Here is a 55901-nt window from a genome sequence, read left to right as displayed (position 1 = left end):
TTCTGCATCGTCAGCCCCTCAAGCATCACCAGCACTCCCGAAGCCGATCCGCATACCAGGCGAAATGCATGTAATTGCGATGTAAACGCCCTCTTAGAGCCTGTGTCATATCCCCGGCTGGGCGCGCGACGCCTGGCACGCACACTCGCCGCGTTGCCGAACCGCCCACGTGGCTCCGCCACGAGGGCGCTCCGGCGCCTTGCGATCGCACGCACCAGACGCCGCGCGCTGATCCGGCCGGGGATATGACACAGGCTCTTATCGCAGGGCGCCGCCGACCTCGACCACACCCATGGCCTTCGCGCCGCTGAGGTTGTCGTAGACGACGTCGCCGGTGGACTTCTTCCAGATCCTGATGCGGAAGGTGTCCGGCCCGTCGGTCGCGGTGATCCGGAAGCCGTAGCCGCCGCTGCCGGCCACAGTGCCGGAGCCCTGGTACACGGCCTGGGTGCCGGTGACCACGAGCCAGTCGGAGCCGGTGGAGCGGAACTTCAGCCTGGCCGGCCCGAAGTCGAGGGACGCCTTGCCCGTGGGGACGGCGGCTCCCTTGGCGTACGCGGCGGCGAACGAGAAGGCCGCCTTGCCGGTCAGGGCGGGCTTGGCCGGGTAGGCCCCGGCCGGGGAGGTGATCAGGCCCGCGCCGAGCGCGGGTCCGGCGGCACGGTCGTAGACGATCAGCTCGGGGAGTGTCGTGCGGTCCGAGCCGTCGTCGTTGTCCGTGACGGTGACGACCGGGTGGAGGATGCCGGCCTTGGCGTAGGTGTGCTCGGCTCGGCAGGTGGTGCCGTCGACCGTGCCCGCCGTCGGCTCGGTGCCGTCCCGCCAGTCGACCCGGCAGGTGTGGGTGTCGCCGACGTCGGCGTCCCGGAACTCGGCCCTGACGGTGGTGCGGTGGCCGGCCGCCACGGGGGCCGTCGGCCCCGTGGCGGAGGTGATCTTCGGGGCTCGGTTGACGATCGGGTCGATGCCCGTCAGGGTCGGGACGACCTTCTCGAGCAGCCCGTCGGAGTCGAACTCCAGCTTGTCGACGGTGGTTTCACGGTGGGTGCCGTCACCGCCGGGGATGGCGAACCGGTGGTAGGCGATGTACCACTCGTCGGTCTTCGGGACGTGGACCACCGAGTGGTGGCCGGGTCCCTTGATGCCGAGGGAGAGGTTCTTCTCCAGGATCACGCCGTGCTTGGTCCACGGGCCGGTGGGGGAGGGGCCGGTGGCGTAGGCGACGCGGTAGTCCTCGTCGCGGGTGTCGTTCTCCGACCACATGAAGTAGTAGGTGCCGGCCCGCTTGATGACGAACGTGGCCTCGCGGTAGCCGCTCGGGGTGATGTCCTTGACCTGCGATGTGTCGATCGAGGTCATGTCGTCGTTCAGCGGGGCCACGTACGCTCGGCCGTTGCCCCAGTAGAGATACGACCGGCCGTCGTCGTCCGTGAACACGGCCGGATCGATCATCTGGCCGCTGTACTGGCCCGCCTTGAGCAGCGGTTGGCCCAGCGCGTCCTTGAACGGGCCTGTCGGTGAGTCGGACACCGCGACCCCGATGTTGGCGTCGGCGGAGAAGTAGAAGTAGTACTTCCCGTCCTTCTCGGCCATCGTCGGCGCCCAGGCCCTGCTGTCCGCCCAGGACACGTCGGGACCGAGGTCCAGGATGACGCCGTGGTCCTTCCAGTGGACCAGGTCGGTGGACGAGTACGCCTTGAACTGCGTGCCGCTCCAGCCCTCGAAGCCGTCGGTCGTCGGGTACAGGTAGTATGTGTCGCCGAAGCGGACGATGTTCGGGTCGGCGTTGAGACCCGGCAGGACCGGGCTCTTCATGACGAGCGCCGAGACCGTCCAGCTGCGCTTCTTGCCGTCGGAGCCGGTCACCTCGTACGTCACCGGCTTGCTGAAGTCCTGGACGCTGCCCGAGGCTGGGCTGATCGCCGCGCCGTGGGCGAGGGTGAACTCCGGGGCGAGGGCGGTGAGATCGGTGCCCTCCTTCATCGGCAGCGTGATCCTGCTGCCCGAGTTGTCGATGAGCGCGTCGACCTTCAGCGCCGGGTGCGTCGCCTTCGCGATGCCCGCGGTGTTGCCGCTGAGCTCCATGACCTCGGCGGCCGTCAGAGCCCGGTCGTAGACGCGGAAGTCGTCCACCTCGCCGCCGAAGTACGGGTCGGCCGCGTACAGGGACCTGCCGATGTAGCCGCTGTAGTCCTTGTTCGCGTCGTACAGCTCGGACGGCTTGATGGTGGTCGTCGTGCGGGCGGCCTCGATGCCGTCGACGTAGAGGACCATCGTGCCGGTCGAGCCGTCGAGGGTGACGGTGACGTGCTGCCACTCGCCGGGGGTGAGCCTCGAGCCCGCCGTCAGCTTCGACTCCGCCGACCAACTTGCCTTCGTGATCGCCGAGTAGAGGCTTGAGCCGCCGTTGGAGGGGGTGGCGAACAAGTACTTGTCGCTGTCCGGACCGAGCCCGAACAGCCACTGGAAGTTGTCGCCGCCCTTCCACTTGGCGTACGTCGAGACGGTGACGCTGTCGGCGTTCTTCAGCACGCCGTTGGGGATCTTCACGTACGGCGAGCGGTCGTCGCCGGACATCTTGAACGAGCCGTCGTCGACCCCGGTGCCGAAGTCGGGCGTACGGACATAGGTGCCGTGGTGGCCGTGACCGCTGGAGTCGCGGGCGATGTTGCCGCCGGTCTCGTCGAAGCCGTAGTGCACGAGCAGGTCGGCGGGCACGTCGGGGCCGTCCGCCGAGACGGTGACCTCGGCGCGGACCGGGATCGCGGCGCCGTCCGGCAGGCTGCCCGTCACCGTGAAGGTGCCGGCCTGCGCGTATTTCGACTCCGGGACGTCCTCCCAGGTCACCGCGACGGGACGTTTGACGCCGTCGGCGTAGGTGGCGATCACGGTGGCCGGCAGGACGGGGGCCTGGCCGATGCCGGTCTTCACGGAGACGTCCTCGACGCCCTCCACCAGCTGGTCCGGCTGGTAGGCGCGCAGCAGGCGGTCGTACTCGGCCTGGGTCACCGGCAGGACGGTGCCGTGGCGGGGCTTGGCCGGGAGGTCGTAGCCGGTGGACGGGGTCCAGGTGCCGGACGCGAGGTCGGTCGTCTCGAAGGGGATGTAACCGCGCCCGCCGAACTCGTCCAGGAACGCGTACCACTTGTCCTCGGTGTTCGACTTGAACACCAGCGGCCCCTCGGCCGCGCTCATCGAGCCCTTGCCGATGCCCTCGGCGACGGCGTCCCAGGACAGGTCGAGGAGGGAGTTGCTCTTCTCCTCGAAGATGAACTTGCTGTTGGGCGTGGAGGAGGTGTTGTTCCGCTCGTCCTTGGAGAGGCGGAAGTACGTCCCGTCGTGCTGGATCACGGTGGAATCGATGACCGAGTAGCCGCGGTCGATCCAGACCTTGGGCTCGCTGAAGGTGTGGAAGTCACGGGTGGTCGCGTACATCATGCGGTTGTAGGTGTCGCCGGAGTGCGCCTCGTTGTCGTACAGCTTCGACGCCCAGAAGACGACGTATTCACCGCGCTGCGCGTCGTAGAACGCCTCCGGCGCCCACGTGTTGCCCGCGCTGTCCGGGGAGACCTTGACCAGGCGCTGGTTCGTCCAGTGCACGAGGTCGGTGGACTCCCAGACCATGATGGACTTGCTGCCGGTGCGCTGGGAGGCGTCCCAGTCGCCGTTGCCGTAGATCCTCAGGTCGGTGGCGATCTGGTAGAACTTGTCGCCCTCCGGGGAGCGGATGATGAATGGGTCGCGCAGGCCCTTCTCGCCGAGCGTGGAGGTCAGGACGGGCTTGCCGTCGTTCAGCTCCCGCCAGTGCAACGGGTCGTTGCCCTTGCTGAGCGCGGCGTAGAGCTGCTCGCCGTCCGAGGTGCCCTCGCCGGTGAAGTAGCTGAACATGTAGCCCTTGAGGGCCTCGTGCTTCGGCAGTTCGGGCACCTTCGCGGTGAAGGCGCGGGTGGTGCTCGCCTCGCCCTTGGTGACGGTGGCGGTCAGTTCGACGGTGGTGGCGCCCGTGCCGTGTGCGGGGCGGTGGACCAGGCCGTCGGGGGAGATGACCTCCGGGTTCGCGGAGGACCAGGTGACGCTCGTGCCATGGGCACCGGTCGCCGGAAGGGTGAGGTTGCCGCGTACGTCGTCGAGGTTGTGCACGGTCAGGGCAGCCGCGGCCTGCTCGGTGGCGGTCCGGTCGTCGAAGTCGGCGAGCACGGTGACCTCGAAGGTCTTGGTGTCGGTCACGGTGCCCTTCTTCAGGGCCGCCGTGAGCGTGGCGTGCGCGTCGGGCTGACCGGCGGCGGGGCGCGTGACCTTGCCGGAGTCGGACACGGCCGCGGGGTTGTCGCTGGTCCAGCTGATCGTGGAACCGCCGGCCGTGCCGGTCTTCGGCAGGTCCAGATCGGCGACGACCGCACTGGTGTCACCGAGGCTCAGCGCGGCCTTGTCGTCGGCGATGCCCTGCGTCGACACAGGGAGGGAGAGTTGCTCCACCTCGGAGTCGGCGAGGGCACGGTCGTAGACCCGGAAGTCACGGATGCTGCCCTTGAACAGCTTGTCGCCGGAGTAGACCGACTTGCCTATGTGGTTGGCGGTGGTGGTGCCGGAGCCGATCGAGCCCGGGGTGATGCTGACGGAGGTGTTGCGGCCGACCTGGACGCCGTCCTCGTACAGCACGCCCGTGGTGGCGCTCTGGGTGTAGGTGATGTGCTTCCAGACCGAGCGGGTCAGGTTGTGCGAGTCGGCGGGCCTGGTGGTCTGCTCCGTCGACCAGTTGCCGGTCGCGATGGACGTGCGGAAGGAGTTGCCGGTGGTGAAGAGGTAGCCGTTACCGCTGCTGCCGCTGGAGTTGCCGAAGCCGTAGAGGAAGTACGGCGTGGTCTGCGTGGCATCGATCCGCACGTCCATCGAGACGGTGATCGCGTCCATGCCCTTCATGACGTCGTTCGGCACCTTGATGTAGGTGTCCGAGCCGTTGAAGGCGAGCCCCTGACCGGTGCCCGACCAGTCGGCGGCGCCGCTCACCGTGCCGTCCCGGCCGTTGCCGGAGGCGTCGGTCGCGGTGCTGCCGGAGGTGGCGTCGAGCTTGTACCAGAGGGCGAGACCATCGGTGATCTCCGCCGCCTCGGTGGTGCCGGCGGCCTGCGCGGGAAGGGCGGGCCCGGCGAGTCCCAGCAGCAGCGACGCGGCGGTCAGTCCGGCGAGTCGGCTCGCCAGGCGTCTCGCTCGGACACGGACGCGTGCGATATACGGCATGTCGAGTTCCCTGCTGAGGCATGGCGGGGCCTCGGCCGTGGGCACCCTGCCGTTTCGGCTGTGTGACGTCGTGTTGCGAGAGTGTCAATCGGGGTGTGGCACAGCGTCAAGAGGTTTCGAACAATGTCCGACTGGCCGAACGTCCATGGGTGCTTGGCCGCTTGAGGTACGGGTCAGCGATCGCGCCGCGCCCGGCGCGACTCGGTCAGTACCGGCAGCAGGGGGAGCAGTGACACCAGGACGACGAGGGCGACCAGCGGCAGCAGATAGTCGTCGATGTCGGGGACGGAGGCTCCCAGGAGATATCCGGCCAGGACGAGACTCTGCGACCAGAGCAGGCCGCCGACGATCTGCCAGACGGTGAAGGTCCGCGTGGGCACGCCGAGCGCACCGGCCGCCGGGTGCAGGACCGTCCGCACCATCGGGACGAAACGGCCGATCACCAGAGCCTTGCCGTACCCGTAGCGGGCCAGCAGCTTCTCCGCCCGTGCCGCCGCCTCCCGTACGCGCCGTCTCTCGGTGCGGGCCAGCAGGGCCCGGCCGCCGTGCCGCCCGAGCAGGAACCCGACCTGACCGCCCGCCACGGCGCCGACGGCCGCGCATAGCAGCACTTGCCACAGCACAAGGCGGGGCGCCTGCTCGGCGGTCCCGGCACACAGCACACCGGCCGGGAAGAGGAGCGTGTCGCCGGGCAGGAAGAAGCCGACCACGAGCAGGCCCGACTCCGCGAAGATCACCACGAGGACACCGAGGGCCCCGAAGGTCGCCAGCACCGAGGCGCCGTCCATCGGGTTGACGGCGAGCGCGGCATCGAGGGTGCCCATCGGTTCGACAGCGATCACCGCCATCACCTCCCGGCCGCCCTCGTCGCGCGCCCTCCCTGTCAAGCATCCCGTGCGTGCGGCGCGGGCGCCTGCCCCGGCATCAAGGGGCCGGTGTGTCGGCGAACTGGTTGGTGTCGAAGAGGCGGTTTATGTGGCCGCCGAGTTCGGACCAGTGCCGGCCCGAGAGCTCCGCGGCGGCGCGGGCGTCACCGGTGGCGCAGACGTCGATGAGCTGGTCGTGGTGCTCGATGGTGTTGCGGCCGCCGAGCAGGGTGGAGAACTTGCGGTAGAGGATGCGGTGGATCTGCGGGTGGAGCTGCTCGACGACCCGGCTGAGGACGGGGTTGTCGGCGGCCGCGATCGGGACGGCGTGGAAGCGGTCGTCGGCGGCGAGGGCGGCGGTCGTGTCCTCGGCCGCGACGGCACGCTCGAAGTCACGGTTGGCTTCGCGCATGCGCTCGAGGTGCTGGTCGGTCATGACCGGGACGGCGGTCTCGACGGCGAGCCGGTCGAGGGAGCGCAGGACGGCGAGGGTCTTCTCGACGTCGCGGCGGTTGAGGGTCGTGATGCGGGTGTACACGCCGGGCTTGGCCTCGACCAGACCGATGTCGGCGAGCCGGGCGAGGGCCTCGCGCACCGGGGTGCGGCTCAGTCCGAGGCGCACGGCGAGCTCGCTGTCCTTGACCTTTTCCCCGGGGACGAGTTCACCCCGCACGATGGAGTCGCGCAGACGGTGAAAGACCTCGTCGCTGAGGAGGCGGCGGGAGACGGGGCTGTCGAGCGACATATTGCGTACGATACATCGGCCGTTTCGGGCGTCCGCCGAGGTCATCCCCGCAGATCGGGCTTCCGCCGAGGTCATCCGCGCAGGCTGACCGGGTGGGGCGGCGCCTCGCCCCCCGTACTGTCGCGGGTCCGGCGGACCAGGGCCCGGGCGAGGGTGAGGGCCGGGTCGACCAAGGGGACCTCGACGGCGTCGGCGGGGAGGCCGAGGGGAATCTCGGTGCAGCCCGCGATGATCACCTGCGCGCCCCGGCCGGCCAGTCGGCGTGCGGCGCGGGCGAGCAGTGCGGTCGTGGCGTCGTCACGGAGACCGGCCTTCACCGCCCGGATGCCGGCCATCACCTCGGCGTCCTGGCTGTCGGCGTCGGGCAGCACGAGGTCGATGCCCGAACGGTCCAGCCACTCCTGGTACAGCCCCGCCCGCACGGTGCCGGTGGTGGCGAGCAGCCCTGCCGTACGCACCTGGGGGCTCAGCGTGGTCAGATGCCGGGCCACCTCGCCGATCATGTGGACGATCGGCAGGCCGACACGGTCGACGATGCGGGGGACGAAGGCGTGTGCGGTGTTGCAGGGGATGGCGATGACCGTGGCGCCGGCCTCGCGCAGGACACGGCTGCCGTCGAGGAGCCAGGGGGTGGGGTCGGGTCCGTCGCCGAGAAGTGCCGCGGTGCGGTCGGGATGGTGGGGTCGGACCAGATGACCGTCCTGAGGTGGTCCTGGTCGCTGCGTCCCGGGGTCAACGACACCAGCTTGGCGTAGAAGTCGGCGGTGGCCGCCGGGCCCATGCCGCCCAGAATGCCGATGATCTCCTGCGTTCCTGTCGGGTCGGTCACTGGGCGATGTCCTTGGGCAGGGGAGCGGGTTGGTAGCATGCAATATATTGCATGCTACGTGCTGAAGTAAGGGCCGCCCGTGCGCGTTCTCTACCTGGAGACCGAGGGACGGCTCTCGCAGAGCGCAACCCGGACGGCAGCCTTGATGTCGTCGCTCTGTGCGTCCGAACCGCCAGGGTCGAGGTTCACCATGACCGTCGCCTGCCTGCCGTCGACCGTGGCACCGCCCGCCGTCTCGTACCCGAGCATGTCGCCGGTGTGCCCCCAATAGAGGCCACCGCAGGGCAGCGGCCTGCTCTCCAGGCCGAGGCCGTACGCCCGGCCGTCCGGGTTGCCGGTCGGCCGCGTCCTCGTCATCTCCCTCAGCTGGGCCGGGCGCAGCAACTCGCCGCGTACGAGCGCGTCCAGGAACCGGTTGAGATCGGTCCCGCTGGAGATCATCTCGCCGCTCGCACCCGCGACCGAGGGGTTGACCGCGGTGAGGTCCATGAGGGGCGCGTCCTCGCCCGGTCGCACGTACCCCTGTGGGTGCGGACCGGGGATCACCGGGTCGTCACCTGGCACGTACGTCTCCCGCAGGCCGAGCGGCCTGATGATGCGCCTGCGGATCTCATCGCCGTACGGATGGCCGGCCACCTTCTCGATGATCATGCCGGCCAGCAGGTACCCCGTGTTGGAGTAGCGCCAGCCGGTGCCCGGCTCGAAGGTCGGCGGGTGGGCGAGCGCGATGTTCACGAGCTCACGGGCGTCGTGATGGGCCAGAGGGTCCCTGAGGATCTCCGCCGGGCTGAGATGCTCGAGGATGTCGGGCACGCCGCTGGTGTGCTGGAGAAGCTGACGGACGGTGATGTCGCGCCCGTCGTTGCCGTGCCCCCGGACTACGCCCGGCAGGTAGCGCTCCACCGGCGCGTCGAGAACGACGCGATGCTCTCCCACCAGCTGGAGCATGACCGTCGCCACGAACGGCTTGGTCATGCTGCCGATCCGGAACCTGCTGTCACGGCGCACCGGCGCGCCGCTCCGCACGTCCGCGACGCCACTGGTCAGCACGGCGCTCCCGGTCCGGTCCCGCACTTCGACGAGCGCACCGGGGCCACCGTCGACGGTGGTCAGCCGGTGGAGGAGTTCGCGCAGCCGGGGGTGGCCGGTGGCGTCGGCGACGCCGAGCACGGTGTTTTCGCCGGTGGCCCGGACCATGCCGGCGGTGTGCCCCAGCGGTGTGTCGCCGCTCGCCGGCGCGCCCGCCGCGACACCGACCGCCGCGGCCAACGTCAGTAACCCACCCACCGCACGCCTGCGCTTGAACACGTCTGCCCCCTGGGCGTACGCGACCCGGCCCCCTGCGGGCCTGGCCTCGCCGTACCGTCCAACGATGGCCTCGGTGCGCGAGCCGATTCGATGGGGCGGCCATCCGGATCCAGGGTGGGGGAAACCCCCGGTTCACGGGTCGCTTCGACCTCCTGCCGACTCCTGCCGAAAAACTTCCCACGGCGATGTCGAGAACCCGCTTCCGGCTCCGTCCCCGGGGTGAACGCGACCACAATGGATCGCACCAGCATCGAGGAGAGATCACGATGGCCAAGTACCTGCTTCTCAAGCACTACCGCGGCGCCCCGGCTGCGGTGAACGACGTGCCGATGGACCAGTGGACGCCGGAGGAGATCTCGGCGCACGTGCAGTACATGAACGACTTCGCGGCCCGGCTCGAGAAGACCGGCGAGTTCGTCGACGGTCAGGCGCTCGCCCCCGAGGGGAAGTGGGTCCGGTACGACGGTGAGGGGCGCCCGCCGGTCACCGACGGCCCGTTCGCGGAGACCAAGGACCTCATCGCCGGCTGGATGGTGATCGACGTCGACAGCTACGACCGTGCGGTGGAGCTGGCCGGGGAACTGTCGGCCGCCCCCGGGGCGGGCGGGAAGCCGATCCACGAGTGGCTGGAGGTGCGCCCCTTCCTGACCGCGACGCCCACCATCACCGAGTGCCATTGATGAACGAGGCCCTGCTGAGGAGCCTCACGCCAAGCGTGCTCGCCATCCTCGTCCGCCGCGGAGCCGACTTCGCGGCGGCCGAGGACGCCGTGCAGGAGGCGCTCATCGAGGCGGTCCGCGTCTGGCCGGACGATCCGCCGAGGGATGCGAAGGGCTGGCTGGTCACTGTCGCCTGGCGCAAGTTCCTCGACGCGACCCGGGCGGACGCCGCCCGCCGCAGGCGTGAGGACCGCGTCGAGGAGGAGCCGCCGCCCGGCCCCGCGCCCGCCGTGGACGACACACTCCAGCTGTACTTCCTCTGTGCCCATCCGTCCCTGACGCCGTCGTCCGCCGTCGCCCTCACGCTGCGCGCCGTCGGCGGACTGACCACCCGCCAGATCGCCCAGGCCTACCTGGTGCCCGAAGCGACCATGGCGCAGCGCATCAGCCGGGCCAAACGCACCGTCTCCGGCGTGCGGTTCGACCAGCCCGGCGACGTCGCCACCGTGCTGCGCGTCCTCTACCTGGTCTTCAACGAGGGCTACTCCGGGGATGTCGACCTGGCCGCCGAGGCCATCCGCCTCACCCGTCAACTGGCTTCCGCGATCGACCACCCCGAGGTGGCCGGGCTGCTCGCCCTCATGCTCCTCCACCACGCGCGGCGGGCCGCCCGGACCGCGCCCGACGGCAGCCTGGTGCCGCTGGCCGAGCAGGACCGCGGCCGCTGGGACACGGCGCTGATCGCGGAGGGCATCGAGATCCTCCAGTCGGCCCTCGCCCGCGACCGGCTGGGCGAGTTCCAGGCCCAGGCGGCCATCGCCGCGCTGCATGCCGACGCGCCCACCGCCGAGGAGACCGACTGGGTGCAGATCGTCGAGTGGTACGACGAACTCACGCGGCTGACCGACAGCCCCGTCGTCCGTCTCAACCGCGCGGTGGCCGTCGGCGAGGCCGACGGACCCCGGGCCGGCCTTGCGGCGCTCGCGGCACTGGACGACTCCCTGCCCCGCCACACCGCGGTGGCGGCCTACCTCCACGAGCGCGACGGCGACCTGGCGACCGCGGCACAGCTGTACGCCGAGGCGGCCCAGAAGGCACCCAACCTCGCCGAGGTCGCCCATCTGACGCGCCAGGCCGCCCGGCTCAACGCCCGTCGACGTCGCTGACGGGTCGGGCGAATCGTCAACGCCCGGCCCTCCGAAGGCCGTACAGCCCTCGGGGGAATGCCAGGAGTCGTAACGCCCGTGCGGATCAGGCAATGTGGCGAGACCAACCGGGTCCGAACACAGAGGCGAATGCCGCTATGATCTCCGCGGCAAGGCTGTAGCGCAGAGGTCGTCGCGCCCAAGCATCAAGCTGGAGGACGTCGGTTCGAATCCGACCGGCCTTGCCGCCCTTGTCGTGGAGGAAAGTCGATTGGCGTCGGTTCGTCCTGGGCGGGCGGAGGGCGATGCCGCCCTCGGCGAGCCGGGTACCGGCGATGGACCGGTGGAGTGGTGATGACGCAGCCGACACCCGTACGCTGCCCCGCGATCGAGCACCCCGACATCCCGATCAGCGATCCCGCCGCTCTGGAGCCGTTGCTTGCCCGACTGCGCTCCGCGCAGCCGGTCGAGGCCGACGAGGCCTTCCCGCTCGGCACGGTGCGCGCGGACGGGCGTGTCGATCTGTGCAAGCAGGGCCTGGGAGCGGTCGGCGCAGACCGGTTGATGCCGGTCGCAGCCGCTTCTCCGCACGTCGCCCATGTCCTGCTCGGCACCAACGCCATCGGCGACGAGGGAGCCCGCACGGTCGCCGACGCGCTGGTCGACGGCCACGGCCTGCACACGCTCTACCTCGGGTGCAACCGCATCGGGCCCGAGGGCGTCACCGCACTCGCCGACGCGCTGACGACGGACGGCACTGTCCGCGCCCTGTGGCTCAAGCGCAACCCGGTGGGCGACGAAGGCGCCCGGGCCCTGGCCACGACGCTCCGCCGCAACACCGCACTGCGCACCCTCGACCTGGTCAACACCGGTTTGAGCACCGACGGTCTACAGGCCCTGCTCGATGCCCTCACCAGCCGGCCCAGCCCGGTGGAACGCCTGTTCCTCGGCGGCAACGGCCTGACCGCCGACGCCGCCCCGCTGCTGGCGGCGCTGATCCGTGAGGCGGGGGTACGCGAGCTGTACCTCCCCGCCAACCACCTCGGAGACGAAGGCGCCGCGATCCTCGCCGCCGCGACCGACCCCGCACGGCCGGTGCGCCTCGGCCTGGGCGGCAACGGGATCGGCCCCGTCGGCGCCCGGGTCCTCGCCGGTTCCCTCGGCGGGATCGAGGCACTCGACCTGGGCCGCCCGCCGTCGGAACGCAGCCTCGGCGCCCCCGCCAACACCACCGGCGACGAAGGCGCCCACGCGCTGGCCGCCGCCCTGGCGGGCAGCCCGCTGCGCCGGCTGGAGCTGTGCCACACCGGCCTGACCGGCCGGGGCGCCAAGACACTGCTGGCGGCGGTGCCCGACAACTCGCCCCTGGAGTACGTCGGTCTGGGACCCGGTCTGCCCCGCAGGGTCAAGCGGTCCTTCACCCGGCGTCTGCGGCCCGTCGGCAGGGCGCATCCCGACCTGCGCGCGATAGGGAGTGTCTACCGGTGAGTTCTCGTGGCGAACTGCGCTGCTTCCCCCCGGACGAGGCGGCGAGCCTGCGCCGGATCCGCCGGTACGCGGTACCCGGCTGGATGATCGAGCGGGCGACCGAACGTCGTCTGGCCGGTGACTGGCGCGGTGCCTGCGCTGCGGCGAACGTCGACGTCACCTTCGACCTGTCCGATGTCGCCGACCACTGCGGCGACGACGTCGCCGCGGCCCTCGAGGACGACCTCCGCCACTTCGCCCCCGACCTGCTGCGCTGGCACCTGCCACGCGTACTCGGCGGACGGACCACGCTCGCTCCGGACTGGACGGTCGTCCTCGCGCGCTACCGCCCCAGGGCAGCGGACGAGCGCCGCCGGACCACGCCCTACCTCCACATCACCACCGCTCCGATGACCGAAGGACCGCAGCGGATCGCCCTGCGGTTCAGCACGCTCGGGGTGGTCGAGCGGGCCGCGGGAGCCTTCGGGCGGGACACCGGGGACTGGCGGTACGCGCGGCACCTGTGGGACGTACGGCACGCCGCCGAGCTGCGTGAACGGTGCGGTGGCGGCACGGACAGGCCGCCGTTCTTTCGCGCCGACGGCACCCCGCGCGGCGCGGAAGACCTGCCGGCCACCGATCCCGGGGACGGCGACCCGGCGGCGCGGGCCGAGTGGGCCACGCTGCTGCACCAGAAGGGCGAGACACAAGCCGCCTTCGCCGCCGCCGGGGTCGAGCTGGACCTGACACCCCCGCAGAAGTCGGGCTGGTACCAGGCGGATCCGGAGCGACTGCTGAGCGGGATGGCGCTCAACCACACCCGCCTGGAGCCGGAAATACGCCGGCAGATGTCCGAGGGCGTCGGCGACCGATTCCTCATCGCCCAGCACTGGCGTACTTACGTCCTGCTGGAACCGACGGGCCCCGCCGGGATGCTGGTACGAGCCGTCGACCGGGACGACGTCAAGGACGAGCCCATCCTCGCCGCGGCCCTGTGGCGCAGGCTCCCCGACCTCGACCTGATGCGTGTCGGAGGCGTCGCGGCGGACCATCTGCATCCGCTCGTCCGCGAGTCGCTGTTCCCCGCCCTCCAGGTCCCGGAAGGCCCGGTCGGCCCGCCGGGGCCGACGGCTCCCGCACCCGTGCGGGTCAGGTGCCGGGGCGAATGGCACGAGGTGGCCTTCCGGCCCGGCGGCCTGCTGCGCATGCCGCACAGCGACGAGGAACAACAACGCGAACGCGCCATGCGCGCCTTCGGCGGTGCCGTCGCCGGATGCTTCGCCGTGGAGCAGACGTGGACCTCCGGAGAAGGCCGCCTGCCGAAGGCGCTGCGGGCGCAACGCCACGAACTGTTCCTGCGGGCTCAGCACGGTGACACCCCGGGTGTGCTGGCGCTCCTGGACGCCGGTGTCGACCCCCGCGTCCGGGACGCCGGGGGGCGCACCTTGCTGCACGTACTGAACCTCCTCGACCACGAGACACTGCTGCCGCGGCTGCTGGCGGAGGGACTGGACCTCGAGGCCCGCGACCAGCGGGAGCGCACGCCGCTGTTCGTGGCGGTCAACGACCTCGGATCGAAGGAACTGGTGGAGGCGCTCCTCGCCGCCGGGGCACGGCTCGACGTGGTCGACCAGTCCGAGCTGTCACTCGCCCAGCTCGTCCGCCGGTACAAGCGGCCCGACCTGGCCTTCCTCCGGGAACGCGTCCTGGAGGAGCATCCGGGCGTCGGCGCTCAGTGGTGGGACGAGTGGCAGGACGAGCAGGAGCAGTACGACGCTGACGATCCCGACGACGAGGAAGAGCTGCCCTCTTGAGCACCGAAGCCGGCCCCTTGGCTACCGACGGTACCGTCCCCACCGCGGCGTCCCGCCCGCTGGCGGCCGCGGACGACCTCAACCGCAGGCTGCGCGCGCGACGGACCGAGCCCGCCGCGAACCCGCAGTTGGAAGCGCTCGCCCTGGCCGTGACGGCGAATCAGCCCGTGTTGCTGTGGGGGGAGCCGGGGATCGGCAAGTCGGCCGCCCTGGAGCAGCTCGCCGCCGGGCTCGGCCTGCCGCTGGAGACGGTCATCGCCAGCGTGCACGAGCCCTCTGACTTCGCCGGACTGCCCATCGTCGGTGATGACCCGGCCGTGACCGGTGTGCCGATGGCCCCGCCCGACTGGGCGGTCCGCCTGGCCCGAGCCGGACAGGGCGTGCTCTTCTTCGACGAACTGTCCTCCGCACCCCCGGCCGTGCAGGCGGCGCTGCTGCGGGTGGTGCTCGAACGACGGGTCGGCAGCCTCGTCCTGCCGGAGGCGGTACGGATCGTCGCCGCCGCCAACCCCCCGTCCAGCGCGGCCGACGGCTGGCATCTCAGCCCTCCGCTCGCCAACCGGTTCGTCCACCTCGAATGGACCCATGACCCCCGGACGGTCGCCCGCGGCATGGCCGGCACCTGGCCGGAGGTGAGCGTGCCCGTCGTCGGCGCCGCCAAGGTGCCCGGTGCGGTCGCACGGGCCCGCGGTGCGATCTCCGGCTTCCTCACGGCCCGGCCCGGCCTGGTCCACCACATCCCGGGCGACGCCGAGAGCCGGGGCCGCTCCTGGCCGTCCCCCCGGACCTGGGAGATGGCACTCAAGCTGCTCGCCGCCGGGTACGCGGCCGGCGTCGGCCGTGAGGCGCTGGCCGCCGCGCTCACCGGTGCCGTCGGGGACGGCGCGGGCATCGAACTGCTGTCGTACCTCGAACACCTCGATCTGCCCGACCCCGACCGTGTCCTCGCCGACCCCGACGCCTTCGCCCTGCCCGACCGCGGCGACCGCCAGCTGGCGTTCCTCATCGCGGTGGTCGCCGCAATCCAGAGCGACCTCACCCGGCCCCGGTGGGAGGCCGGCTGGGCGGTACTGGCGAAGGCCGTGGACGCGGGCGTACCGGACGTGGCCGCCCGGGCCGCCACCGACCTCGCGGCGATGCGGCACCTCGACTGGCCCGTACCGCCCGGCATCGACGGGTTCCTGGAGCTGCTGCAGATGTCCGGGGCGCTGCCCGGCGCCGGCCGGTGACGGGGGACGCGCGCCGCGCCCTGGACGTGACCAAGCTGCTCGCGGCCCGTTACCGGGCGGCGAGCGACCGGCCGTATCTGGCGTCGGCGTTGTACGCGCTGACCGTCGTCGCGAGCACCGACGTCCCGACGATGGGAGTGGACCGGCACTGGCGCTGCTATGTGTCCCCCGCCTTCGTCGACGCGACGCCGGTGCCCGAGCTGGCGGGCGTCTGGGTGCATGAGGCGGCGCACCTGCTGCGCGACCACCATGGCCGCGCCGACCGCCTTCCCGCCGCCGCCCAGCGCGACCGGCACCGCGTCAACGTCGCCCAGGACTGCGAGATCAACGACGATCTCCTCGCCGACGGCCTGCGCCTGCCCGACGGGCGCATGGAACCGCGCCTCTTCGGCCTCCCCGAGGGCCAGTTGTTCGAGGTGTACGTCGACCGACTCCCGCCGCACGTACGAACGCCGGACTGCGGATCGGGCGCCCACGGCCGGCCCTCGCCCTGGGAACTCCCGGAGTCGGCCGGCCCCGCCCGGCTCGGCGAGGTCGAGGCGCAGGCCCTGCGGCGGCAGACCGCCGAGGCGATGCGCGCCCACCAGCGCACCCGCGGCAGCCTGCCCGCGGGCTGGCAGCGCTGGGCCGAGGAGGTCCTGGAACCCACGGTGGACTGGCGACGGGCGCTGTCCGGCGCGGTCCGGGAGGCCGCCGCATGGGCCGGCGGAGCCGTCGACTACACCTACCGCCGACCCTCGCGCCGTACTCCGGCGCTGCGCGGCGTCGTCCTGCCGAGCCTGCGCCGCCCGCTGCCGCGGGTGTCCGTCGTCATCGACACCTCCGGATCGATGGGTGACGCCGAACTGGCGGCCGCCCTCGGCGAGGTGACGGGTGTTCTACGCGAGGTTGGCATACGCGGCAACCGCGTCACCGTGCTCGCGTGCGACGCCGACGTGCACGCCGTGTCCCGGGTGACCGCCACCGAGCAGATCACCCTGGGCGGCGGTGGCGGCACGGACATGCGCGTCGGTATCGAAGCGGCCCTCGCGACGCGGGACCGCCCGAACATCGTCGTCGTCCTCACCGACGGACACACCCCCTGGCCCGACGAGAACCCACCCTGCCGCATCATCGCGGCTCTGATCGGCTCCGCCGCACCACAGCCCCCTGGCTGGGTGGAGACGGTACGCATTCCCACCTAGAAGCCGAGCCGGATCTTGGCGGCCGGCGGTGACGTGGTCGCGTGACCCGAGCGGGCTCGGCCTTCCGCCGAGCCCGCCACGCCGGCTCCCTACCGGAGCCGGACTCGTGTCACGCCGTCAGCGCTGCAGTGTCAGCAGACCCGGACGGTAGGGCAGGAGGCCGTAGTCGCCGCCGGAGTTGGGGCTGCGCCCCTGGTAGAGCAACTGCAGGTTGCAGGGATCGACGGTCATGGTCTGATCGGGGCTGGTGCGGATCAGTTCGCCGTGGCTGATGTCGTTGGTCCAGGTGGCGCCGCTGTTGGCCTTGCCGGCGAAGGGATTGCTCTCGGTCGCGGCCTGGGGTGTCCATGAGCCGTTCAGACTGGTGGCCGTGAACGAGCGGAAGTAGCGGCCCTGCGAGCCGATCGCCTCGACGATCATGAGGTAGCGGTTCTGGCCCTGGAGCTTGTAGACCTGCGGGGCTTCGAACAGGTTGTTCGTCGTATCGCTCATGATCACTGTCGAGTTCGAGCCGAAGCTGCCCGGGAAGTTCCCGATCGGCATACTGGCCCGGTAGATCTTGCCGTTGTCGCCGGCGAAGAACAGGTACATGTTCGTCCCGTCAGCGATGAGCGTCTGGTCGATGGGCCCGGTTCCGGAGTCGGGGATGCTTCCGGAGAAGAGCACCTGCTCGGATGACCAGCCATTCGGGTTGGTGGGGTCGCTCGATGTCCGGTAGGAGAAGGCGGTCCTGCCCCACTGGTAGGCGAGCACCCAGATGTTCTTCGGCGCGAAGTAGAAGAGCGTGGGCGCGACGGTGGAGGTCGACATCGTGTTCTGGCTGGACGAGGCCATCTCCGACCAGTTGGTGAACAGGCCGAAGTTCATCGAACCCCAGCGCGTCCCTGTGTCGTGCGTCGTCGCATAGACGAGTTGCCTGCCGTTGTAGGGGACGACGGTGAAGTCCTTGAGTGAGACCCACCCCGGCTTGGGCTGCGCCAGCGCGCCCGTTGACGTCCAGCGGTATGTCGACGGAAGAGCGCACGGGCCGGGGTTGTCGGCGCCGACCTTGACGAGCTGCCACTGCTGGTTGGTGCCGCCCCAGTCGTCGTACTGGACGACGTTCGCGTTGTCGGCGGTGGAGGCACCTTGTACTTCGAGGGCCTTGTTGCTGTGGCGCGAGATGAGCCTCACGTAGCCGTCCGAGCTGTCGGCCAGCCGCCACTGCTGGTTGGTGGCGTTCAGGTCGGCCCACTGGACGATCGAGCCGCCGTTCGCGGTGGACCAGTTGTGGACGTCCAGCACCTTGCCCGAGTGGCGGGACTTGATGCGGTAGTAGCCGCCCCCGGAATCGACGAACTGCCACTGCTGCTGGTTCTGATCGTTCCTGGTCCACTGGGTGATACGGGCGCCGTCGTTGGTCGCCAGGTTGTAGACGTCCAGGGCCTTGCCGCTGTTGCGGTTGACCAGCACATACGAGGCGTTGGGGTCTACGGTCGCCGCGGCGGCGGGCTGGGCGCCGAGGAAGGTGGCCACGAGCAGCAAGGGAGCGAGGACGGCGAGTAAGCGTCTTGGACGGACCGGGGACTGGTGGCGAAACCACATCAGAGGGCCTCCTTGGGGACGGGGGGCGTCGATGAACCGCGGAGCGGCCGTACCGAGAGCAGGGGTCTCGAAACTTTCGGGGAGTTTCCCGATTCTTTGACGCCACAAGCTAGGAATGCGGGGTCCTCAGGTCAAGGTCTATCGCCGATCTGTCCACAAACAGTTCCTGCCCTTTGGGCTTGGCAAGCTGTCGCGCCGACCGGAAGTGCTCCGGAAATTGGCGATATGGCTCGCCGGGCGGCGCCGGAGGATTTCGTCGTCCGGCTCGAGGGGATTCCGAATGTTTCGGACAGAGGATGGAAACTTTCTCTGTGCTGAGTGTTGACGATTCACCGTCAACCCCCAATCATCCCTCTCTGAGTGACCGGCCGTAGTTCGAGATTTCGAACTACGGCGTCCCTGAGTAAACGGTGCTCCACGGCAGATCACGCACGGCTGCACCGCAGATCCGCGCACCAAAGCACCTGCGCCACCCTGTTTTGTCCCGGTGAGGGTCGCACCAGCGCATCCTGGCTCTTCTTGCAGTCGGAGAGGTATGCGACGCCGCGTGACGGTCCCCCGGCTGAGCCGCGATGGAGTACCCGCATGCCTGTGTCGAAACACCGCCGCCCGCCGTAGGCCACCCGACGGCCGACCAGGTGCCGTCTCGTGCCGGTTGAGATCGCCCCGGTCCCAAGACCGCCGGCGTCCGGCGATTCCGTGCTGCCCGGGTTCCGGCCCGCCCGCCCCGTCCGTCTGCCGAGTGGGAGCGGATGAGGCATTCCCCTGCGCTTCAGTCCTTCCGTGTTTTCTACCTTGGAGGCACCGTCATGGGCTCCTATGCCCTTGCCAGACCCGTTATCCGCCGGAAGCTCCGCGGCCTGCTGTTGGCGCTGGTCGTCGGCGTCCTCGGTGCGGCCGCAGCACTGGTCGCGCCGCCGACCGCACACGCCGCCGAGAGCACGCTCGGCGCCGCGGCGGCGCAGAGCGGCCGCTACTTCGGCACCGCCATCGCCTCGGGCAGGCTGGGCGACTCGGCGTACACGTCGATCGCGAGCCGCGAGTTCAACTCGGTGACGGCCGAGAACGAGATGAAGATCGACGCCACCGAGCCGCAGCGGGGCCAGTTCAACTTCACCGCCGGTGACCGCGTCTACAACTGGGCGGTGCAGAACGGCAAGCAGGTGCGCGGCCACACCCTGGCCTGGCACTCCCAGCAGCCCGGCTGGATGCAGGCCCTCAGCGGCAGCGCGCTCCGCCAGGCGATGATCGACCACATCAGGGGCGTGATGACCCACTACAAGGGCAAGATCGCCCAGTGGGACGTCGTGAACGAGGCCTTCGCCGACGGCAGTTCGGGAGCCCGGCGCGACTCCAACCTGCAGCGCACCGGCAACGACTGGATCGAGGTCGCCTTCCGCACGGCCCGCGCCGCCGACCCGGCCGCCAAGCTCTGCTACAACGACTACAACGTCGAGAACTGGACCTGGGCCAAGACCCAGGCCATGTACGCCATGGTCCGGGACTTCAAGCAGCGCGGCGTGCCGATCGACTGCGTCGGCTTCCAAGCCCACTTCAACAACGACAGCCCGTACAACAGCAACTTCCGCACCACCCTGCAGAGCTTCGCCGCCCTCGGCGTCGACGTGGCCATCACCGAACTCGACATCCAGGGCGCTTCGCCCACGACCTACGCCAACGTGACCAACGACTGCCTGGCCGTCCCGCGCTGCCTCGGCATCACCGTCTGGGGCGTGCGCGACAGCGACTCCTGGCGGCCGCAGCACACACCGCTGCTGTTCAACAACGACGGCAGCAAGAAGCCCGCCTACACCGCCGTCCTCAACGCACTCAACGGCGGCTCCACTACGCCCCCTTCGGGTTCCGGACAGATCAAGGGCGTCGGGTCGGGCCGCTGCCTGGACGTGCCGAACGCCAGCACCACCGACGGCATCCAGGTCCAGCTGTGGGACTGCAACAACGGCACCAACCAGCAGTGGACGTACACCGCCGCCGGCGAGCTCAGGGTCTACGGCAACAAGTGCCTGGACGCCGCCGGCACCGGCAACGGCACCAAAGTCCAGATCTACAGCTGCTGGGGCGGCGACAACCAGAAATGGCGCCTCAACTCCGACGGATCCATCGTCGGCGTCCAGTCCGGCCTCTGCCTCGACGCCGCCGCAGCCGGCACCGCCAACGGCACCCTGATCCAGCTCTACTCCTGCTCGAACGGCAGCAACCAACGCTGGACCCGCACCTGATGGGACCCGTGACAAACGAAAGGGTGAATCGATGAAGCCGTCCGGTGCGGTTTCCCCCGCCCCTCCCTTAAGGCATCGCTGGTGGTCCCGGGTTGCCGCCCTGGTGGCGGCGACCCTCGCGATCGGCATGCTCACCGCGGTGAATCCGGCGCCCGCCGCGGCGGCGACGGTGGACACCAATGCGTGGTACGTCCTGGTCAATCGCAACAGCGGCAAGGCGCTGGACGTCTCTGGCGCGTCCACCGCCGACGGCGCGCGGGTCGGCCAGTGGACGCGCAGCGACGGAACCAACCAGCAGTGGCAGTTCGTGGACTCCGGCGGCGGCTTCTACCGCCTCAAGGCCCGGCATTCGGGCAAGGTTCTCGACGTGGCCGGCGCCTCGACCGCGGACGGTGCCGCGATCCAGCAGTGGGCCGACCACAACGGGGCCAACCAGCAGTTCCGCCTGGCCGACTCCGACGCGGGCCACGTACGGCTGATCAATCGCACCAGCGGCAAGGCGGTGGAGGTGCAGGGCGCCTCCAGCGCCGACGGCGGCAATGTCGTCCAGTACACCGACTGGGGCGGCGCCAACCAGCAGTGGCAGATGGTCAAGCTGTCGTCCGGTGGCGGTGACGGCGGATGCGGCAGCGCCCCGACTCTGACGAGCGGTACGCACACGATTCAGAGCGGCGGCAAGAGCCGCAGCTTCATCCTCAGGGTTCCCGCCAACTACGACAACAGCCACCGCTACCGGCTGATCTTCGCGTTCCACTGGCGGGGCGGAACCGCCGGCGACGTCGCCTCGGGCGGCACGAGCGGGAACGCCTGGTCCTACTACGGCCAACAGGAACAGTCGAACAACAGCGCGATCCTCGTCGCTCCCCAGGGCCTCGGCAACGGGTGGGCCAATTCGGGCGGTGAGGACGTCACCTTCGTCGACGACATGATCCGGCGCATCGAGGGCGGCCTCTGCGTGAACCCGGCACAGCGTTTCGCCACGGGCTTCAGCTGGGGCGGCGGTATGAGCTACGCACTCGCATGCAGCCGGGCGAACGTCTTCAGGGCCGTCGCGGTCATCGCCGGCGCTCAGATCAGCGGGTGCAGCGGTGGCACCCAGCCCATCGCCTACTTCGGAATCCACGGCATCAGCGACAACGTCCTCAACATCGGGCAAGGACGGTCCCTGCGCGACAAGTTCGTCGCCAACAACGGCTGCACTGCCCAAAGCCCGCGCGAGCCCGCGCCGGGCAGCCGAACGCACATCACCACCACCTACTCGGGCTGCCGTGCCGGATACGCGGTCCAATGGGCCGCGTTCGACGGAGGCCACATACCCGGTCCGGTCGACGGCTCCTCCGGCGAAAGCGGCGTCACCACCTGGACCAAGGCAGAGATCTGGAGGTTCTTCGCACAGTTCCAGTGACACGCCCGCACCACGGGGTGGAGCCAGGATGATCCCTGGCTCCACTTCGTCGACGTCCATCCCAGATTGAAGGACGGGGCGAATTCCCGACTTCAGGCTCTAGAAGAAGCCGAGTTTCCGAGGGCTGTAAGAACAAAGAATGTTCTTCGTCTGCTGGTAGTGCTCCAGCATCATCTTGTGCGTCTCACGCCCTATGCCCGAGCCCTTGTAGCCGCCGAAGGCCGCGTGCGCCGGGTAGGCGTGGTAACAGTTCGTCCACACGCGCCCCGCCTGGATGGCACGGCCCGCTCGGTACGCGGTGTTGATGTCCCGCGTCCACACGCCCGCACCGAGGCCGTACAGCGTGTCGTTGGCGATCTTGACGGCGTCGTCGAAGTCGTCGAAGGACGTCACCGAGACGACCGGCCCGAAGATCTCCTCCTGGAAGATCCGCATACGGTTGTCGCCCTCGAAGATGGTCGGCTGGACGTAGTACCCGCCCTTCAACTCACCGTCGTGCTCGATACGTTCGCCGCCCGTGAGGACCCGGGCGCCTTCCTGCCGGCCGATGTCCAGGTAGGAGAGGATCTTCTCCAGCTGGTCGTTGGACGCCTGTGCGCCGATCATCGTGTCCGTGTCGAGCGGGTGGCCGGTCTTGATCTGCTCGGTGCGGGCGATCGCCGCCTCCATGAACTCGGCGTAGTGACCGCGCTGCACCAGCGCCCGGGACGGGCACGTGCACACCTCGCCCTGGTTGAGCGCGAACATCGTGAACCCCTCGAGCGCCTTGTCCCGGAAGTCGTCGTTCGCCGCCCACACGTCGTCGAAGAAGATGTTCGGGGACTTGCCGCCGAGTTCGAGGGTCACCGGGGTGATGTTCTCCGAGGCGTACTGCATGATCAGCCGGCCGGTCGTGGTCTCCCCGGTGAACGCCACTTTGGCCACCCTGGGGCTCGACGCCAGCGGCTTGCCCGCCTCCACGCCGAAGCCGTTGACGATGTTGACCACACCGGGCGGAAGCAGATCGGAGACCAGGCCGAGCCAATAGTGGATGGACGCCGGGGTCTGCTCGGCCGGCTTCAGCACGACCGTGTTGCCCGCGGCCAGCGCCGGAGCGAGCTTCCACGTCGCCATCAGGATCGGGAAGTTCCACGGGATGATCTGCGCGACCACGCCCAACGGCTCGTGGAAGTGGTACGCCACCGTGTCGTCGTCGACCTCGCCGAGCGAGCCCTCCTGCGCCCTGATCGCGCCCGCGAAGTAACGGAAGTGGTCGATGGCCAGCGGAATGTCGGCCGCCAGCGTCTCCCGCACCGGCTTGCCGTTCTCCCAGCTCTCGGCCACGGCCAACTTCTCCAGGTTCGCCTCCATACAGTCGGCGATCCTCAGCAGGATGCCGGCGCGCTCGGTCACCGACGTCCGGCCCCACGCGGGTGCGGCCGCGTGCGCCGCGTCCAGCGCCCGCTCCACATCCTCCGCCGTGCCCCGCGCGATCTCGGTGAACGGCTGCCCGTTCAACGGCGTCGGGTTCTCGAAGTACTGCCCCTTGATCGGAGGCACGTACTCACCGCCGATGAAGTGGTCGTAGCGCGCCTGGTAGGAGACGATCGCACCCTCGGTGCCGGGCGCCGCGTAACGGGTCATTCTGCTCTGCCTCCCGATGAAGCACTGCCCGCCGTTGGGCAGCTCTCGGCGCGAGGCTAGGGACGGCGAGGTTGCAAGTACGTTGCGCGTGGCGGGCTTGCCGGCAACTTGGCCGCTGGTTCCATCAGCGGACCGCGGCTTGAGCAGCCGGCCGGTGGCTCGGTCAGCGCGGTGTACGGCCCTCCCAGGCAGGCCGTGCCGTGAGCTCCAACTCCAGCGCGGCCAGCCTCGACCGAACGGCTGCAGACGGGCGCACAGCGGCTAGCGCCCGCCACACCTCCAGGTCGTCCTCACCCCACGGAGCGTGCGCCCAGTCGGCCAGCAGGTCGGGGTCGCGGCGTGCGATCAGCGCCGTACGCAGGCCGTCGGCCAGGCGCCGCCGGAGCCGCACGACCGCCGGCGCCTGCGAGCCGGGCAGCAGCGGGCCGGAATACGCCGTGACCGCGGCCATGACCGCACCCGTCTCCAGGCGCCGCTCCACGACCGCAACGTCCGACTCCACCGGCACCGTGAGCCGGTACGGCCGAGAGGCGAGCAGCCCGGGCCCCAGCGCCCGGCGCAGACGGGCCAGTTCGGCGCGCAGCGTCACCGGCGTCACCGACTCGTCCTCGTACAGCGCGCACAGCAGTTCGTCCCCGGTCAGCCCCTCCGGATGCCGGGCCAGCAGCACCAGGATCTCGCTGTGCCGGCGACTGAGCCTGACCCGGCGGCCACCCAAGAGCAGTTGCGCCTCGTCGCGGCCCAGCACGCTCAGCTCCGGCATGTCGGCGGTGGGCACGGGCGGGGCGAGCAGCGCCAGCTGGGACTCCGCGGCACGGGCCACGGCCTGCACGAACCCCAGGCTGTGCGGATGCGCGAGCCCGTCCCCGCCGGTGATGTCCACCGCCCCGAGCACCCGCCCGGTGCGCGGATCGTGCACCGGTGCCGCGGCACAGGTCCAGGGTTGCACCCGGCGGATGAAGTGCTCGGCCGCGAACACCTGCACCGGCCGGTCCACGGCGACCGCCGTGCCCGGTGCGTTCGTGCCGACCGCGGTCTCCGCCCAGCGCGCACCCGGCACGAAGTTCATCCGCCCCGCCCGCCGCCGGGTGGTGGGATGACCTTCCACCCACAGCAGCCTTCCGTGCGCGTCGCACACCGCGAGCAGATGCTCGCCGTCGGCGGCGAATGTGCCCAGCAGCTCCCGGAACAGCGGCATCACCCGCGCCAGCGGATGCTCCGCGCGGTAGGCGCCGAGATCTCCGTCCGCCAGCTCCACACTCGCGGTCCCGTCCGGACCCACACCGGCCCGCGCGGAACGCCGCCACGAGTCGGCCACCACGGCACGCACCGGCTTCGGCACGGTCCCCGCCTCGGTGAACGTCTCATGCGCGCGACGCAGCACCCGTACACGCTCGGCAGGGTCGGTCCCCGGCTCCAGGGCCACCCACGGATCGGTCAACTCGGCCTCCCGGGAAGGCGATGAGGATGGGGACATCGTCACTCCGGGTACGCGCGCGGACAACCTTTTCGACGGGTGGCACCCGAACGACGGGCCCACCGGAGCAGATGTTCGAGCCCTCAGGCGGCATTGACGAGGCGTATGTAGCGCGTCCAGTCCCAGTGCGGACCGGGATCGGTGTGGTCCGTGCCGGGCACTTCGTGGTGCCCGATGATGTGCGTGCGGTCCTTCGGTATGCCGTGTCTGGTGCAGATGGCCGCCGTGAGCCGGGCCGATGTCTCGTACAGGACGTCGGTGAAGTAGCCGGGCTGATCGACCCAGCCCTCGTGCTCGATGCCGATGCTGCGCGTGTTGTGGTCCCAGTCCCCGGCGTGCCAGGCGATGTCGGCCTCGCGAACGCACTGGGAGGTGTGTCCGTCGGCGGAGCGGACGACGTAGTGAGCCGACACCTGCTTCTTCGGGTTCTGGAAGACGGACAAGGAGTTGGGGTAGGTGGTCTGTGTCACGTGGATGATCACCTGGTCGACGGGATGGGTCGCGGGCCGGTTCGCCACCGTGTAGTTGGCGGTGCTCGCCGGCTGCCACTCGGCGAGCGGGTAGTCCGGGCCCGGGACATGCGCTCCGGCCCGCCATTCGGGGAGCAGGGCGTACGGGACGGCGGCGAGGGCGGCGCCTTGGAGGATTCGCCGTCGGCTGGGGAGTGGTCTTGCGCGTTCCACTGGGCGATTGCCTTTCAGCGATGGGTTGGCCGCGGGTCGGTGTTGACGTCTGTCGAGGGTCGGTTCGAAGTCGGCCGCGGTTCGGGTCGATGAGGGGTGAGGCGGTGTCGAGGACGGACACCGGGGCGCTCAGCGCAGCGTCGCCGCCGTCTCCCGCAGTCGCGCGTGTGCTCCGCGGTGCGTCTCGCGTGCGGGAAGCCATTGCTTGCGGAGCTTGGCCACGCACGTGTAGTTGGTGTCGCATACGTTGGCCAGCGGGGACTCGACGGCCTGGGTCGCGAACTGGTAGGCGTCCAGCTTGCTGAACCCGTAGTCGCGCACCAGCCACTGCACCAGGTCGAGCTGGGATATCCGGAACGCGTCCTCCAGTGGCCGGGCCGAACCCGTCGAGACGATGTGCGTGTCGGACTCGATGCGGGGCCAGGGCGTGGCAAGTCCCTTCAGCAGCTCGACGATCACCATGGTGTTCATCGCGCATTCGACGGCGACCCCACAGGTCTCGCCCTCGCCCTGCCGGGCGTGTCCGTCACCGAGGCTGAGCAGCGCGCCCTCGACGTTCACCCCGAGATAGCAGGTGACGCCCGCCCGCATCTCCGGTGTGTCCATGTTCCCCCCGTGCGCGTCGGGCACCAGGGCCGAGCGCACCTCGAGGTTGGCCGGCGCCACCCCGACTGTGCCGTGCATCGGGTCCATGGGCAGCTCGGCCTCGATGTCACTGTCGTGCGCCCGGAAAAGCGCCGTACGCCGTGTCCGGTCCAGCTGCCAGATCCAGACGGTCTCCGGGAGCGGCGCTTGCAGCGTGGCGGTGGTGTGCGTAGAGGTAAGTGCGCCGAACAGCGGGACGGTGGTCGACGCGGCCCAGTCCCGGGCCGGTTCGATCGACACGAAGTGCACGGCGACCGTGTCACCGGGCTCGGCACCCTCAACGTAAAACGGTCCGGTCTGCGGATTGAGGAAAGGGAACTCGCACACCTCGGACACCAGGTCCTTCTCCGACCGCACCCGTCCGGCGAAGCAGTCCTCCGTGTACAGGTCGAGGACCGTGCCGGGTGCGATGCGCGCCACGGGAGGTGCGCCACCGAACGTCCAGGCGTATTCGCCGGGCTCGGGTCGCACAGTCAGGATCCGAGGGTCGCTCATCGCTGCACAGCTCCGTTCTGCGGAAGGCCGGTTGGGGGAGGGCCCCGGGTGGGCCGAGTTGCAAAAGGCCGCCGTGCGTCCCCCTCGTTCACGTGGACGCTCCCACCGCCGCCCTGACAGGGCGGGTGCGCCTCGCGTGAATCACGGTACGGCGCTGGTGGGACGGGCAGAAGGGCACGCCGGGTTTCCGTGGACAGCCCCGCGATTGTGGATAACTCGCTCACTCACACGGCTGAACTCGACCTGGAATCAGGTCGGTTCGGCGCACAGACAAAGGGCCGATCCGCACGGACGCAGCCGTTCCGAACGGACTCAGACGTTCCGCGGCGACTCAGCCCCGCTCCGCCACAACCGCCGGATCATCGAGCACCGCCCGCACGACCGAGTGGGCCGCCCCCAGCAACGGCCCCTCCGGACCCAACCGCGAAACGGTCACCGGACAGGCGGGCCCCGCGGTGCGCCGGTCCAACTCTGCCTCCAGTGACGGCAGCAGCCAGGGCGCGAGCCCCGCCAGCGCGCCGCCCAGCACCACGCTCTCCGGGTCCAGCAGGTTGACCGCGCCCGTCAGCGCGATACCGAGCGCCGTCCCCGCGTCACGCAGAGCCCGCCGTACGTCCCCGTCGCCCTCGGCGGCACGCTGGGCGAGCAGTCCGACGCGGTCCTCACCCGGCTCCAGTCCGGCCGCACGCAGCACCGCCTCCTCACCGGCGTACTGCTCCAGGCACCCCCGTCCTCCGCACGGGCACTCTGGTCCGTCCGGCTGGACGGGCACGTGCCCCAACTCGCCCGCGAATCCGCGTGTTCCGTGCAGCAGCCCCCCGTCCACGACGACGGCCGCGCCGATGCCGATCTCCGCCGACACGTGCAGGAAGTCACGCGGGATGCCGTCGCCCAGCCAGAGTTCGGCGAGTGCGCCGAAGTTGGCCTCGTTGCCCACGGTCAACGGGAAGTCCACAGGCAGCAGGGCACCTAGGTCGGTGTCGCGCCAGTCGAGGTTCGGCGCGCGTACGACGGTACGGGCGTCCCGCGCCACCAGACCTGGCACGGCGACCGCCAGACCGGCGGGCCACAGACTCTCCCGCTCGGCCTCGGCGAGCACGCGGCGCACCAGCCCGGTGAGTTCCTCGAGCACTGGCTCGGGGGCACGGCCCCGGTTCGCCCCGTACCGCACCGCCCTGGACCGCACCTCGCCGCGCAGGTCGACCGCGCAGACGGCGAGATGGTCGACGCCGATCTCCGCGCCGATCCCGGCCGGACCGTGCCCGCTGACGGCCAGCGCCGAGCCCGGACGGCCCACCCGGCCGGGCCGCTCGGGACCGAGTTCTTCCAGCAGCCCCGAGCGGATCAGCTCGTCGACGAGCGTGGACACCGCGGCACGGGTCAGCCCGATACGGGAGGCGACGGCGGCGCGCGAGAGCGGACCCTCGGCGTTGACGGTGTGCATCACCCGGGCGAGGTTGCGGCGGCGCATGCCCTGTTGGGTGTTGGGCAGTGTCGGCCCGGCGCCGGCCGGGTGGGCCTCGTGCGGCGGTGCGGTCATGCCTCCGTCAGTCCTCGTCAGTCCTCAGTGGCCTTCGGGGCTCCGCTCCAGCAGCGGGGCCGCGTCGGAGAGTACCCCGCTGATCCTCGCCAGCGTCTCCTTGTCCCGCTCCACGGCGTCGAGCACCGGCCCGCGCGTGGTGTTCCAGCGCCGGGCGACCGCCGCCGGGTCCTCGCCGGTCAGCAGGCCGGCCGCCTGGGCCGCCGCGCCGAGCGCGACCAGCTCCTTGGCCTCGGGCACCCGCACCGGGCGTCCCGACAGCCGTCGTACGGTCTGCTGCCAGGCCGTGCCCCGGGCGCCGCCGCCGATCAGCAGCAGCGGGGCCGAGCGGTCGGCGTCGTCGTCCAGGACCAGGTCCAGGGCGCCGAGCAGCGCGTGTACGGCACCGTCGTAGGCCGCCTGCAGGAGCTGGCCGGCGGTCGTGTCGTGGCGCAGGCCGTGCAGGAGACCGGAGGCGTTGGGCAGGTTCGGGGTGCGTTCGCCGTCCAGGTAGGGCAGGAGCGTCAGGCCGGTGGTGGGTTCCACGGCCTCGCGGTCGAGGCCCAGCAGGGCGGCGAGACGGTCGACGGCCAGCGTGCAGTTCAGCGTGCAGGCCAGCGGCAGCCAGTCGCCGTGCGCGTCGGCGAACCCCGCCACCGTGCCGGTCGGGTCGGCGGGGCGCCGCTTCGACACCGCGTACACGGTGCCCGAGGTGCCGAGGCTCAGCACGGGCATGCCGGGACGCAGACCGAGGCCCAGCGCGGCGGCCGCGTTGTCGCCAGTGCCGGGGGCGACCAGCGTGCCCTTGGAGAACGGCAGGTCGTGGCTGTCGCGCACGGTGCCCGCGATCTCGCCGGGCCGGACCACGCGGGGCAGCAGCGCCGGGTCGAGCCCCACGCGCGCGAGGATCTCGTCGTCGTACGACTCCGTCCCCGACGCCCACCAGCCCGTACCGGAGGCGTCGCCGCGGTCGGTGGTGCCCTGTCCCGTGAGGCGTTCGGTGAGGTAGTCGTGGGGGAGGCGTACGGCCTTGGTGGCCCGGACGGACTCGGGCTCGTGCTCGGTCAGCCAGGCCCACTTCGTGACCGTGAAGGAGGCGGCCGGGACGGAGCCCGTGCGCTCGGCCCAGAACTTAGCTCCGCCGAGTTCCTCGGTCAGCCGGCGGGCCTGCGGCGCCGAGCGCACGTCGTTCCACAGCAGGGCCGGACGTACCGGCTCGCCCTGTGCGTCCAGCGTGACCAGGCCGTGCTGCTGGCCGCCGATCGACACCGCGGCGGCCTCGTGCGCGGCGTCGCCGCACTGGCGCAGCGCCTCGCAGAGGGCGTCCCACCACTGGCGCGGGTCGCTCTCCCGGCCGGCTCCGGAGGACACCGTGTGCGGTGCCTGGCCGCCCGCGACGACCTGCCCGGTCGACACGTCGACGACCAGCGCCTTGGTGGACTGGGTCGACGTGTCCACGCCGACGACGAGCGGACCCTCGGCTGCTGACATCGGGCTCTCCCTTTTCCACGGCTCTGCGGGATCTGACCTGCTGTTTCAAGGGTGCCCGAGGCGTCGCGACCCCGTCCTCACCCCTTCGGTGGACATCTTGTCCCTTCCCAGGGACGCGTCGGCATACTAATTTGTAAATCGCCATGACGAAATAGTCGTGGCAAGCAGTCGTCAGCGAGCAAGGAGCCGCGGCATGAGCTACCAGCCCACCCCCGAGGACAGGTTCACCTTCGGCCTGTGGACCGTCGGCTGGCAGGGACGGGACCCCTTCGGCGACGCCACCCGCCGTGCCCTCGACCCGGTCGAGACGGTGCAGCGCCTGGCCGAGCTCGGCGCCTACGGCGTCACCTTCCACGACGACGACCTGATCCCCTTCGGGTCCTCCGACACCGAGCGCGAGGCGCATATCAAGCGCTTCCGAGAGGCTCTCGACGCGACCGGCCTGACCGTGCCGATGGCCACCACCAACCTCTTCACTCACCCCGTCTTCAAGGACGGCGCCTTCACCGCCAACGACCGCGACGTGCGCCGCTACGCCCTGCGCAAGACGATCCGCAACATCGACCTCGCGGTCGAGCTGGGCGCGAAGACGTACGTCGCCTGGGGCGGCCGCGAAGGCGCCGAGTCCGGCGCCGCCAAGGACGTGCGCGTGGCTCTCGACCGCATGAAGGAGGCCTTCGACCTCCTCGGCGAGTACGTCACCTCCCAGGGCTACGACCTGAAGTTCGCGATCGAGCCCAAGCCCAACGAGCCGCGCGGCGACATCCTTCTGCCGACCATCGGTCACGCGCTGGCGTTCATCGAGCGCCTGGAGCGCCCCGAGCTGTACGGCGTCAACCCCGAGGTCGGGCACGAGCAGATGGCCGGGCTCAACTTCCCGCACGGCATCGCGCAGGCGCTGTGGGCGGGCAAGCTCTTCCACATCGACCTCAACGGCCAGTCCGGCATCAAGTACGACCAGGACCTGCGCTTCGGCGCCGGCGACCTGCGCGCCGCCTTCTGGCTGGTCGACCTCCTGGAGAGCGCCGGTTACTCCGGACCGCGCCACTTCGACTTCAAGCCGCCGCGGACCGAGGATCTCGACGGCGTATGGGCCTCGGCCGCGGGCTGCATGCGCAACTACCTCATCCTGAAGGAGCGTTCGGCCGCCTTCCGCGCCGACTCCGAGGTCCAGGAGGCCCTGCGCGCCTCGCGCCTGGACGAGCTGGCGCAGCCGACCGCCGCGGACGGCCTCAAGGCACTGCTCGCGGACCGCACGGCCTTCGAGGAGTTCGACGTCGAAGCGGCCGCCGCGCGCGGGATGGCCTTCGAGCGCCTCGACCAGCTGGCCATGGACCACCTGCTGGGCGCGCGCGGCTGAGGCCCCGCTCGCGTAGCCAGTCACTGCCGTACCGCGTGTGACCGCCCGCCGAGAGGCCTGGTCGCACGCGGTACGGCGTACTGACCGGCCTTCGCGTGGGATGTTCCGGAATCATGTGATCCGTGGCATGAGCGCGTATCACCCATATGCAGGGGTCGCGTCCTGGCGGAGATGAGGCGACTCTTGACGGTATGGCCATGCCGCCCGTACCGCCACAGCCCCCCGGACCGCCGGGTGACACGCCGCCTCCGGGCGGTGGCTTCGGACCGCCTCCCACCGGGGGATACGGGCCGCCGGGAGGCTACGGTCCGCCTCCGGGTGACAGCGGCCCGCCCTCGTACGGCGATTGGCCGCCGCCGGATCCGTCCGACGGAGGCGGTGGACCAGGGCGGCGGAATCGGTTGCTCATCCTGCTCGTCGCCGTCGTGGCCGTCGGAGCTGTCGTCGCCGTGATCCTCATGGCCTCGGGCAGCGATGACTCGCCCGACGAGAATCCGTCCGACGGGACCAGCACGAGCGGCCCGCCCAGGCCGTCCTTCAGCATCCCGACCGAGCTCCCCAGCAGGCTGCCGAGCGAACTGCCGACGTCACTGCCATCGGGGTTCCCGACCGAGCTGCCCAGCGGCTTCCCGAGCGATCTCGAGTCGCTGATTCCGTCCCCGGCGGAAGAGCTGCCGTAGGCGAGGCTTGGCCGGGCATGGACGCACGGCACGCGCGCGCGTGCCGCTCCGCGTCGGGCACGCGCGTGTGCCGCGGTGGGGACACGTCTCGTGAACGGCTGTCAGATGCCGCTCGGTAGCCGCACATAGACCACCGACGTCTCCACTCCGCTGTCGACGAGCCGGCCCTGTGCGTCGAAGGCGCCCTCGCCGTCCGTCATCCCGAAGTCGTTGTCGTTGATGAGCGCGAGGATGTCGTGGTCCACGCGCGCGATGCCCTCGATCTTGCCGGGCACGCCGGCGAGAGTGCCAAGGTCGACGACCAGCTTCTTGGACAGCACGGGCACGCCCGAGGCCGCCGGGTCGTCGAGCTGCTCGAGCGACGGAGACGTCGTGTCGTCGTCCCAGGGACCGCCCAGGATGTTCGACGCGGGGTCCAGACGCACCAGCTGCAGCCGGGCGGCCTTGTCGGTGCGCTCCTCCACCAGCAACCGGTTTCCGTCCACGGCGACGACCGACGAGATCTTCAGCTCGGAGGTGTCGTCCTCGCTCGGGTCCACCAGGTTCACCGGGTCGAAGCGATACGCGTACTCCGCGGTGACCGCCTTCTTCTTCGGCGAGAAGCGCAGCAGCCGCGTGGTCCGCGATGCCTCCGCGGCGTCGGTGTCCGGAAGGGACAGCGGGCTCTGCACGGCCATCACCAGGTCACCACCCGGCAGTTGGGCCAGCCCCTCGAAGCCACGGTTGGTCTTCCGGTGCAGCAGGACGGACGGGAGCACCTCCACCACGGGGTAGTCGGTACCGGTCAGGCCGAGTCCCTTGGGCACGTAGCGCGTGAGGACCTTCCCGCGCGCGGAGACGTGCACCAGGGATGGACCGTACTCGTCGACGAGCCAGAAACTCCCGTCGGCGGCCCGCACGATGCCCTCGGTGTCGAGCCCGTTCGGGTTGTACGTCAGAGCAGTCCGCGCGTTGTAGGAGTACGGCGCCTCGTCACGCCCCTCCTGGTTCGACAGCCCGGTGACGGGCTTCCCGGACCTGGTCGTGATCGGGATCGCGTCCAGCACCCGCACGGTGTCTCCCGACACCCGGATCCTGACGATCACCGGATCGAAGCCCGGGACGGGGAACGTACGGCGCTTCGTGCCGTCCACCTTGATCTGGCCGTTGGGGCCGCGGTCGGTGACCGTCCAGAACTCGCCCTGGCGGCCCGTCGGGTAGATGTCGCTGCCTATGCCGCCGAGGTCCACGCCCCGGTCGTCGTTCACGGTGCCGGGCAGTAGCGCGTTGCTGAACGCGCCCAGCGGGATGTCGCCGAGCGTTGCCGTGCGCACGACGTGAGCCTTGCCGTCGGTGTTGTTTGCGCCGGCGGCGGGCCCGGCGGCGGCCACGAGCGTCGCGAGCACGACGAGGGGTACGCCCCCAGCGACGAAACGGTGGGCGCGGCGCCTGCCGGTGGCGTTCGGGGACATCGGGCCTCCTGGGGACCAAGTTCGCTGACAGCGGCCAGAGTTGGAGCCTGCGCGGAACGCCGTACGACTACTGGATGAACGTAGTGCGACGAGCGCTCGTCGAGCCGACTTCCGAGCGCCCTGGGCGAGCTGCCTCACACGGTCGGGTTCCACGTCCTGCCGACGGCGGTGAAGCCGTACGTCGACGCCGTAGCCGCGAACACGCCCGCAATGTCAGCTCGTTGAAAGGCGCGCGAACGACGTTCGTCTGTTCGCCCGGCAGCGCCTCGGGCGCACGCCGGCCAAGTTCGCACGGAGGTGGGTGTCGTCGTGGCCTCGACCGGTCCGGCAGCCCTCGCCGACCCTTTACAGCGCTGTGTCCTCGGACGCGACTTCCACCGAGGCCAGCGCTGTCGCCGGATCCTGCGCTGGGCCTCCTGCGGGTACCCAGTGGCCGCGTTCCTTGCGGTACGGCCACCAGCGTCCGTCGCGCCCCAGGCGGAGTTGGCGCGGCGCGCCGACGACCGTCCAGCGGTTGCCCTTCCCTCGCAGAGACGGCCGTTCGTCCTCGTCCCACGCCGACTCAAGCGCGGCACGCGCGCGTACGAGCGTTTCGCCCTCGACGGCCCACTCCTCGTCGAGCACCGACAACGCGGCGACGCCTCCCAAGCGCCAAGCGCGTACGGCCGTCGCAAGCCCCTCCCGACCGCGCCCAGACCCGTCGGCCAGACGCTCAGCCACGCCCTCGGACGGGGAACCGGCGGCGAGGCGCACCGCATCCTCGTCGAGCGTCAACTCCTCTTCTGCGGCACGCTGTTCCGGGCTTGCGCTCAGTGCTTCCGCGAGCAGGCGGTGTGCTTCGGCGGCTGTCCGGGCGGCCAGAAACTCCAGGGCAGCCGGATCGACGCCGGGCGCGGGAGGCGTCTCCGTGTCCAGGGACGGGGGCACACCCGGTGAGGCGGGCAGCTCGGGCAGGGCGGGCAGCGGCGGCAGGATGTCGCCGGTCGCGTACGCCTCCGTGGCATCGACGCCCTCCGGCTCGGGCGACGCGGACGATGCGGGAGGGCCGGCGGGCGCCGCGCTGCGGGCCTGGAGATCGTCCAGCAGGTCGCGTTCGGCCCGTCCGCGCAGCAGGAGCAGGACGAACGGATCCTGGTCCAGGAGCCGTGCCACCTGATAGCAGAGAGCCGCCGTGTGACCGCAGTGGTCCCAGGCATCGCAGCCGCACTCCGGCTCCAGATCACCCATGCCCGGCAGCAGTTCGATACCGGTCGCCGCCGCGTCCTCCACCAGATGCGGTGGCATCTCGCGGTCCAGCAGAGCCGCGACATGCCCGGCCCGCTCGACTGTCATGTCCAGGAAGCGGTCCCACTGCTCCGCGGACAGCTCCTCCAGCAGCACGTCGGCACGGTGCGCCGTACGGTCGCGGCCCTGCACGACGGCCGTGATCCGCCCCGGACGCACCGACAGGGCACCGACCGCTCCCGCGCGCGCGAGCCGGCGGCCGGCCTTGAGCTGCTCCGAGTCCAGTGCCGTCTCCTCCAACGCCTTCAGCCAGGCCTGGCCCCACCACGTCTGCGCGAACCCCTTCCCGCGCGTGGGAGGCAGCGCGGCGAACGTGCGCTCCAGGTCACTGTCGTGTCGAGTCATCCCGCGCCCCCTCGAAGTTCCACCAGATCGGCCAGCTCCGCGTCCGTCAGCTCGGTCAGCGCCGCCTCGCCTGCGCCGAGTACCGCGTCGGCCAGCTCCCGCTTGCGGCTCAGCATGTCGGCGATACGGTCCTCGATGGTCCCCTCGGCGATCAGCCGGTGCACCTGCACGGGCCGAGTCTGGCCGATGCGGTAGGCACGGTCCGTGGCCTGCGCCTCGACGGCGGGATTCCACCAGCGGTCGTAGTGGACGACATGTTCGGCGCGGGTGAGGTTCAGGCCCGTTCCCGCCGCCTTCAACGACAGCAGGAATACGGGCACTTCACCGTCCTGGAAACGCCGCACCATGGCCTCACGCTCGTTCACAGGCGTTCCGCCGTGCAGGAACTGCGAGGGCGTCCCGCGAGCCGCCAGATGTTGCTCGATGAGACGTCCCATGTGCACGTACTGCGTGAAGACCAACACGCTCGCCCCCTCGGAGAGGATGGTGTCGAGCAGTTCGTCCAGCAACTCCAGCTTCCCCGAGCGCCCGACGATCCGTGGCCGCTCCTCCTTGAGGAACTGCGCCGGGTGGTTGCAGATCTGCTTCAAGCCCGTCAGGAGCTTCACGATCAGGCCGCGTCGCGCCATGCTCTCGGCGCCCGAGATCTCGGCGAGCGTCTCGCGGACCACCGCCTCGTACAGGCCCGCCTGTTCCGTGGTGAGGGACACGGCCCGATCGGTCTCCGTCTTGGGCGGCAGTTCCGGCGCGATCCCCGGATCAGACTTGCGCCGGCGCAACAGGAACGGGCGCACGAGCCGGGCGAGGCGCTCGGCGGCCGCCGGGTCCTGGCCACCTTCGACGGCCTGTGCGTAGCGGGTACGGAAGGTGCCCAGCCGGCCCAGCAGGCCGGGGGTCGTCCAGTCGAGGATCGCCCACAGCTCCGACAGGTTGTTCTCGACGGGGGTGCCGGTGAGCGCCACGCGCGCGCGTGCACCGATGGAGCGCAACTCCCGCGCGGTCGCCGAGTACGGGTTCTTGACGTGCTGGGCCTCGTCCGCCACGACCATGCCCCACGGCACCTCGGCGAGCCGGCGCGCGTCCATGCGCATCGTGCCGTACGTGGTGAGCACGAACTCCCCGTCCGCCACGGCGTCCAGGTCACGCCGCGACCCGTGGAAGCGACGCACGCGCGCGCCCGGCGCGAACTTCTCGATCTCCCGCTGCCAGTTGCCCATCAGGGAAGTCGGGCACACGACCAGCGTCGGACCGGCGGACGAGGCGTCCACCTGCCGGTGCAGATGCAGCGCGATCAGAGTGATCGTCTTGCCGAGGCCCATGTCGTCAGCCAGACAGCAGCCCAGGCCCAGGGAGGTCATCCGGGCCAGCCAGCTCAGGCCCCGCCGCTGGTAGTCCCGCAGCGTGGCCGCGAGTGCGGCGGGCTGACCGACCGGCTCCTGACCCTCGGGATCCGCGAGCCGCTCGCGCAGCGCCGCAAGCCACCCGGTGGGCCGTACCTCGACTTGGCGGCCGTCGACCTCGGTGGAGCCCGTGAGCGCGGCGCCGAGCGCGTCGATGGGCCTCACCTTGTGGTCCTGCTGTGCGCGGGCGCGTCGCACCTCCTGGGGGTCGACGAGGACCCACTGGTCGCGCAGCCGCACCACCGGGCGGTTCGACTCGGCGAGACGGTCCAGTTCCTCGCGCGTGAGCCGCTGGTCGCCCAGCGCGAACCACCAGTTGAAGGCGAGCAGAGCGTCGGCGGACAGGAACGACGGGGTGTCCGAGGAGACCCGGCCGGGCGAGGACTCGTCGTCCGGCGGGCCGATCACCGCTCGTGCGGTCAGTTTGCGGGTCAGCTCCCTGGGCCAGTGCACCTCGACGCCGGCTCCGGCGAGGGCCCGAGCGCCCTCATCCAGGAGGTCGGTCACCTCCTCGTCGGCTAGTTCCACGGAGTCCGGCACGGCCGCCGAGAGCAACGGCGTGAGAGGAGTCCACGCGCGCGCAGCCCGGCGAAGCGCCAGCAGGGCGTCCATACGCGCGCGTGGGCCGAAGGCGCCGGACCCCGCCCACACGTCGCCGGCATCCGCGACCAGCGTCGGATCGCTCACGCTGTGCACCTGAAGCACCGCACGGAACGACAGCGCCGCATCATCGTCCGTCGCCGCGGCGAGACCCGGGACCTCGAGCCGCAGGGAGAGCCGTACGCCCGCGTCGTGGCCGGCGGCGACATCGGCGGCCCACGCGCGCTGGTCGGGCAGCCGCTGCGGCTCCCGCGCCGCATAGGCGGGCCCGCCCGTCACCAGCGCCGCGGCGGGGGAGCGGGGCAGTGCGTCCGCCACCGCGTCCAGGAAGGCCCGCAGCAGCCGCTCCGGGTCCGGCAGCCGCAGCGGCTCGACGTCGTCCAGCGGCACGGCGTGCGCCTCGGGTGGCATCGCGGCGGCAAGGGCGAGGACGCGTTCGACGTCCTCCGGCCGCAGGGGCCCGGCGCGCCAGGCGTCATGATCCGTCGCCGAGAGGCCGGGCAACAGCAGACCGCGTGCCACGAGCTGCAGGGCCAGCACGGTGGCGGCGCCCCAGAAAGTGGGCGCTCGGTGAGCCTGCGCGTCGGTACGCGCACGCGTGAGCACGGGCAGCGCGGCGTGCACCGGCAGCACGACGGCCGGCACGCTCACCAGCTCGGCACCGTCCTCGCCGGGCAGCGCGACGGCCAGGTCCTCGACGCATCCGGGCCCGGCGAACGGAGCGGCGTCGCCATCGGCTCGCCAGAAGGCGAACCGGCCGGTGCGGGCAGGATCGCCGGGTATGAAGACGGCACAGCAGGATGCCAGTTCGGAGAACTCGGACGGTGTTGCCTCGGAAAGCCTCGGCACAGCTTTGCGACACTCCTCAAGTTTGACTACTCGCGAATGAGTGGCCGAGGATACAACACATCGACGGCGGACCTGGGATCTCCATGCCGTGACTTGGGTCACTCATCGGCCGGTACGGGTATCCCCCCAGTGCGGAGTCCCGTGCGTCGGCCGCACCTCGTCCGTCACCGGAGCTCCGCGACCAGTAGGGGCCGCACCTCAGGGTCGTCTCAGGGTCGCGGTCCGGAACCGCCGGAAGCGCGGACCCGTTTTCAGGACAGAGAGCGGCAGTGGCCGCGAAGGAGGCGACGCACATGTCGAAGAACGCGAAGATCGCCGCGGGAGGTGTGGCGGCGGGCATCATCCTGCTGATCTGGCTGCCCTGGTGGGCCGCGCTCCTGATAGTCCTGGGAGTCCCGGCCGCCGCGTACCTCACGCTCGACCCCTCACAGCGGCGCAGGCTGCGCCGCGCCACGCGCAAGGAACTCGGTCGCTGACCCTCACCCGGCGGCCGGTGCGACCGGAGTGGCCAGCGTGCAGGAGTTGAGCACATCGCCGTTCGCGGGCCTGCCGACGGTACGGTCCGCGGGCGGTCGAATGCCTCGCTCCACCCAGGACACCAGCGCGTCCAACGCCGACCGGTAGCAGGGCAGGATCGGCCGGAGTCGCTCCGGATAGGTGTCGTACAGCCCGTCGACATGGGTGCCACCCGCGATCGTGAAATAGCGGTGCAGGGCTCCCCGTCCCCTCGCGTCGACCATGCGCGCGTACATGTCCGAGTCGACGGCCTTCGGCAGCAGCACGTCCAGATCACCGTGCAGCGTGATCAGCGGTCTGCCGATGCGGCCGGTCAGAGCTACGCGGGCCACCGCGCGACGGACGGACGCCGGACGCGACGTGTAGTCGTAGGTGGCATCGGACGCGCACGGCGCCAGGATCTGCTCCGGCGTGCTCCCGGCGGACGAGCCGGGGCAGCCGGTGTCGTATGCCGGATCGAACTCGGCGCGGTAGATCTTCTGCGTCACTCCCCAGTAGGCCCGCTCGTGGTACGGCCACAGGAATTCGGAGCCACGCGCGAAACCGGCCGCGTACAGATCCTCGTCCCGCGCGCTGCCGAGCATGCGCGCCACTGCCGTGGGCAAGGAGGTGAGCAGGGTGGGGCGGTCCGCGGTCCACAGGGCGCCCTCCCAGTCCACGCCGCCGTCGTACAACTCGGGATGGTTCTCCAGCTGCCAGCGGGTGAGATAGCCGCCGTTGGAGATACCGGTCATGTACGTGCGGCGAGGAAGGTGCCCGTAGCGCTGGGCCACCGCCTTGCGGGCGGCACGGGTGAGCTCGGTGGTCCGTGCGTTCCACTCGGCGACCGCGTCCCCGGGGCGCTTGCCGTCGCGGTAGAAGTCTGCGCCGTTGTTGCCCTTGTCGGTGGCGGCGTAGGCGTAGCCCCGCGCCAGCACGTGGTCGGAGATCGCCGGGTCCGTCGCGTACTGCCTGCGGGTGCCAGGAGCGCCGGTGACGACCAGTCCGCCGTTCCAGTGGTCCGGGAGCCGGATCACGAACTGTGCGTCGTGGCGCCAGCCGTGCGTGGCGTTGGAACGGGAGGAGTCGGGGAAGTAACCGTCGATCTGGATCCCGGGGACCCCGGCCGGTGTCCGAGTGCCCCGAGCCGTCAGTCCGGCCTGGTCGGCCATGTCGGTATAGGGCGTTCCGGCGAGTCCCGCCGTGGTCAGATCCGCGAGGCAGGCGCTCTGCTGGAAGGCCGCGCCCGGTACGCGTACGCGTTCCTGCCGGGCGCAGTGGTGCTCGCCAACTGGAGTGGCCGCCACGGGAGTCGGCCGGCTGAGGGCGCCGGCCAGCAACGCGGCGACGATGAACGGGATACCTCGGGACAGGCGCATGACGGCCTCCTGGAAGGCGGGTGACGGAGCACAGCAGAGAGCGGAGCCGCGAAGGCTGCCTCATGGTGCGGGTCTGATTCCGTGCCTTCCATGGGTTGGGGCCACATGGCAGGTCGCCGTCGGATGGGGCTTCGATACAGGGATGGGGGGGGCAAGGGGCTCCGCACAGGGGGCCGCCGCGGCCTCCGGCCCCGTTGCCTGTCGCCCGGCCCTACGCCTCAGCTGGGCCGTACGGCCATCTTGTCGAGCGCCTCCAGCAGCCCGGGCAGCTCCGGTCCGCGGCCCACCGGCAGGACCTCACCGGGTTCGTCGTCGAGGAGCACGAAGGCGATGTCGTCGGTCCTGGCGACGAGCGACCAGCCGGGGCCGTCCGCGCGCAGGGTCCGCGCGTCGCCCGGGGCGAACGACGACCGGACGCGGCCGAGGGGCGGCGGGGAGTCCACGTAGGCGCGTGCCTCGGCGAGAACCCGCCGGATGCCGCTGTGGCCCCCCTGACCGTCGGCCTGCTCCGCCTCTTCGCCCCGGCCCTCGTCCGAGCCGTCGCTCTCGGCCTCGGCCTCGACCGTGGCGGCGTCGGACCCGCCGCTCGGCGTCGCGAAGGCGGCGTCATCGACCTGATCCCGCCACGTAGTCCACTGCAGGGCGATCTCGTCGGCGCCCAGGCGCCGCTGAGCGGGGCCCCAGACGCTCGTGTCCGGCGGCGCCAGCAGCGGACAGTCCGCGATCTCAGGGTCGGGATCGTGCGGCGCGGGAACATCGGGGGCGGCGACGGCGAGCGCCAGGGGCCATCCGGGCAGAGCGGCCACGACCGTGCGCTCGTCCGGCGACAGGTCGTACTCCATGCCGCAGTCCCAGGACGCGATGGCGACGGCGACCAGGGAGACGTCGTCGATGACTACCGTCCAACGGGCGCCCTCCCCGTCCTGGCCGAGTACCAGGCCGTATCCGTCGGCGCGCGGCGCGAGACCGAGCGCCGCGCAGGCCTCGGGAAAGTCGTCGCCCAGCACGCTCGGGAACTGCGCCGGCGTCAGCAGCACCGCCGTCAGCACGTAGAGCGCGTCGTCCGCGGCGGCGACGGCCTCCTCGTCCGTCCCGGCCATCCCAGCCTCCCCATCGGTTCGCCCATCGGCGCGCACCCTAGTGCGCCCGGAAGCCGCTTGTCACGACTCCCAGACACATCCGGAGCTGCAGTTTTCCGGCCGGACGGGGCGAATCGACCACGAATGACCGTGGTGTCATGCCGCCGGGAGCCCCAGGAGGGATCGGGCGACCGTCTGCGGCGACTCGTCACGCTCCCGGGCGAGCGCGATGACGGCCCGGCACGCCAGCTCGCTCACCCCGAACGAGAGCGCCTCCGGAGACACCCAGCCCGCGGCCTCGTCGATCTGATCCTGGTCGTCCTCCGCGCAGGCGGACACATACACGGCGGCGGCCTCGAACAGGTTGTGCGTGCGCCTGTCCTTGTCCCTGCCGGTGTCCGCCTCCGCGCGCCGAGAGCGGAAAAATCTCGCACACGACTTGCGCACCCTGCCCCACATAGCTACCGCCTTCCCCCTGTGTGGGTAACCTGACTGATCGTTCCATGTTCCCCCAATCAACGTAGAGTTGGAGTCTCGGCTGCAGAAGGGGGACAGCGCGGTGAAGCGCTTCGAGCGGCTCGAACAGATCCGGCGGATGGACCCGTTCCGCGAGGCCTCGGAGATCTACCGGCTCTCTGCGGCGTACGAGTTCCCCTGGGACTTCACCCGGGCACTCGAGCTGGCCCTCTACCGCACGTACGCGGTCCCCACCATCGGCCGGCTGCTCGCCGAGACGGCCGAGCTCACGGACCGGTCACAGAAACGCTACGACGACACCTCGCTGCTCCTCGACGCCGTCGTCGAGCACGGCTTCGCCAGCGAGCAGGGGCGTACGGCGATCCGGCGCATCAACCAGATGCACCGCAGCTACGACATCAGCAACGACGACATGCGATATGTGCTGTGCACGTTCGTCGTCATGCCCAAGCGATGGATCGACGCCTACGGCTGGCGCAGGCTGTCGCGCCACGAGATCGTGGCCTCCGCCGTCCACTACCGCACACTGGGCAGGCACATGGGCATCCAGGACGCACCAGAGTCCTACGAGGAGTTCGAGGACTGCCTCGACGGCTACGAGGAGGCCCACTTCGGCTGGGACCCGGCCGCCCGGCGGGTCTCGGACGCGACCATCGATCTGATGGCCTCCTGGTACCCGCGCCCCCTCGCACCCCTTCTGCGCACCTCGACACTCGCCCTGCTCGACGAGTCGCTGCTGAGGGCGTTCCGCTACCCGCCACCGAGCGCGACCACCCGCGCCCTCGTTCGGCGTGCGGTACGCGCGCGTGGGCGTGTGGTGCGTCTGTTGCCGCCGCGTCGCGCACCGCACCACGCGCGCCAGAACCGGGAGATCAAGGGCTACCCGAACGGCTACCGGCTCGAGGAACTCGGCACCAGCCCCGTTCCCGGCGTCCGGGGCTGCCCCGTGCGGCACACCGGCCGTTCGGCCGCCGAGTGAGGCGATCCCTCGCACAGCCGGCAGAACTACGTCAGGACTGAGACGTCAGAACTCCCGTACGGCCAGCGCCAGGAACCGGTCGTCCTCGTCGACGTACGAGGTCATGCGCCACCCGGAACCGGCCAGCAACGGTCGGAGACTGGGCTCGGCCCGCAGGTCGTCCGGTGTGATCTGCCGGCCCTGGCGTGCCGCGAGCGCCGCCCTGCCGATCGGGTGGAACAGCGCGAGCGTGCCGCCGGACCGCACCACGCGCGCCAACTCCCGCAGGTTCGTCGCCGGTTCGGGCAGGTGCGCGATGAGGCCGGCCGCGAACACGGCGTCGAGCGACTGCGACCGCAACGGCAGCGCGGCCACGTCGGCGAGCAGCAACTGCCCGTCCCGGTCCCGTCCGGCCCGTACGGCGGCCTCCAGCATCGCCGGGGTCAGATCGGCCCCGAGGACCACTCCCGAGGGCCCCACAGCGGCACGCAGCGGCGGCAGGGCGCGTCCCGTGCCGCAGCCCGCGTCCAGCACGCGATCCCCCTCCCGCAGTCCGAGGTCGGCGACCGCGGCCGCGTAGGCGGGCCCGTCGTCGGGGAACCGGCTGTCCCAGTCGGCGGCGCGGGCTGTGAAGAACTCCTGCACATGCGTGTGGTCGTCGCTCATGTTCCGCATGATCCCTCACCGGGACGGATGACGCCGCTGTGCACACGTTCGAGCGTGACGCGATCGTTCCGGTGCATCGGTGCGTCATATTCCAACAGCTTTCGAAATGCGCCCCCTTCGTGCGCCCGTGCCCCGGCTAGCGTCCCGGAGGCATGGGACACCTGGACCACGCCGCCCTCGGCTGGCTTACCCCCGTGCTGTCGTACGTGATGGCGTGCATAGGCGCCGCGCTGGGATTGCGCTGCACCGTGCGCGCGCTCGGCGCCACCGGCCGGTCGCGTCGCAACTGGCTGATCACCGCCGCCTCGGCGATCGGAACCGGCATCTGGACCATGCACTTCGTGGCCATGCTGGGTTTCAGCGTCAGCGGCACCGACATCCGCTACGACGTGCCGCTCACCATAGTGAGCCTCCTCGTCGCCATGGCCGTCGTCTGCGCCGGCGTCTTCGCCGTCGGCTACGGCCGTGACCGCACGCGCGCGCTCTTCCTCGGTGGGCTCACCACCGGGCTCGGCGTCGCGAGCATGCACTACCTGGGCATGGCCGCCGTTCGGCTCCACGGCGACGTCGGCTACGACCCCGTCGTCGTCGGACTCTCCGTCCTGATCGCCGTCGTCGCAGCGACGGCGGCCCTGTGGGCCGCGCTCAACATCAAGTCGCCTGTCGCCGTCACCATCGCCTCACTGATCATGGGCGCCGCGGTCAGCAGCATGCACTACACCGGGATGTTCGCGGTCAGTGTCGATGTCACGCCCTCCGGCGCAGTCCTGCCCGGGGCCACGGCGATGCAGTTCATCTTCCCCCTCGCCGTCGGCCTCGGGTCCTACCTCTTCCTGACCTCGGCCTTCGTCGCACTGTCGCCCACGACAGGAGAGCGCGAGGCGTCGGCGTCGGCCCAGCGGCCGGTCGAGGGCGCCGTCGGCTGAAGGCGGGTCCCGACCGGCGACGGCCCGGGAAGACACGCCACCGATCCCCTTCCGAGCGAGGAGGCCATGCGTACACCCCGTAGGACCACCGCGACCGGCGGCGAGACGCCGTCACCGCCCCCTGTGCGCGGCCGCCGCGCCCATGCCGGACCTCCGGCCGACGAAGGTCCCGAAGAGCCCACAGGCGTGGCGCCGGACGTCCCGCCCACGCGCGCGGAGCGCTGGCGCATCCGGCCGCGCACCGTCCGCGCCAAGATCGTCTGCCTCCTCATGGTGCCGGTCGTCTCGCTGCTGGCCCTGTGGGCCTACGCCACCGTCACCACCGCACAGGACGTCTCCCGACTGCGTCAGTTGCAGCGCGTCGACTCCGAGATCAGGGCACCCGTCGCCGACGCCGTGGCCGCCCTCCAGGCCGAACGCGCGGCCGCGGTCCGGTATGCGGGCGACCCCTCCGCCGGACAGAGCGGCGACTACGAGAAGCTCGCCAAGGACACGGACCGGGCGGTGGCACGGCTGCGGCTGGACGACCGCAGCACCGTCGCCGACGGCGAGGAACTCCCCGCCGGGGTAGCCCGGCGACTCGAGGAGTTCGTCACCGGCGCCGAGCAGCTGAGCACGGTACGCAGTGCCGTCCTCGACCGCCGCTCGGGCTGGGACGAGGCGCACGGGCGCTACACCAGGACCATCGCGAGCGCGTTCTCGGTCGGCGGTGCGCTCAGTGGCATCCAGGACGCCGAGCTCGGCTCCGACGCGCGCGTGCTGCTCGAATTCGCCCGCGCGGGCGAGGCGTTGGCCCAGGAGGACGTCGTGCTGGACAGCGCGCGCCTGGCGGGGCGCCTCGACGGAGAGCGGCTGCGGCTGTTCACCGGCGCCGTCGACACCCGCCGTACCCTCACCGAGTCCGCCGTCGCCGACCTGCGGGGCCCGGAACGCGCGGCCTGGCAGCGCCTCGCCGGCGGCAGCGCCTACGCCGCCGTGGCCGCCGTCGAGGACAAGGTCCTCGCCACCGCACCGGGCGTACGTGCGATCGACGCGGTGCCGGAAGCCGCCTGGAGCAAGGCACACACACGCGTGCAGGGCGGCATGCGGACGATCGAGCAGGACGCCGGGCGCGGTGTCGCGGAGCGCGCCGACCCCTTCACCCGTGGGCTGCTCACGCCTGCCGGCGCCGCCGTGCTGCTCGGCCTCGCCGCCGTCGCCGCCTCTCTCGTGATCTCCGTACGCATCGGTCGAGGCCTCGTCGTCGAGCTGGTCAGCCTGCGCAACAGCGCCCTGGAGATCGCCCGGCACAAACTCCCCGAAGCCATGCGGAAGCTGCGGGCGGGCGAGGAGATCGACGTCCGGGCCGAGGCGCCGCCCGGACCGCCCGCCGAGGACGAGGCCGGTCAGGTCGGCGAGGCCCTGGGCACCGTCCACCGCGCCGCCCTCCGGGCCGCCGTGGAGCGCGCCGAGCTCGCCAGCGGCATCTCCGGTGTCTTCGTCAACCTCGCCCGCCGCAGCCAGGTCCTCGTGCACCGCCAACTGAGCCTGCTGGACAGCATGGAGCGGCGTTCCGACGACCCGGACGAACTGAGCGACCTCTTCCGGCTCGACCACCTCACCACCCGCATGCGACGCCACGCGGAGAGCCTGATCATCCTCTCGGGAGCGGCGCCCGGCCGGGCCTGGCGCATGCCGGTCTCCCTGACCAACGTGGTCCGCGCGGCCGTCTCCGAAGTCGAGGACTACGCGCGCGTGGAGCTACGGCAGCTGCCCGAGACGTCCGTCGTCGGCGCGGCCGTCGCCGACCTCACCCACCTCCTGGCCGAACTCGTCGAGAACGCCGCCCAGTTCTCGCCTCCCCACACGCGCGTGCGCATCACCGGCGAGCCCGTGGGCAACGGCTACGCCGTCGAGGTCGAGGACCGGGGTCTCGGCATGGGCAAGGAGACCCTCGCCGAGGCCAACCGGCGCATCGAGCAGTCCGAGGCGCTCGACCTGTTCGACAGCGACCGGCTCGGACTCTTCGTGGTGAGCAGGCTCGCGTCCCGGCACGGCATCAAGGTGCACCTGCGCACCTCGCCCTACGGCGGCACCACCGCGGTCGTCCTGCTGCCCACCGCCCTGCTGCACAACGCCACGGCGGAACGTTCCCTCGGCAACCGGACGGAGTCCGGGCGCCCCGCTGAACGCGAGTACACGCGCGTGCCCGACGCCGACCGGCACCGGGAATCCGTCCGCATGGCCGCGGACCGGCACCAGGACTCCGTCCACGCGGCCGCCGGCCGGCCGGCGCTGGTGGCCCCCGTGCCGCCCGCCTCCGGCACCACGACCGACACCCCACCCCCCGGAGTCACCACCTTGCGTCTGCACCGCCCCCCGGACGACTCCGAAGCCTCCGACGATCTCCCGCGCCGTGTACGGCAGGCGAGCCTCGCCCCCCAACTGCGCGAAGGGCGCCCGGAGGAACCACCGGTGACGGCCGCCTCCCGCGACGACGACCGGCGCACCCCCGAACTCGTCAGGGACCGCATGGCTGCCTACCGCGACGGCTGGGCGCGCGGCGGGGGCAGGCAGCCCGGCCGCGGTGCCACTCCCGAATCCACAGCGCGCAGCGACAGCAGCGAAGGAGACCCCGCATGATCCAGGATCCGAGCATGAGGGCCGACCACCGGTCCGGCGAACTCGACTGGCTGCTGGACGACCTGGTGCTGCGGGTGGGCGAGGTGCGGCACGCCGTGGTGCTGTCCAACGACGGGCTCGCCGTGGGCGCGTCCACCGACCTGCGCCGCGAGGACGCCGAGCACCTGGCCGCGGTCGCCTCCGGCTTCCACAGCCTGGCCAAGGGCGCGGGCCGCCACTTCGGCGCCGGTGGTGTGCGCCAGACCATGGTGGAGATGGACGACGCCTTCCTGTTCGTGGCGGCCGCCGGCGACGGGTCCTGTCTCGCCGTCCTCACCGCTGTGACCGCCGACATCGGGCTGGTGGCGTACGAGATGGCACGGCTGGTCAAACGCGTCGGCGAGCACCTGTACACGCCCCCGCGCGCCGGAGCGCGGCCACCCGCCGCGGGATGAGCCGGAAGGACGGTCCGCGCACATGACGGAGGACACGACGGGCGCTCCGCGCGAGCGGGGCAGTCAGTGGTACGACAGCGAGGCCGGGCCCCTCGTCCGCCCGTACGCCATGACGGGCGGACGCACCCAACCCGGCCCCACCGGCGTCCGTTTCGACCTGATCGCCCTGGTCACGCTCGACGCAGCCGCGCCCGGAACCGGCGACGACACCGCGCTCGGGCCGGAACACCGTTCCCTCATCGAGCTGTGCCGTTCGGAGACGCAGTCGGTCGCGGAACTCGCCGCGGGCGCCGACCTGCCCGTGGGCGTCGTCAGGGTGCTTCTCGGCGACCTCCTGGAGCTGGGCTGTGTCACCGTCAGCCGTCCGGTACCGCCCGCGCAGCTTCCGGACGAGCGCATTCTGCGCGAGGTCATCGAAGGATTGCGGGCGTTGTAGATGACACTTCAAGGAAAGATACGGTCGCCTCGGGCAAAAAGCGGTCCAACCCCACGAAAGCCAGGGGCAGTTGTCATGATGCTGACTTCGCACCGTGACGTCGACCGATGCCGGCACTCCAGAGAGAAGTGATCGATGGTCTCCGAGCACTCCGACGCATCAGACGCCTCTGACGGCGGGACGGCCGCCCTGGCGTTGAAGATTCTTGTCGCCGGTGGATTCGGCGTGGGCAAGACCACTCTGGTGGGCGCGGTCAGCGAGATCCGGCCGCTGCGCACCGAGGAACTGCTCAGCGAAGCCGGGCAGCTGGTGGACGACACCGACGGTGTGGACCAGAAGGTCACCACGACTGTCGCCATGGACTTCGGGCGCATCACCATCCGGTCCGGCCTGTCCCTCTACCTATTCGGCACTCCCGGTCAGGACCGCTTCTGGTTCCTTTGGGACGAGCTGTCGCAGGGAGCGCTGGGCGCGGTGGTCCTCGCGGACACCCGGCGCCTGGAGGACTGCTTCCCCGCGGTGGACTACTTCGAGCACCGGCACATCCCGTTCGTCGTGGCCGTCAACTGCTTCGCGGGCGCCCGCACGTACGGCGCCCACGATGTCTCGCGCGCGCTCGACCTGGACGGGGGAACGCCCGTGGTCCTCTGCGACGCCAGGGACCGCGACTCGGGAAAGGAGGTGCTGATCCGGCTCGTCGAGTACGCCGGGCGGATGCACACCGCCCGGCTGCTCGACTCGGTGGGCTGACTGGTTCTCAGCCGCCGTCGACCGGGGTCCGGGCCACGCTCACTCCGCGACGCCCTTCTCCGCCAGCACCTTCTCGATCTTGACGCGGACGACGAGTTCACCCGGGACGCCGTTGCGGGCCCCGAACTCCTCCGCGCGCTCCTCACCCATGTAGCGCGCCCCGATACGGCCGGCCCAGCGCCGCACCTCGTCGAGATCCTCCGAGATCCGGGCACGGCCTTGCAGCACCACGAAGTCGAACGGCGGCCGATCGTCGTCCACGCACAGCGCCACACGGCCGTCACGGGCCAGATTGCGCCCCTTCACGGTCGACTTGCCGGTGTTGAACACCACCTCGTCCCCATCCAGCACGAACCAGATCGGCGCCACATGCGGGCTCCCGTCGGCTCGTACGGTCGACAGCTTGCCGGTGCGCGTGCCGTGCGAGACGAACGCGCGCCATTCCTCATCGGACATCTTCTGCGCCATGCCCCCATCCTCCTTGCCCGTGGGCCGGATTGTCGGCAAGGGTGGCGAAGGAGATTCCTCCGGTGCAGGGGGAGACATCTACACGGGGAGACCGGATCATGGCGCAGAACCAGGGACTTGGCTGGCTCCTGGACGACCTGACGGAGCGCGTCGATCATGTGCGACACGCGTTGGTGCTGTCCAACGACGGCCTGGTGACCGGTGCGAGCACAGGACTGCGACGCGAGGACGCCGAGCACCTCGCCGCCGTCTCGTCGGGACTGCACAGCCTGGCCAAGGGCTCGGGACGGCACTTCGGCGCGGGCAGAGTGCGCCAGACGATGGTCGAGTTCGACGACGCCGTGCTGTTCGTCACCGCGGCGGGTACCGGCGCCTGTCTGTGCGTGCTCAGCGGCGCGGAAGCCGACATCGGCCAGATCGCCTACGAGATGACGCTGCTCGTCAACCGGGTCGGCGAGCACCTCGACGTGGACGCCCGACAACCCGAACGGGCACCGAGCGCAGACCTCTGACCTGCTGATTCGTCGCCCCCCGCGGAGTTATCCACAGGCTCGCCACGAGATCTTGCCGGTTGGCTACGGTTCTTGTCACGGCGAGCGCACAGAGCGTGAGCCACTGACTCCACGGGGGAGACCGACCATGTCCGGCGACACCATCACGAAGCCGTCCCACCCGTCCTGCACGCCGAGCCGCGCGGCCCGGGAACTGGCACTGAAGCGAGGCGATCTCGACCTCGCCGTCCACCTCGGCCTCATCCGGACCGTGCCGGACGAAGGAGGCGGGGGCCGGCGAGTCCCGCGCTCCGAGATCGACAGGGTGCGCTCGGCGGCCGGATTCCCCGACTCATTGCTGGAGCGCGTGAAGGCCGTGGGGACGACCGAGGGCGCGGCTCTCATGGACGTGTCCGTGGGCAGGTTCACGCGTCTCGCACGTCTGGGCCTGGTCGTGCCGGCGAAGTGGTACCTGAACCGCTATCGAGCCGTGGTCTGGCTGTATCTGGCCGATGAGTTGAAGCAGTTCGCCGCCGACGAGAAGAACGCCTCACTGCTCAAGGCCCGCCGTACGCCCGAGGGCCTGCGCGGAATGCTGGACGCGGGAGTGGACCTGCGTCCCCGCAACTGGCGGGGACGCCATCGGGGCTTCCTGCTACGGCAGGCCGACGACCCATGGGAGAGGGCGGGCGCACTGGCCGCCTTCCTCGACCCCGTCCAGATCGCGGAAATCGTCCCCTACCCCTATGAGCGCTCCCATCTGAACCGCTTCCGTCCAGGGCCGCCGGCATCCGGGGCACCGGGTTCGCCCGCCGCACACATCGCCCAGAGGCTGATGACGGCGGACGACCCGGACGAGATCAGCCTGCTGCGGGCCGACCTGATGGCACTCCTGAAGGAAGCGCGTGAGATGCGACCCGCGCCGCGTCCCACACCGAGCCGGGCCCCGGTGCCGGCGCATCCGGAGCCCGCAGGGTCGCCCCGGCCCGCGGAGCCGGAGCCGCCACGCGGCCTGCTGAGCTGGCTGCGGCGCAGAACGCCCCGGGCTACAGCGCCCTGAACAGACCCTCCTGGACGACGGACACCAGCAGGCGTCCCTCCAGGTCGTAGATCCGCCCACGGGCGAGGCCCCGGCCACCGGTGGCGATCGGCGACTCCTGGTCGTACAGGAACCACTCGTCCGCGCGGAACGGCCGGTGGAACCACATGGCGTGGTCCAGCGACGCGATGTCGAAGCTCCTCGGGCCCCACAGCGGCTCGACCGGGATCCGGACCGCGTCCAGGAGGGTCATGTCACTGGCGTAGGTCAGCGCGCAGGTGTGCACGACCGGGTCGTCGCCCAGCGGACCGACCGCGCGCATCCACACCGCGCTGCGCGGCTCGGCGTCCTTGACGTCCTCGGCACTCCAGCGCAGCCGGTCCACATAACGGATGTCGAACGGCTGACGGCGTGCCATCCGCTCCAACTGCTCGGGCAGCGCGCCCAGATGCTCCCGGATCTCGTCGGTGACCGTCGGCAGCGACTCCGGTTCCGGGACCTTGCGGGCCGGCGGCAGCTGGTGCTCGAAGCTCCCTTGCTCAGGCTTGTGAAAGGAGGCGGTGAGATTGAAGATCGTGCGGCCCTGCTGCACGGCGGTGACCCGGCGGGTCGTGAACGACCTGCCGTCCCGCACCCGTTCGACCTGGTACACGATCGGCACGCCCGGCCTGCCCGGACGAAGGAAGTACGCGTGCAACGAGTGCACGGGGCGGTCGCCGTCCGTGGTGCGCGCGGCGGCGACCAGCGCCTGGCCGGCCACCTGGCCGCCGAAGACCCGTTGCAGGGACTCCTGCGGGCTGCGGCCCCGGAAGATGTTGACCTCGATCTGCTCCAGGTCGAGCAGGTCGACGAGCCTGTCGGCCGGGTTCGTCGTCATGGGTGGGATTCTCCTGTGCTCACAGCTGGCCTACGTCGGTGACGCGGACCACGGCGCGCCCCTCCGCGTCGGAGGCGGCGAGGTCGACCTCCGCGCTGATGCCCCAGTCATGGTCGCCGTTCGGGTCGTCGAAGATCTGGCGGACCCGCCACAGGCGGTTCGCCGGTTCCTCCTCGATCACCAGGAGCTTGGGGCCACGGGCGTTCGGTCCGGTGCCGAGGTCGTCGTACTCGTCCCAGTACTTGTCCATGGCCTCGCCCCAGGCGTCGGCGTCCCAGCCGGACTCGGCGTCCATCTCGCCCAGTTCCTCGACCTGGTCGAGCGCGGCGAGCTCGACGCGGCGGAACATGGCGTTGCGGACGAGGACGCGGAAGGCACGCGCGTTGGTGGTGACCGGCTTGACCTCGTCGGCCTTCTCCTGGGCCTCCTCGGCGGTCATCTCCTCCGGGTTGGCGAGCTGCTCCCACTCGTCGAGCAGGCTGGAGTCGACCTGGCGCACCATCTCGCCGAGCCACTCGATCAGATCCTGGAGATCCTCGGACTTGAGGTCGTCGGGGATGTTGTGGTCGAGCGCCTTGTAAGCACTGGCGAGGTAGCGCAGCACGATGCCCTCGGTGCGGGCCAGCTCGTAGAAGGACACCAACTCCGTGAAGGACATCGCCCGTTCGTACATGTCCCGGATGACGGACTTCGGCGACAGCGGGTGGTCGCCGACCCAGGGGTGGCTCTTGCGGTACGTGTTGTACGCGTGGAAGAGGAGCTCCTCCAGCGGCTTCGGGTAGGTGATGTCCTGGAGGCGCTCCATGCGCTCCTCGTACTCGACGCCGTCCGCCTTCATCGCGGCGACGGCCTCGCCCTTGGCCTTGTTCTGCTGGGCGACGAGGATCTGCCGCGGGTCGTCCAGGGTGGACTCGACGACGGACACCATGTCCAGGGCGTAGGACGGCGAGTCCGGGTCCAGCAGCTCGAACGCGGCCAGGGCGAAGGTGGACAGCGGCTGGTTCAGCGCGAAGTCCTGCTGGAGATCGACCGTGAGACGGACGATGCGGCCGGTGGGGTCCGGTTCGTCGAGCTTCTCGACGATGCCGCCGTCCAGCAGCGAGCGGTAGATGGCGATCGCGCGCCGGATGTGCCGCAGCTGCTGCTTGCGCGGCTCGTGGTTGTCCTCCAGGAGGTGGCGCATCGCCTCGAAGGCGTTGCCGGGACGGGCGATCACCGAGAGCAGCATGGTGTGGGTGACCCGGAAGCGGGAGGTCAGGGGCTCCGGTTCGGAGGCGATGAGCTTCTCGAAGGTGTTCTCCGTCCAGCCGACGAAGCCCTCCGGCGCCTTCTTGCGGACGACCTTGCGGCGCTTCTTCGGGTCGTCGCCGGCCTTGGCGAGCGCCTTCTCGTTCTCGATGACATGCTCGGGCCCCTGAGCGACGACGAATCCCGCCGTGTCGAAGCCCGCCCGCCCGGCCCGGCCGGCGATCTGGTGGAACTCCCGGTTGCGCAGGGTGCGGACACGGTTGCCGTCGTACTTGGTCAGCGCCGTGAACAGCACTGTGCGGATGGGGACGTTGACGCCCACCCCGAGCGTGTCCGTGCCGCAGATGACCTTCAGCAGCCCCGCCTGCGCGAGCTTCTCCACCAGACGCCGGTACTTGGGCAGCATGCCGGCGTGATGGACGCCGATGCCGTGCCGCACGTAACGGGAGAGGTTGCGGCCGAACTTGGTGGTGAAGCGGAAGTTGCCGATCAGCTCGGCGATCTGGTCCTTCTCCTCGCGCGAGCACATGTTGATGCTCATCAGCGCCTGCGCCCGCTCCACGGCCTGTGCCTGCGTGAAGTGCACGATGTAGACCGGCGCCTGCTTGGTCTCGAGGAGCTCCGTCAGCGTCTCGGTGAGCGGAGTGAGCTTGTACTCGTAGGAGAGCGGCACGGGGCGGGTCGCCGAGCGGACCACCGCCGTCGGGCGGCCGGTGCGCCTGGTGAGGTCCTTCTCGAACATCGAGACGTCGCCGAGCGTGGCCGACATCAGGATGAACTGCGCCTGGGGAAGCTCAAGGATCGGGATCTGCCAGGCCCAGCCGCGGTCCCCCTCCGCGTAGAAGTGGAACTCGTCCATGACGACCTGGCCGACGTCCGCCTGCTTGCCGTCGCGCAACGCGATCGACGCGAGCACCTCGGCGGTGCAGCAGATGACAGGGGCATCGGCGTTCACGGACGCGTCGCCGGTCAGCATGCCGACGTTCTCGGTGCCGAAGATCTTGCAGAGCTCGAAGAACTTCTCCGAGACGAGTGCCTTGATCGGAGCGGTGTAGAAGGTGACCTCGTCCCGGGCCAGCGCGGCGAAGTGGGCGCCCGCGGCGATCATGCTCTTGCCGGAGCCGGTGGGCGTCGACACGATCACGTTCGCGCCGGAGACCACCTCGATCAGCGCCTCCTCCTGGTGGGGGTAGAGAGTCAGGCCGCGCTCCTCGGCCCACGACTCGAAGGCTTCGTAGAGGGCGTCGGGGTCGGCGGTCGGCGGCAGCTGATCGATGAGGGTCACCCACCCATCTTGCCTGCCCTCCTGCTCCATAGGGGAATCGGCTGCGGGGTCGAAGATCGCGAACGCTACTCTGTGTCGCCGACGACAAGTCAGCGATCCCGGTCAACTGGACAGCGGCACACGAGGAATGGGGCGGGCAACGGCGATGATGGGACCAGCACACTCACTGTCGGGGGCCGCGGCCTGGCTCGGCGTCGGAGCGGCCGCCGCCGCGGCGGGACACGGGATGCCCTGGCCCGTCCTGCTGGCCGGCGCGCTGATCTGCGCCGGTGCGGCCCTCGCCCCGGACCTCGATCACAAGGCCGCCACCATCTCGCGGGCCTTCGGGCCGCTGTCGCGCTGGCTGTGCGAGATCGTCGACAAGCTGTCGTACGCCGTCTACAAGGCGACCAAGAAGCAGGGCGACTCGCGTCGCTCCGGTGGGCATCGCACGCTCACGCACACCTGGCTGTGGGCGGTCCTGATCGGCGGGGGCGCCTCGGTCCTGGCGATCACCGGCGGGCGCTGGGCGGTGCTGGCGATCCTGTTCGCGCACATGGTGCTGGCCATCGAGGGCCTGCTGTGGCGCGCGACCCGCGGCTCCAGCGCCGATGTCCTGGTCTGGCTGCTGGCCGCGACCAGCTCGTGGATCCTCGCCGGGGTCCTGGACAAGCCGGGCAACGGCTCGGACTGGTTGTTCACGGCGCCCGGCCAGGAGTACCTGTGGCTGGGGCTGCCGATCGTGCTGGGCGCGCTGGTGCACGACATCGGGGACGCCCTGACGGTCTCCGGCTGCCCGATCCTTTGGCCGATCCCGGTCGGCCGCAAGCGGTGGTACCCGGTGGGCCCGCCGAAGGCCATGCGGTTCCGGGCGGGCAGCTGGGTCGAGCTCAAGGTGCTGATGCCGGCGTTCATGGTGCTCGGCGGGGTGGGCTGCGCGGCGGCGCTGAACGTCATCTGAGGGGGAGGGGCCCTCGGCGTCCCGACCGAGGGCAACCGCTCGGCATCTGCGCAACGGGGGTACTCCGGACCTGTGTAAGGGAAGTACTCCGGCGCTCAGCCGCCCTGGCTCGCTCAGCCGCCCTGGCTCGTTCCGCCGCCGTAGCGCCGCTCGAAGGCCGCGACGCGCCCCTCCGAGTCAACGGTCCTCGCCTTGCCGGTGTAGAACGGGTGGCTCTCCGAGGAGATCTCGACGTCCACGACCGGGTAGGTCTCGCCGTCGTCCCATTCGATGGTCTGGTCACTGGACGCGGTGGATCGGGTCAGGAAGGCGTAGCCGGCGGCGCGGTCGCGGAAGACCACCGGCTGGTAGTCGGGGTGCTTGTCCTGCTGCATGCGAACTCCTCCTCTGGCGGCGGAAAGGGCCGATGGTGCGAGGCCGAAGGCGCGGGAACCGAGCCACACGGGGCGGTGCGGTCGGTCGTACGGCGGTCAGCCGTACAGGGCGTCCTCGTCGACGATGTGCATGGCCGCCTCCTCGGCGGACGCCGCCGCGCCGTCGATGCCCACGTCCGTCGCGACGAGCGCGCTCTCCTCGTCCTCATGGGCTCCTTCGTCGGGAGCCACGAGGCGGCCGGAGCGCGTGGCGCCGACCTCGTTGTCGAGAAGTTCCCCGTCGGTGCCCTCGGCGTCGCCCAGGCCGTCGCCGTCCTGCGGGACGAGGTCGGGCAGCTCCTCGGCGAGCCGCTGGTCGAGGGTCTCGCCCTCCCGGCGCTCGGCGGCCGTGACGCCGCTGTGCTCCACAGCCCACGGCCGCTCCGGAGGGGACCAGCCCCGGTCCAGGGGGTCGTCGACGCCGTCGTTCACCAGGGTGTCCTCAGCGTCGAGCAGCCCCGTGTCCTCACGTTGATCGGATGCGTCGGGCTGGTAGACGTCGTCCCCCCATCCGTCGGCGCTGTTCACGGGTACCTCCAGGTGGTGGGGACGGGCCCGAGGTCACCGCGGTCGACGGCGGGCCGCCGCGGCGCGGGGCACAGGCCGCACCCGGCGAGAATCGCGTGGTTTCCGGGTGCCCCCGAACCGGTGCCGCTATCCAGCCTTCCACCCCTCTTCGCCCCGGCGCAACGGCACGGCGCCAGGGCGAGGCCTGCGGATCGGCCACGCCGCCAGCCGCGCCGCCGCGCTGGGCAGGACAGCGGCTGGCCGGTCCATACCACCCGGGCTCTCTGCACCCCGCCGACCGCACTCCGTGACGCCTGGGCCCGTCAGCTCGGGAGGCGACTGTGGTGGGCCGCGACCTGCTACCTCGGGTTGAGACTGTGGTGGACCGAGACCCGTCACCCCGGCTTGGGGCTGAGGTGGGTCGAGATCCCTCACCTCGGGTTGTGGCTGTGGTGGACCGAGCCCCTTCACCCCGGTTCGCGACCGTGGTCGGCCCAGCCCTGCCACCCCGGTTTGCGACGGCGGTCGCCGAAGCATCGTCGCTCCGGTACGCGACCGCATCCCGGCCGGCGGTGGGCCGAGGCCCGCCACGCCGGCTCGCAGCCGCTGTCGGCCGAACCCGGCGAGCCCGGCTCTGAACGCCGGTCGGGGGCCGAGGCCCGGTGCATCCAGCCCTGGTCGGGGGCCGAGGCCTGGCGCATCCAGTCCTGGTCGGCGGCCGAGCCCGGGCGCAACGCGTCCCGGTCGGCGGCCCAGCCCTCACGTGTCCTGTCCCGGTCGGCGGCCGAGCCCCGGC

General features: G+C 70.8%; 44 protein-coding genes. 20 read left to right on the top strand and 24 right to left on the bottom strand.

The window, feature by feature from the left end:
- Positions 1 to 258: 258 nt before the first annotated feature.
- The 5 genes from IF78_RS0130345 to IF78_RS0130325 form a co-directional block, all read right to left on the bottom strand.
- A complete protein-coding gene (locus IF78_RS0130345) occupies positions 259 to 5238 on the bottom strand; it encodes a family 43 glycosylhydrolase (RefSeq protein ID WP_031486078.1) in 4980 nt (1659 codons plus the stop codon).
- Between the two features lie 173 nt (positions 5239 to 5411).
- Positions 5412 to 6062, bottom strand: coding sequence for a DedA family protein (locus IF78_RS0130340; protein ID WP_031486077.1), 651 nt, complete (start codon positions 6060 to 6062; stop codon positions 5412 to 5414).
- Between the two features lie 100 nt (positions 6063 to 6162).
- Complete coding sequence (locus tag IF78_RS0130335) at positions 6163 to 6849, bottom strand: GntR family transcriptional regulator (protein ID WP_031486076.1); 687 nt, start codon at positions 6847 to 6849, stop codon at positions 6163 to 6165.
- A gap of 71 nt (positions 6850 to 6920) precedes the next feature.
- Complete coding sequence (locus tag IF78_RS44005; protein ID WP_234439912.1) at positions 6921 to 7721, bottom strand: aspartate/glutamate racemase family protein; 801 nt, start codon at positions 7719 to 7721, stop codon at positions 6921 to 6923.
- A gap of 47 nt (positions 7722 to 7768) precedes the next feature.
- Positions 7769 to 8986 carry a serine hydrolase domain-containing protein gene (locus tag IF78_RS0130325; RefSeq protein WP_031486075.1) on the bottom strand — a complete coding sequence of 406 codons (1218 nt, stop codon included), beginning with the start codon at positions 8984 to 8986 and terminating at the stop codon, positions 7769 to 7771.
- Between the two features lie 266 nt (positions 8987 to 9252).
- Here IF78_RS0130325 and IF78_RS0130320 point away from each other — a divergent pair, with 266 nt between their 5' ends.
- The 6 genes from IF78_RS0130320 (at position 9253) to IF78_RS0130290 (ending at position 16484) form a co-directional block, all read left to right on the top strand.
- Positions 9253 to 9666 (top strand): YciI family protein, encoded by a 414-nt coding sequence (locus tag IF78_RS0130320; RefSeq protein WP_031486074.1) that lies wholly within the window; start codon positions 9253 to 9255, stop codon positions 9664 to 9666.
- The gene (locus IF78_RS0130315; RefSeq protein ID WP_031486073.1) at positions 9666 to 10811 is read left to right on the top strand and encodes an RNA polymerase sigma factor; all 1146 of its coding nucleotides are present in this window, start codon (positions 9666 to 9668) and stop codon (positions 10809 to 10811) included. Before IF78_RS0130320 ends, IF78_RS0130315 begins: the two co-directional genes overlap by 1 nt.
- A gap of 333 nt (positions 10812 to 11144) precedes the next feature.
- On the top strand, positions 11145 to 12278 hold the full coding sequence (locus IF78_RS0130305; RefSeq protein WP_031486072.1) for a leucine-rich repeat domain-containing protein: 1134 nt from the start codon (positions 11145 to 11147) through the stop codon (positions 12276 to 12278).
- Positions 12275 to 14071 carry an ankyrin repeat domain-containing protein gene (locus IF78_RS0130300; protein WP_063762214.1) on the top strand — a complete coding sequence of 599 codons (1797 nt, stop codon included), beginning with the start codon at positions 12275 to 12277 and terminating at the stop codon, positions 14069 to 14071. Before IF78_RS0130305 ends, IF78_RS0130300 begins: the two co-directional genes overlap by 4 nt.
- Positions 14068 to 15300, top strand: coding sequence for an AAA family ATPase (locus IF78_RS0130295; RefSeq protein ID WP_234439911.1), 1233 nt, complete (start codon positions 14068 to 14070; stop codon positions 15298 to 15300). The genes IF78_RS0130300 and IF78_RS0130295 overlap by 4 nt, the downstream gene beginning before the upstream one ends.
- Entirely contained in the window at positions 15297 to 16484 is a 1188-nt protein-coding gene (locus tag IF78_RS0130290) for a vWA domain-containing protein (RefSeq protein WP_031486069.1), read from the top strand. Before IF78_RS0130295 ends, IF78_RS0130290 begins: the two co-directional genes overlap by 4 nt.
- A gap of 117 nt (positions 16485 to 16601) precedes the next feature.
- Here the strand turns inward: IF78_RS0130290 and IF78_RS0130285 are convergent, their stop codons facing one another.
- Entirely contained in the window at positions 16602 to 18068 is a 1467-nt protein-coding gene (locus IF78_RS0130285; RefSeq protein WP_031486068.1) for a non-reducing end alpha-L-arabinofuranosidase family hydrolase, read from the bottom strand.
- Between the two features lie 809 nt (positions 18069 to 18877).
- Between IF78_RS0130285 and IF78_RS0130280 the strand changes: the two genes are divergently transcribed.
- Together IF78_RS0130280 and IF78_RS0130275 are read left to right on the top strand one after the other, a co-directional pair.
- Positions 18878 to 20308, top strand: coding sequence for an endo-1,4-beta-xylanase (locus IF78_RS0130280; RefSeq protein ID WP_031486067.1), 1431 nt, complete (start codon positions 18878 to 18880; stop codon positions 20306 to 20308).
- Between the two features lie 100 nt (positions 20309 to 20408).
- On the top strand, positions 20409 to 21713 hold the full coding sequence (locus IF78_RS0130275; RefSeq protein WP_031486066.1) for an RICIN domain-containing protein: 1305 nt from the start codon (positions 20409 to 20411) through the stop codon (positions 21711 to 21713).
- A gap of 99 nt (positions 21714 to 21812) precedes the next feature.
- Here IF78_RS0130275 and exaC read toward each other — a convergent pair whose 3' ends face one another.
- The 6 genes from exaC to xylB form a co-directional block, all read right to left on the bottom strand.
- Positions 21813 to 23336 carry an acetaldehyde dehydrogenase ExaC gene (gene exaC, locus IF78_RS0130270; RefSeq protein ID WP_031486065.1) on the bottom strand — a complete coding sequence of 508 codons (1524 nt, stop codon included), beginning with the start codon at positions 23334 to 23336 and terminating at the stop codon, positions 21813 to 21815.
- Positions 23337 to 23499: 163 nt separating this feature from the next.
- Positions 23500 to 24777, bottom strand: a complete 1278-nt coding sequence (locus IF78_RS0130265; protein ID WP_031486064.1) for a GAF domain-containing protein — start codon at positions 24775 to 24777, stop codon at positions 23500 to 23502.
- A gap of 119 nt (positions 24778 to 24896) precedes the next feature.
- Entirely contained in the window at positions 24897 to 25496 is a 600-nt protein-coding gene (locus tag IF78_RS0130260) for an N-acetylmuramoyl-L-alanine amidase (protein ID WP_031486063.1), read from the bottom strand.
- Positions 25497 to 25625: 129 nt separating this feature from the next.
- Positions 25626 to 26636: an acetamidase/formamidase family protein gene (locus IF78_RS0130255; protein WP_031486062.1), complete on the bottom strand. Its 1011-nt coding sequence runs from the start codon at positions 26634 to 26636 to the stop codon at positions 25626 to 25628.
- A 331-nt stretch (positions 26637 to 26967) separates the two neighbouring features.
- The gene (locus IF78_RS0130250) at positions 26968 to 28176 is read right to left on the bottom strand and encodes an ROK family transcriptional regulator (RefSeq protein ID WP_031486061.1); all 1209 of its coding nucleotides are present in this window, start codon (positions 28174 to 28176) and stop codon (positions 26968 to 26970) included.
- Positions 28177 to 28200: 24 nt separating this feature from the next.
- Positions 28201 to 29646: a xylulokinase gene (gene xylB / locus IF78_RS0130245; protein WP_031486060.1), complete on the bottom strand. Its 1446-nt coding sequence runs from the start codon at positions 29644 to 29646 to the stop codon at positions 28201 to 28203.
- A 193-nt stretch (positions 29647 to 29839) separates the two neighbouring features.
- On the opposite strand from xylB, the gene xylA reads away from it, so the two are divergent.
- Together xylA and IF78_RS44000 are read left to right on the top strand one after the other, a co-directional pair.
- On the top strand, positions 29840 to 31006 hold the full coding sequence (gene xylA / locus IF78_RS0130240; protein WP_031486059.1) for a xylose isomerase: 1167 nt from the start codon (positions 29840 to 29842) through the stop codon (positions 31004 to 31006).
- A 401-nt stretch (positions 31007 to 31407) separates the two neighbouring features.
- Positions 31408 to 31686, top strand: coding sequence for a hypothetical protein (locus IF78_RS44000; RefSeq protein WP_234439910.1), 279 nt, complete (start codon positions 31408 to 31410; stop codon positions 31684 to 31686).
- 101 nt (positions 31687 to 31787) lie between these two features.
- On the opposite strand, the gene IF78_RS0130230 is transcribed toward IF78_RS44000, so the two are convergent.
- From IF78_RS0130230 to IF78_RS0130220, 3 genes are all read right to left on the bottom strand, one after another.
- Positions 31788 to 33137 carry an esterase-like activity of phytase family protein gene (locus IF78_RS0130230; RefSeq protein WP_031486057.1) on the bottom strand — a complete coding sequence of 450 codons (1350 nt, stop codon included), beginning with the start codon at positions 33135 to 33137 and terminating at the stop codon, positions 31788 to 31790.
- 345 nt (positions 33138 to 33482) lie between these two features.
- Positions 33483 to 34766 (bottom strand): SWF or SNF family helicase, encoded by a 1284-nt coding sequence (locus IF78_RS0130225; RefSeq protein ID WP_031486056.1) that lies wholly within the window; start codon positions 34764 to 34766, stop codon positions 33483 to 33485.
- Positions 34763 to 37615: a DEAD/DEAH box helicase gene (locus tag IF78_RS0130220; protein ID WP_031486055.1), complete on the bottom strand. Its 2853-nt coding sequence runs from the start codon at positions 37613 to 37615 to the stop codon at positions 34763 to 34765. Before IF78_RS0130220 ends, IF78_RS0130225 begins: the two co-directional genes overlap by 4 nt.
- 293 nt (positions 37616 to 37908) lie before the next feature.
- Here IF78_RS0130220 and IF78_RS0130215 point away from each other — a divergent pair, with 293 nt between their 5' ends.
- Positions 37909 to 38091: a hypothetical protein gene (locus tag IF78_RS0130215; RefSeq protein ID WP_031486054.1), complete on the top strand. Its 183-nt coding sequence runs from the start codon at positions 37909 to 37911 to the stop codon at positions 38089 to 38091.
- A gap of 3 nt (positions 38092 to 38094) precedes the next feature.
- Here IF78_RS0130215 and IF78_RS0130210 read toward each other — a convergent pair whose 3' ends face one another.
- From IF78_RS0130210 to IF78_RS0130200, 3 genes are all read right to left on the bottom strand, one after another.
- On the bottom strand, positions 38095 to 39489 hold the full coding sequence (locus IF78_RS0130210) for a tannase/feruloyl esterase family alpha/beta hydrolase (protein WP_031486053.1): 1395 nt from the start codon (positions 39487 to 39489) through the stop codon (positions 38095 to 38097).
- Between the two features lie 218 nt (positions 39490 to 39707).
- Positions 39708 to 40589 carry a hypothetical protein gene (locus IF78_RS0130205; RefSeq protein WP_031486052.1) on the bottom strand — a complete coding sequence of 294 codons (882 nt, stop codon included), beginning with the start codon at positions 40587 to 40589 and terminating at the stop codon, positions 39708 to 39710.
- Positions 40590 to 40724: 135 nt separating this feature from the next.
- Complete coding sequence (locus IF78_RS0130200) at positions 40725 to 41027, bottom strand: hypothetical protein (protein ID WP_031486051.1); 303 nt, start codon at positions 41025 to 41027, stop codon at positions 40725 to 40727.
- Between the two features lie 100 nt (positions 41028 to 41127).
- Here IF78_RS0130200 and IF78_RS0130195 point away from each other — a divergent pair, with 100 nt between their 5' ends.
- Positions 41128 to 42024: an oxygenase MpaB family protein gene (locus tag IF78_RS0130195; protein WP_031486050.1), complete on the top strand. Its 897-nt coding sequence runs from the start codon at positions 41128 to 41130 to the stop codon at positions 42022 to 42024.
- 45 nt (positions 42025 to 42069) lie between these two features.
- Here the strand turns inward: IF78_RS0130195 and IF78_RS0130190 are convergent, their stop codons facing one another.
- A complete protein-coding gene (locus tag IF78_RS0130190; RefSeq protein ID WP_037641617.1) occupies positions 42070 to 42669 on the bottom strand; it encodes a class I SAM-dependent methyltransferase in 600 nt (199 codons plus the stop codon).
- 152 nt (positions 42670 to 42821) lie between these two features.
- Here IF78_RS0130190 and IF78_RS0130185 point away from each other — a divergent pair, with 152 nt between their 5' ends.
- From IF78_RS0130185 to IF78_RS0130165, 5 genes are all read left to right on the top strand, one after another.
- Positions 42822 to 43595 (top strand): MHYT domain-containing protein, encoded by a 774-nt coding sequence (locus tag IF78_RS0130185; protein ID WP_031486048.1) that lies wholly within the window; start codon positions 42822 to 42824, stop codon positions 43593 to 43595.
- Positions 43596 to 43661: 66 nt separating this feature from the next.
- Positions 43662 to 46217, top strand: coding sequence for a sensor histidine kinase (locus IF78_RS0130180; RefSeq protein WP_031486047.1), 2556 nt, complete (start codon positions 43662 to 43664; stop codon positions 46215 to 46217).
- Positions 46214 to 46651, top strand: coding sequence for a roadblock/LC7 domain-containing protein (locus IF78_RS0130175; protein WP_031486046.1), 438 nt, complete (start codon positions 46214 to 46216; stop codon positions 46649 to 46651). The genes IF78_RS0130180 and IF78_RS0130175 overlap by 4 nt, the downstream gene beginning before the upstream one ends.
- Before the next feature lie 22 nt (positions 46652 to 46673).
- The gene (locus tag IF78_RS0130170; RefSeq protein ID WP_031486045.1) at positions 46674 to 47087 is read left to right on the top strand and encodes a DUF742 domain-containing protein; all 414 of its coding nucleotides are present in this window, start codon (positions 46674 to 46676) and stop codon (positions 47085 to 47087) included.
- Positions 47088 to 47222: 135 nt separating this feature from the next.
- Entirely contained in the window at positions 47223 to 47837 is a 615-nt protein-coding gene (locus IF78_RS0130165; protein ID WP_031486044.1) for a GTP-binding protein, read from the top strand.
- A 39-nt stretch (positions 47838 to 47876) separates the two neighbouring features.
- On the opposite strand, the gene IF78_RS0130160 is transcribed toward IF78_RS0130165, so the two are convergent.
- Positions 47877 to 48305 (bottom strand): PPOX class F420-dependent oxidoreductase, encoded by a 429-nt coding sequence (locus tag IF78_RS0130160; RefSeq protein ID WP_031486043.1) that lies wholly within the window; start codon positions 48303 to 48305, stop codon positions 47877 to 47879.
- A gap of 98 nt (positions 48306 to 48403) precedes the next feature.
- Here IF78_RS0130160 and IF78_RS0130155 point away from each other — a divergent pair, with 98 nt between their 5' ends.
- A complete protein-coding gene (locus IF78_RS0130155; RefSeq protein ID WP_031486042.1) occupies positions 48404 to 48817 on the top strand; it encodes a roadblock/LC7 domain-containing protein in 414 nt (137 codons plus the stop codon).
- 127 nt (positions 48818 to 48944) lie between these two features.
- A complete protein-coding gene (locus IF78_RS0130150) occupies positions 48945 to 49856 on the top strand; it encodes a DUF6397 family protein (protein WP_031486041.1) in 912 nt (303 codons plus the stop codon).
- Here the strand turns inward: IF78_RS0130150 and IF78_RS0130145 are convergent.
- Both IF78_RS0130145 and IF78_RS0130140 read right to left on the bottom strand, forming a co-directional pair.
- Positions 49843 to 50712 carry an acyl-CoA thioesterase gene (locus IF78_RS0130145; protein ID WP_031486040.1) on the bottom strand — a complete coding sequence of 290 codons (870 nt, stop codon included), beginning with the start codon at positions 50710 to 50712 and terminating at the stop codon, positions 49843 to 49845. The genes IF78_RS0130150 and IF78_RS0130145 overlap by 14 nt on opposite strands.
- 19 nt (positions 50713 to 50731) lie before the next feature.
- Positions 50732 to 53245 (bottom strand): DEAD/DEAH box helicase, encoded by a 2514-nt coding sequence (locus tag IF78_RS0130140; RefSeq protein WP_031486039.1) that lies wholly within the window; start codon positions 53243 to 53245, stop codon positions 50732 to 50734.
- 145 nt (positions 53246 to 53390) lie between these two features.
- Here IF78_RS0130140 and IF78_RS0130135 point away from each other — a divergent pair, with 145 nt between their 5' ends.
- Complete coding sequence (locus tag IF78_RS0130135) at positions 53391 to 54185, top strand: metal-dependent hydrolase (protein WP_031486038.1); 795 nt, start codon at positions 53391 to 53393, stop codon at positions 54183 to 54185.
- A 113-nt stretch (positions 54186 to 54298) separates the two neighbouring features.
- On the opposite strand, the gene IF78_RS0130130 is transcribed toward IF78_RS0130135, so the two are convergent.
- On the bottom strand, positions 54299 to 54559 hold the full coding sequence (locus tag IF78_RS0130130) for a type B 50S ribosomal protein L31 (RefSeq protein ID WP_031486037.1): 261 nt from the start codon (positions 54557 to 54559) through the stop codon (positions 54299 to 54301).
- 96 nt (positions 54560 to 54655) lie between these two features.
- Positions 54656 to 55126 carry a DUF5709 domain-containing protein gene (locus IF78_RS0130125; RefSeq protein ID WP_031486036.1) on the bottom strand — a complete coding sequence of 157 codons (471 nt, stop codon included), beginning with the start codon at positions 55124 to 55126 and terminating at the stop codon, positions 54656 to 54658.
- Between the last annotated feature and the right edge of the window lie 775 nt (positions 55127 to 55901).

It is taken from the genome of Streptomyces bicolor, from assembly GCF_000719285.1.
Lineage (GTDB): Bacteria > Actinomycetota > Actinomycetes > Streptomycetales > Streptomycetaceae > Streptomyces > Streptomyces bicolor.
The sequence above is the reverse complement of the archived record's forward strand: the minus strand, read 5'-3'. Positions and strand labels throughout refer to the sequence as shown.

Coding starts and splice junctions, on each gene's coding strand:
- IF78_RS0130345 (WP_031486078.1), bottom strand. CDS start 5,238: ATGCCGTATATCGCACGCGTCCGTGTCCGAGCGAGACGCCTGGCGAGC.
- IF78_RS0130340 (WP_031486077.1), bottom strand. CDS start 6,062: ATGGGCACCCTCGATGCCGCGCTCGCCGTCAACCCGATGGACGGCGCC.
- IF78_RS0130335 (WP_031486076.1), bottom strand. CDS start 6,849: ATGTCGCTCGACAGCCCCGTCTCCCGCCGCCTCCTCAGCGACGAGGTC.
- IF78_RS0130320 (WP_031486074.1), top strand. CDS start 9,253: ATGGCCAAGTACCTGCTTCTCAAGCACTACCGCGGCGCCCCGGCTGCG.
- IF78_RS0130315 (WP_031486073.1), top strand. CDS start 9,666: ATGAACGAGGCCCTGCTGAGGAGCCTCACGCCAAGCGTGCTCGCCATC.
- IF78_RS0130305 (WP_031486072.1), top strand. CDS start 11,145: ATGACGCAGCCGACACCCGTACGCTGCCCCGCGATCGAGCACCCCGAC.
- IF78_RS0130285 (WP_031486068.1), bottom strand. CDS start 18,068: ATGTGGTTTCGCCACCAGTCCCCGGTCCGTCCAAGACGCTTACTCGCC.
- IF78_RS0130280 (WP_031486067.1), top strand. CDS start 18,878: ATGGGCTCCTATGCCCTTGCCAGACCCGTTATCCGCCGGAAGCTCCGC.
- exaC (WP_031486065.1), bottom strand. CDS start 23,336: ATGACCCGTTACGCGGCGCCCGGCACCGAGGGTGCGATCGTCTCCTAC.
- IF78_RS0130255 (WP_031486062.1), bottom strand. CDS start 26,636: ATGAGCGACCCTCGGATCCTGACTGTGCGACCCGAGCCCGGCGAATAC.
- IF78_RS0130250 (WP_031486061.1), bottom strand. CDS start 28,176: ATGACCGCACCGCCGCACGAGGCCCACCCGGCCGGCGCCGGGCCGACA.
- xylB (WP_031486060.1), bottom strand. CDS start 29,646: ATGTCAGCAGCCGAGGGTCCGCTCGTCGTCGGCGTGGACACGTCGACC.
- xylA (WP_031486059.1), top strand. CDS start 29,840: ATGAGCTACCAGCCCACCCCCGAGGACAGGTTCACCTTCGGCCTGTGG.
- IF78_RS0130230 (WP_031486057.1), bottom strand. CDS start 33,137: ATGTCCCCGAACGCCACCGGCAGGCGCCGCGCCCACCGTTTCGTCGCT.
- IF78_RS0130225 (WP_031486056.1), bottom strand. CDS start 34,766: ATGACTCGACACGACAGTGACCTGGAGCGCACGTTCGCCGCGCTGCCT.
- IF78_RS0130215 (WP_031486054.1), top strand. CDS start 37,909: ATGTCGAAGAACGCGAAGATCGCCGCGGGAGGTGTGGCGGCGGGCATC.
- IF78_RS0130210 (WP_031486053.1), bottom strand. CDS start 39,489: ATGCGCCTGTCCCGAGGTATCCCGTTCATCGTCGCCGCGTTGCTGGCC.
- IF78_RS0130205 (WP_031486052.1), bottom strand. CDS start 40,589: ATGGCCGGGACGGACGAGGAGGCCGTCGCCGCCGCGGACGACGCGCTC.
- IF78_RS0130200 (WP_031486051.1), bottom strand. CDS start 41,027: ATGTGGGGCAGGGTGCGCAAGTCGTGTGCGAGATTTTTCCGCTCTCGG.
- IF78_RS0130190 (WP_037641617.1), bottom strand. CDS start 42,669: ATGAGCGACGACCACACGCATGTGCAGGAGTTCTTCACAGCCCGCGCC.
- IF78_RS0130185 (WP_031486048.1), top strand. CDS start 42,822: ATGGGACACCTGGACCACGCCGCCCTCGGCTGGCTTACCCCCGTGCTG.
- IF78_RS0130180 (WP_031486047.1), top strand. CDS start 43,662: ATGCGTACACCCCGTAGGACCACCGCGACCGGCGGCGAGACGCCGTCA.
- IF78_RS0130175 (WP_031486046.1), top strand. CDS start 46,214: ATGATCCAGGATCCGAGCATGAGGGCCGACCACCGGTCCGGCGAACTC.
- IF78_RS0130170 (WP_031486045.1), top strand. CDS start 46,674: ATGACGGAGGACACGACGGGCGCTCCGCGCGAGCGGGGCAGTCAGTGG.
- IF78_RS0130165 (WP_031486044.1), top strand. CDS start 47,223: ATGGTCTCCGAGCACTCCGACGCATCAGACGCCTCTGACGGCGGGACG.
- IF78_RS0130160 (WP_031486043.1), bottom strand. CDS start 48,305: ATGGCGCAGAAGATGTCCGATGAGGAATGGCGCGCGTTCGTCTCGCAC.
- IF78_RS0130155 (WP_031486042.1), top strand. CDS start 48,404: ATGGCGCAGAACCAGGGACTTGGCTGGCTCCTGGACGACCTGACGGAG.
- IF78_RS0130150 (WP_031486041.1), top strand. CDS start 48,945: ATGTCCGGCGACACCATCACGAAGCCGTCCCACCCGTCCTGCACGCCG.
- IF78_RS0130145 (WP_031486040.1), bottom strand. CDS start 50,712: ATGACGACGAACCCGGCCGACAGGCTCGTCGACCTGCTCGACCTGGAG.
- IF78_RS0130135 (WP_031486038.1), top strand. CDS start 53,391: ATGATGGGACCAGCACACTCACTGTCGGGGGCCGCGGCCTGGCTCGGC.
- IF78_RS0130130 (WP_031486037.1), bottom strand. CDS start 54,559: ATGCAGCAGGACAAGCACCCCGACTACCAGCCGGTGGTCTTCCGCGAC.